Source organism: Microbacterium sp. CCNWLW41, assembly GCF_037083505.1.
On the sequence record NZ_JBAOJP010000001.1, the window covers coordinates 230,685 to 286,967 of the forward strand.

The following is a 56,283-nucleotide window of genomic DNA, read 5'->3' on the forward strand; positions in this document are numbered from 1 at the left end:
TCGACGATGATGCGCTCGGGCGGGTTCGCGATCGTCGACACGGCGCAGTCCACGTCGACCACGCTGCTGCTCAGCGACGCGCTGATGTTCGTCGGCGGCGGTTCGGCATCCACGGCCGGCGGCATCAAGGTGACGACTCTCGCCGTGCTGTTCCTGGCCATCGCGGCCGAGGCCCGCGGAACGCGGGATCTGAGCGTCGCGGACCGCACCATCCCGAACGGCCTGCTCCGAGTCGCCATCAGCGTGACCTTCCTCGGCGCCACGCTGGTGCTCGGGGCGACGGCCCTCATCACGCTCACGAACGATGCGCCGCTGGATCGGATCCTGTTCGAGGTCATCTCCGGGTTCGCCACGTGCGGGCTGTCGGTCGGGCTCTCAGCGGAGCTCGACGCGTTCGGGAAGCTCGTGCTCTCCATCCTGATGCTCGCCGGCCGCATCGGGCCGATCGGCCTGGCCGCAGCGCTGGCCGTCAGGCAGCGCAAGATGCTCTTCTCCTTCCCCACCGAACGGCCGATCGTCGGCTGACGCCGCGGGGACGCCGAGACGTTCGCGCGCGGCATCCGTCCCGGCGTTCGTACGCGTTCCGGATGCCGTCGTGAGGATTCCGTGAGGGCGGCCAGGCGGGCGGTCGCGGCGCGAGTACCGTGTGCGGGTGGCGATGAGACGGCCGGGCCGGGTGCGCAATCGAGAGCTGGCCTCTCGGCTTCGCCTGCACCCGGCGCAGGCCGTGGCGAGCGGATTCGCCGTGACGATCCTCGCGGGAACGGCGCTGCTGCTGACACCGGTCGCCAAGGCCGGCCCCGGCGCGGCGACCCCCGTCGAGGCGCTCTTCACCGCCACGAGCGCGGTGTGCGTGACGGGCCTGGTCGTCGTCGACACCCCGACGTTCTGGACGCCGTTCGGCCAGGCGGTGATCCTGGTGCTGATCCAGCTGGGCGGCCTCGGGATCATGATCTTCGCGTCGCTGATCGGGCTCGTCCTCGCCCGGCGCATCTCCGTGCGATCGCGGCTGTATGCGGCCGCCGAGGCGAAGGTCCTCGGTCTCGACGACGTGCGCGGCGTGGTGCGGGGAATCGTCGGCATCTCGCTGACGACCGAGGCCGCCCTCTTCGTCGTCCTGTTCCTGCGGTTCCTGCTGGGCTACCGCTACTCCCTCGGCGATGCCGCGTGGCACGGCGTGTTCCACGCCGTCTCGTCGTTCAACAACGCGGGCTTCGCCCTGTACAGCGACAGCCTGATGGCCTTCGTGGGCGACCCGTTCATCTGCCTCCCCATCGCGGCGGCGATCATCCTCGGCGGGCTCGGCTTCCCGGTCATCATGCAGCTGCGCAAGGAGTTCCGGCATCCGCTGCACTGGACCATGAACACCAAGCTCGTGCTGTGGGCGACGGTGGTGCTGCTCGCCGCAGGGTCCGTGTACATCACGGTCATCGAGTGGGACAACCCCGGCACCCTCGGAGGCCTCGATCCGTGGGCGCGGGTGCTGGCCGGCTTCTTCCAGTCGGTCCAGACGCGCACGGCCGGCTTCAACTCGGTCGACATCGCCGCGATGCATGACGAGACGTGGCTCGGCATGGACATCCTGATGTTCATCGGCGGCGGGCCGGCGGGCACCGCGGGCGGCATCAAGGTGACGACGTTCGCGGTGCTCTTCTTCATCATGCTCACCGAGCTGCGCGGCGAAGGAGCCGTGAACATCTTCGGCAAGCGGCTGTCCCGGGCGGTGCACCGGCAGGCGATCACGGTCGTCCTGATCGCGGTGGCCGCAATCGTCGCGGGCACCGGATCGCTCATGCTGCTGACGGGCGAGAACCTCGATCGGGCGCTGTTCGAGACCGTCTCCGCGTTCGCCACCGTGGGCCTGTCGACGGGCATCACGCCGACCCTGTCGGAACCTGCCCAGGTCGTGCTGATCGTGATGATGTTCCTCGGCCGGCTGGGGCCCCTCACGCTCGGATCGGCGATCGCGCTGCGCGAGCGGCGCGTCCTGTACGAATACCCGAAGGAGAGGCCCGCCATTGGCTAGATTCCCCGCGTTCTCGGGATCCGCGCGTTCGCGCCGGACCGCCGAGGCCCACTCCGTCGCCGTGATCGGCTTGGGGAGGTTCGGCAGCGCGCTCGCCCTCGAGCTCATGGCCGGCGGGACGGACGTCCTGGGCATCGACCTCTCCGAGGATCTCGTGCAGTCGCTCAACGGGCAGCTCACCCAGGTCGTGCGCGCCGACTCGACCAAGCGCGAGGCGCTGGAGCAGCTGGCCGTCGACGAGTTCGATCGCGTGGTCGTCGCGATCGGCGGCGACATCTCGGCGTCGATCCTGACGTGCTCGATCCTGCTCACCATGAACATCCCGGCGGTCTGGGCGAAGGCCGTCGACGACCAGCACGGGCTGATCCTCGAACAGCTGGGCGTGGGCAAGGTGATCTACCCGGAGAAGGACATGGGCCGCCGCGTGGCGCACCTGGTGCGCGGCGCTGCGCTGGACTTCATCGAGATCGCGCCCGGATACGCCATGGTCAAGGCGCCCGCGCCCTCGTCGGTCCAGGGTGTCCCGCTCGGTGAGACGGGGCTCCGTCGCAGCCACGGCGTCACGATCGCCGCGTTCCAGGCCGGCGACAGCCCCTGGGACAACGCCGACAACCGCACCGTCCTGCGCGCGGGCGACACCATCCTCGTGGTGGGCAAGACGCGCGACGCCGAGGCGTTCGCTCAGCTCATCTGACGTGGAAGCCATGGCGGCGGGGTCGCGGCACGGGCGCGTCGCCTCCCCCGGCCGGCGCGGAGTTCGCCATACTGACGGGCATGGATGCCGTCAACGCGTGGTTGCTGACATGGGGTGACAACCTCTGGACGTGGGTCGTCCTCCCGGTCGTCGTTCTCCTGGGTCTCTATTTCACGATCCGCTCCGGCGTCGTGCAGTTCCGGCTCATCCCCGAGATGTTCCGCACCCTCACCGACAAGACGCCCCGCAACGCCGACGGCGATCCGCAGTCCGTCTCGGCGTTCCAGGCCTTCACCATCTCGGCGGCATCACGGGTCGGCGTCGGCAACATCGCCGGGGTCGGCACCGCGATCGCCGTCGGTGGACCCGGCGCCGTGTTCTGGATGTGGGTGATGGCGTTCATCGGCGGGGCGTCGAGCTTCATCGAGTCCTCGCTCGCGCAGCTGTTCAAGGTGCGCGACAAGGACAGCTTCCGCGGCGGGCCGGCGTACTACATGCAGCGCGGCCTGAAGGCGCGCTGGCTCGGCGTCTGGTTCGCGGTCATCCTCATCGTCTGCTTCCCGTTCGCCTTCAGCTCCCTGCAGGCCAACACGATCTCGGCGACGGTCACGTCGAGCATCGGGGGCGACAACCCCTGGCTGCCGTGGGGCGTGGGCCTCGGGATCGCGGTGCTCACCGGGCTGGTCGTGTTCGGAGGCGTCCGCCGGATCGCCTCGGTCACCCAGTTCCTGGTGCCCATCATGGCGATCGCCTACCTGCTGCTGGGCATCGTCGTGGTCGCGCTGCACGTCGACCGGATCGGCCCGGTCTTCGCCGAGATCTTCACCTCGGCCTGGGGATTCAACGAGGTCGTCGGCGCCGCGTTCGGGTACATCGTCCTCACCGGCGTCAAGCGCGGCATGTTCTCCAACGAGGCCGGGCTCGGCTCCGCCCCCAACGCCGGCGCGAGCGCCGCGGTGACGCACCCGGTCAAGCAGGGGCTCGTCCAGACCCTCGGGGTCTACTTCGACACGTTCCTGGTGTGCTCCATCACCGCCTTCATCATCCTGGTGTCGGTGCCGGATCTCGCCGGAGCCACCAAGGGCATCGGGCTCACGCAGGGGGCGCTCGTCGGCACGCTGGGCGAATGGTCGAACATCGCGCTGACCGTGATCATCTTCCTGCTGGCGTTCTCGTCGATCCTGGGCAACTACTACTACGGCGAGTCCAACATCGAGTTCATCTCGACCAACCCGATCCTGCTCACCGTCTACCGGGTGCTCGTGGTGGCCGCCGTGCTGGCAGGTTCCGTGGTGGGGGCCGACCTCGTGTGGAACTTCGCCGACGGCGTGATGGGCCTCATGGCGCTGACGAACCTCATCGCCATCGGCCTGCTGTCCGGGCTCGCGTTCAAGCTGCTCAAGGACTACACCGGTCAGCGGCGCGCGGGCCGCGACCCGGTCTTCACGCGCGACAGGCTCCCCGGCGTCACCGGCATCGAGTGCTGGGAGGACGAGCTCACCGTCACCGGTCCGATCGACACCGTCACCAAGACGCGGCAGGCCGAGAAGCACCGCGACCACCTGCACCACGACCAGTCGAGCGACCAGCGCTGAAGGTGCCGGCCGCCTCCCCGTCCGACCCGCTCCTCAGAGACCGAGCCGCGAGAGGAAGTCGTTGCCGAACACGCCTCGCGGGTCGAGGCGGCGGCGCAGCGCCGCGAAGTCGTCCCAGCGGCGATAGAGGCGCGGCATCCGCTCGGCCGCCCCGTCGAGCGTGAAGAGCTTGCCCCAGTGCGGGCGCGCATCCAGGGGCTCCAGGGCACGCTCGATGACGGGCAGCAGCCGCTCGACGCCGGGCTGGTCGGGCTGCCAGGTGAAGTGGATGCCGAGGACGTCGGTCTCGTACGCGGGAGACAGCCACAGGTCGTCGCTCGCGACGGTGCGCAGCTCGCACACCTGCAGCAGCGGCGCGACCTGGCCGGCGAGGTCGCGCATCGCCGCGATCGCCGCGACGGCGTTGCGCCGGGGCACGAGGAACTCGGACTGCAGCTCCTCGCCGTTGGACGGCGTGAACTCGAGCTTGAAGTGCGGCAGCCGGGCGTACCACTCCCCCGAGGCGCCGAGCTGCTCGGTGCAGCTCTCGGCCGATACGCCGGGGAGCGGATGCCGCTTGCCCGGCGCCTTCGGGGCGCCCAGGATCTCGTCAGGGAGTGCGCCGGCTTGATCGGCCCGACGCTTCACCCACAACTGGTCGACGGCGCCGGGATCGCGCCACGTGTGGAACATCGACACGCTGTAGCCCAGGCCGGTGATCGCGTCCAGGTCCTCGAGCACAGCATCCAGCGGCAGGCGCTCATAGACGGTCTGCGCGACCTCGAACGTCGGCACCAGATCGAGCTCGAGCGCCGTCACGATGCCGAGCGCACCCAGTGAGACGACGACGCCGTCGAAGTCGGCGTCGCCCCGCCGGAACGTGCGCAGCTCGCCGTCGGCGGTCATGAGCTCGACGCCCGCGACGGCCGCCGCAAGGGAGGCGACGGCGTCGCCCGAGCCGTGCGTTCCGGTCGCGACGGCTCCGGCGAGCGAGATGTGCGGCAGGGACGCGAGGTTGGCCAGCGCCCATCCCGCGCGGTGAAGCGCCGGTGCGATGTCGCCGTACCGCAGGCCGGCCGCGGCGCGCACGACACCGCGCTCGGCGTCGATGCTCACCTCGGCGGGGAGGTCGCCGAGGAAGACGTGCACACCGTCGGTGTCGGCGATCGTGTTGAAGCAGTGGCGACTGCCGAGGGCCTTCACGCGGTCGGCCGAGCGCACCACCTCGGCGAGCTCGTCGACGGACCGCGGTGCGACGATCCGCGACGGCCCGTAGACCACGTTCGATGCCCAGTTGCGGGTCATGTCCGGCCGAGCGGTCGTCATCGCGCCACCCCATCGGCCGGCGCCTCGAAGGGCGAGGGCCCGAGCTCGTCGAGGAGGTCCTTCATCTTCGCGTAGGCGCGGTTGCGGTAGGCCACCAGCTCGGGGATGCGCGCGGGGTCGATCTCGCGGAACCCGGCACCGGACTTGGTGCCCAGCTCGCCGCGCTCGATCCGCTCGGCGAGGATCGGGGGCGTGGCGAACCGCTCGGGGAAGTCACCCTGCAGCGAGGCGTAGCAGAACGCGTAGACGTCCAGACCCGCCATGTCGGCGATGGCGAACGGACCGAAGAAAGGCAGCCGGAACCCGAAGGTCGACCGGACGATGGCATCGATGTCCTCCGGCGTCGCGATGCCCTCGTCGACGAGCTGCGTCGCCTCGTGGAACAGGGCGTACTGCAGCCGGTTCAGCACGAAGCCGGTCGCATCCTTGATGCGCGCGCCGACCTTGCCGCACTGCGACAGCAGCTCTTCGGCGACGACGATCGCGCTCTCGGCGGTGGACGGGTGAGGGATGAGCTCGACACCCGGCACGAACGGCGCGGGGTTGGAGAAGTGCACGCCGAGGAACCGCTCCGGGTTCGCCACCGCCTCAGCGAGCTTGGTGATCGAGATGGTCGAGGTGTTGCTGCCGATGACGCCCCGCGCGTTCGCCTGCGAGATGCGCCGGAGCGTCTCGTGCTTGACCTGGATCCGCTCGGGCACCGCCTCCTCGATGAACTCGGCGTCGGCGACGGCCTCCTCGATGCTCTGCGCGGCCGAGATGTGGCGCGCGACCAGCTCGGCGGCTCCTGCCGGGAAGAGACCCTGCTGCTCGAACTGCGCGGCCTCGGTGCGGACCCGATCGAGGTTGGATGCCGCGATCTCGGCGGTGACGTCCGAGAGCACGACGTCGTGGCCGGCCATCGCGAAGACCTGTGCCATCCCGCCACCCATGTAGCCACTGCCGACGACGGCGATACGGGTCATGAGCGGGCCTCCACGGTGTGCGGGTTCTGGGTGGTGTCTCCGGCGACGCCGGGCTGGTCGTAGGAGTCGATGGCGGCGACCTTCGCCGCCGACGACGAGGACGGGTCGAACCGATAGCCGAGCCACTCCGTCACGAGGCGCTTGGCGAGCTCGAGGCCGATGACGCGCTGCCCCATCGTCAGGACCTGCGCGTCGTTGCTGAGCACCGAGCGCTCCACCGAGTAGCTGTCGTGCGCGGTGACGGCGCGGATGCCCGGCACCTTGTTGGCCGAGATCGCCACACCGAGCCCGGTGCCGCAGATGAGCAGGGCACGGTCGGCGTCCCCGGCGGCCACGCGACGGGCGGCTTCGACGGCGACGTGCGGGTAGTCGGTGTGCTCGTCGCCCGCGACGCCCACGTCGGCGACCGAGGCGACCCGGGGGTCGGCCTCCAGCAGCGCCTTCAGGGCGGACTTGTACTCGTAACCGGCATCGTCGCTTCCGACGACGATGCGGAGGGTGTCGCTCATCGCTGTTCCTCTCGAAGGTTCTCTTGTGCGGATGCCTCGGCGATCGCCGTCGCGATGAGGGCGAGCGACGTCGCGCCGGCGTCGGGATGCCCCAGGCTCTTCTCGGCGAGCGGGCGCGCGCGACCGAGGGCGGGACGAAGGGCCGACGTGGCCGCGGCGGCGTCTGTCGCGGCCCGGGCGGCGGTCTGAAGCGCGACGGGCAGGCTCTCGCCGGCGTCGATCTGCTCGGCGAGCACTCGCGCGAACGGATCGAGGGCGTCGACCATCGTCTTGTCGCCCACGCTCGCGCCGCCGCGGGCGGTCACCGCGTCCAGCGCCGCTTGCGCTGCGCCGACGGCGGACGTGCGCGGGTCGGCGCCATCGCGGTCCAGCGCGGAGCCGATCGCGCGCAGCATCGCGCCCCACAGCGCGCCGGAGGTGCCCCCTGCCTTCTCGCTCCACGCCTCGCCCGCGGCATCCAGCATCGCCGCAAGGCCCGCGTCGGGGTCGGCCGCCTCGCATGCCGCGTCGACGCCGGTGCGCATGCCGACGCCGTGGTCGCCGTCCCCGGCGATCGCGTCGGTGCGGCCGAGCTCGGCCTCGTGCTCGTGGATCGTGTCGCGTGCGGCCACGAGGCAGGCCCGGGCGACCGCGGCGGCGGACTTGGACCACGCGGAGGCATCGGAGCTGCTGGCGGTCTCGGCGGCGGCATCCTCGTCCTCGTCCTCGGCGTCGGCAGCGGAGGCGACCACGACTGAGCCCTTGCGGTAGGCCGGCGTGTACGCGGGCGCGGCCCACAGCGCCTCGAGCTCGTCGTCGAGCCAGAAGAGGGTGACGGATGCCCCTGCCATGTCGAGGCTCGTCACGAGCTCGCCGACCTCCGGCTGCACCACGGTGATGCCCGCCGCCTCGAGCCGGGCGGCGACGTCGCCGTACAGGACGAAGAGCTCCTCGTACTTCACCGAGCCGAGGCCGTTCACGATCACGGCCACGCGATCGCCGCGCTCCTCGGGGACGTCCGCGAGGAGCGCGTCGACGAGCGTGCGGGCGAGGTCCTCCGACGTGGCGCGCGGCACGTCGCGGATGCCGGGCTCGCCGTGGATGCCGAGACCGATCGACATCATGCCGTCCGGGACGGTGAAGAGCGGCTCGTCGGCGCCCGGGAACGTGCAGCCGCTGAAGGCGACTCCGAGCGTGCGGGTGCGGTGGTTCGCGTGTCGGGCGAGGCGCTCGACGTCGTCGATCGAGTCGCCGCGCTCGGCGGCCGCGCCGGCGATCTTGAACACGACGAAGTCGCCCGCGATGCCGCGGCGCTTGTGCAGCTCGTCCTGCGGGGCGCTGGCGATGTCGTCGGTGCAGAGCACCGTGCGCGCGTCGATGCCCTGCTCGCGCAGGCGCTCCTGCGCCTCCCCGAAGTGCAGCACGTCGCCGGCGTAGTTGCCGAAGCTGAAGAGCACGCCGCCGCCGCGGTGCGCCGCCTTCGCGACGCGATAGGCCTGCCCTGCCGAGGGCGAGGTGAAGATGTTGCCGCACACCGCGCCCGCCGCCATCCCGGCTCCGACGACGCCGGCGAAGGCGGGGTAGTGCCCCGACCCGCCGCCCACGACGAGCGCGACCGAGCCGCGCGGTGCAGGAGCGGCGCGGACGACGCCGCCGTCGACGGCGCGGACCAGGTCGCCGTGCGCGGCGACGAAACCGGCGAGGGCCTGCGGAACGAACTCGGCCGGGTCGTTGGCGATGCGGGTCACGAGGCACCTCCGTCGTGGCGGGGCTGGCGCACCCTGCTCTCGCCCCGCACGTAGCCGTCGCGCTTGGGGAGCACGTGCCGGCGCAGGTAGTCGCGGTTGTCGGCGCACACGCTCAGCCCGTCGCCACCGTAGTTCTCCACGCAGATCACGCCCTGGAAGCCTTGCGCGATCGCGTACCGGAACGCGCGGCGGTAGTCGATGAGGCCGTACTGCATCGGCGCGGGCACCGCGAAGTACGTCCCGCGTGCCGTGTCCTCGTCGCGCGCGTAGTTCTTGACGTGCCAGAAGTTGGCGTAGGGCAGCGTCTTCTCGACGAGCTCCCACCACGACTCGATGGGCCGATGCAGTCGCACCAGGTTCCCGATGTCGGGGTTGAGGCCGACATTGTCGAGACCGATGTCCTCCACCAGGCGCACCGCCGAGTCGGCGGTGCCGAGGAAGGTGTCCTCGTACATCTCGAGGGAGACCAGGATGCCGAGCTCCGCGGCGTGGCTGCCGAGCTCTCTCAGCCGGCTGACCGCGAGATCCCAGTCCGCGGGGTCGTCGACGTGGCCCTGCACCGTCCAGAACCAGAGCTCCTCCTGCTGCTGCGGAGTCAGCGCCTGGTGCAGGCCGAACGACACGGTCTCGATTCCGAGCGCGGCGGCGGCGTCGAGCGTGCGATGGCTGTAGGCGAGGTTCGCGTCGCCGTCGGCGCGATCGATGACGCTGCGCCGGATGGCCGAGATCGACGTCGGCACGACGCCCGCGCGCGCGGACGCGTCTTTCAGATCACGCAGGCCGCCGGCGGTCAGGTCCCCGACGCGCAGCCACGAGTCGGTGATGTCGACACGGTCGAACCCGGCATCGGCGATCTCGGTCAGGGTGACCGCCCATTCCTCGGCGCCCGCGTCGGTGACGCTGCGTCCGTCAGCGGTGGTGCCTGGGAAGGGAAGCGCGGCGGCCGCGATCGGCCAGTTCTCCGCAGTGAGGCCGGTCATGAGGCATCCTTGGCTCGCGATTTGTTCTAGGCAACAACAATTCTCAACGTTAGCGTGCCTTCGAGCGATGGCAAAGCGGTTCATCGAACTGGGTTCCGTCAGAGCTCGCTCGCCGTCTCGGCTCCCGTGGTCGCCGGTCCGGGACATGCACAGGTACGTCTGCGTCCTCTCGGGACGTAGCATGCCGTCAGGAAAGCATCGGGAACATCGGCGGTGCAGGCGAGGCGCTTCTCGTACCCTGCCGGCGACCGGCCCGACGCGCCGATGGTCGGAGGCAACTGTGCGGACAAGCGCGAAGAGCGGCTCCGCAGGTTTTCTCCCGATCCTGCGCTGGTTGCCTCGCTATGAACGGCGATGGCTGCGCGCGGACATCATCGCGGGAGTGGCCGTCGTCGCGATGATCGTGCCGAAGAACCTCGGGTATGCCGAGATCGCGGGGATCCCAGTTCAGAACGGTCTGTACGCTGCGGCGGCCGGGGCGATCATCTACGCGCTGTTCTGCACGTCACGTCAGATCTCCACCGGTCCGAGCTCGGCGTTGGCAACGGTCGCCGGGGGTGTGGTGATCGTGACCGGTGTCACCGGCGGTGATGCAGCTCAGCTCGTCGCGGCGATCACGCTGGTGACCGGCATCCTGTTGCTGCTCCTGGCGCTCTTCCGGATGGGATGGATCGCCCAGTTCCTCTCGAAGGCCGTCGTCACCGGGTTCCTGGCGGGAGCCGCAATCGATGTGGTCGTGGGAGAGCTGCCCAAGCTGACCGGCACCTCGGGAGAGGGCGACAACGTGTGGCGGGAGTTCGCGTCGTGGATCGTCGGGCTGGGTGCCATCCACCTCCCGACACTGGTGGTCGGCGCGGCAGCCCTCGCGGTGATCCTCGCGCTGCGCTTCTGGGCGCCCAAGATCCCCGGCGCGCTGGTGCTCGTCGTCGGCGGGCTCCTCGCATCCGCGCTGCTCAACCTGGGCGAGCGAGGAGTGACGCTGGTCGGCGACGTGCCGAGCGGGCTGCCCGTCCCGCAATTGCCGGACCTCGACATCGTCCTGGGGAACGTCCCGGAAATCATCATCGCGGCATTGGCGCTGCTGCTGATCGGGTTCTCTCAGACGGCAGGCGACGCCAGATCCTTCGCGACCCGGCACCGTTACCGCATCGATGTGAATCAGGAGGCGGTGGCCCAGGGTATGGCCAACGTCGGCGCCGGCCTCGTCCAAGGGATGCCGGTCTCGACGAGTCTGTCGGCCAGTTCGCTCAACGAATCCGCAGGTGCGCGCACACCCGTGGCGTCGCTCACCACCGGAACGCTGGTGATCCTGACGCTGCTCTTCCTCGCACCTGTCTTCTCAGAGCTGCCGAAGGCCGTGCTGGCCTCCATCATCATCGACGCGGTCGTGTTCGGGATGATCGACCTCAAGGAGTTCTCCCGGCTGCGGCGCGTGTCCAGGTTCGACTTCTGGATCGCGGTGGCGGCCGTCGTGGGCGTGCTGTCCGCGGGCGTGCTCTTCGGGATCGTCATCGGGATCGCACTGTCGCTCGGGTGGCTCATCTACGTCTCGACACGGCCCGCCATGCCCCTGCTCGGCCGTGAGCCCGGCACCCAGGTCTTCCGCGACATCGACCTCAACCCCGCCGATGAGACCATCGCCGGTATCGCCGTGATACGTCTGGACGGCGGCCTGTTCTTCGCAACCGCCGAAGCGTTCGATGAACGCATCCGCAAGGTCATCTCCGGGGACCCGCTCCTCACCGCGCTGGTGATCGATCTGGAAGGCGTCGCCTTCGTGGATTCGCAGGGGGCAGCCAAACTCACCGAGCTCGTCGACCTGACCGAAGCGGAGGGCGTCACGATGCGGCTGGCGCGAGTCAAGCCCCGCGTACGCGACGTACTCGAGGCCCAGGGCATCATCGATCGGATCGGCACTGACCACGTCCACGGCAACGTCCATCGGGCCGTCGGGGCGCAACTGTCCCAGAGCGCAGGCGACGAGACGCGTGGAAGCGGACTCTGACGCGTGACGCTTCGAGTGAGTCCAACTGTTCACGCCCTGTGGCGTGGTGGCGTTCGGCCTGGTTGATGTCGGTCCGCTCGGGGCGAGCGGTGACCCGACCCAGGCTCGTCGTCGTGAGCGGGCTCACCCGGAAAGTCGTCACTCAGCGGGTGGAGGACGCCTCGCGGCTCGGACTTCTCCGCGACGGCGGCCTCGCGGCCTCGGAAGGCGGCCGACAGGCCCGTCTGCTCGAGTTCAACGCGGACGCCGCTCGCGTCTTCGGGGTGCTGGTCGAGGCGTCGGAGATCACCGTCGGTGTCGCGGACCTTCGTGGCCGACTTCTCTCGACCTCTCACGAGGATTGGTCGGTCGACAACGGCCCGGATGCCACGATGGCGCGTGTCAAAGCTCACATCGATGCGTTGGCGGCGCGCGAGCCGAGACTGCGGGCGTGGGGCATCGGTGTCGGCGTGCCGGGACCGGTGGATCTGACGACGGGCCGCCTCGTTTCGCCGCCCATCATGCCCGGATGGGACGGGTTCAGTGCGCGTGCCTGGCTGCGCGAGCATGTCGATGCGCCAGTGTGGGTCGACAACGATGTCAACCTCATGGCGATCGGCGAATGGACGTTCGGTCCGGGGCCGCGAACCGATGACATGCTTTTCATCAAGCTGGGAACGGGTATCGGATCCGCGGTCATTTCTCGCGGACGACTTCTCCGAGGTCAGCGAGGCGGCGCCGGCGAGATCGGGCACGTGCACATCACGGATGCGCCGGACGCGGTCTGCCGCTGCGGGCTCGTCGGATGTCTCGAGGCGGTCGCCGGTGGATGGTCGCTGCTCGCAGAGGCCACCCGGCGTGCAGCCGAAAGCCCTGTACTCGAACAAGCGTTGACTGAGCGGCACCAGGTCACTCTCGGCGACATCGGCGCCGCCGCCCAGGCAGGGGATGCTCTCGTGCGAGAGCTCATCGAGGCTCGCGCGAGCGTGATCGGTGACGTTGCGGCGAACCTCGTGAACTTCGCCAATCCGGGCCAGCTCGTCATCGGCGGCGGTGTGCTGCGCACCGGCGACGACTTCCTGAACATCATCAGCGCAGTCATCCAGCGGCGAAGCACGCGGCTTGCGACGGACGGACTCGTCATCCGTTCCGCCTCCCTCGATCAGAAGGAAGGGGTCGCCGGCGCAGCGCTTCTCGCGGCCGAGAATCTTTTCGCCCCCGCTGCGTTGGCGCGCTGGATCGAAGACGGCAACCCGCTCGGCCACGCGGCCGCACTCCAGCAACTGCCCGCGGCATACGTGTGAGAAGCGATTTGCGGCCGGTCAATGGCCCAGGCCCGGAAGCTCCTCAGTCCCCGCAGCGACAACTTGCGTAGTGCGGAAGTCGGCCACCTCAGCGGGCTCCACCTGCCGTGGGGACGATGCCCATTCGGGGGCCGAAAGCGCCCCGCCGCGCCGGACTCACCGCCGCGAGCTGACGCCCGCCGGTCATCGGCACGATCAGCGGTGCACGAATGCCGGCGGCCGTTTCTCCCGGAAGGCGGCCATCCCCTCCTTCTGGTCCGCGGTGTCGAAGAGCGATCCGAATGCCCTCGACTCGAACCGCAACCCCTCTGCGAGCGAGGATTCCAGGGCGACGTCCAACGCTGCCTTCGCGGCGTAGAGCGCCGGCAGGGATTTCGAAGCCACCGCGTTCGCGGTCCGCTCCGCGTCGGCCAGCAGGTCGCCGGCCGCGACGACCCTTGACACCAGGCCGATGCGCTCCGCCTCCTGCGCATCGATGATCCGGCCGGAGAGCACGAGTTCGGCGGCCTTGTAGTAGCCGACGGCACGCACGAGTCTCTGCGTGCCGCCCATCCCCGGGATCACCGCGAGGGTGATCTCGGGCTGGCCGAACTTCGCGGCAGGGTCTGCGAGCACGATGTCGCACATCATGGCCAGTTCGCATCCGCCGCCGAGGGCGTAGCCCGAGACAGCGGCGATCACCGGGGTGCGGACCGCCGCGAACCGCGACCAGCCGGCAAACGGCTCCTGTAGCGCCATGTCGACGCCGGATGCTTGGTCCATCTCCTTGATGTCGGCGCCGGCGGCGAACGCACGCGCGGATCCGGTCACGACGATCGCACCGATGCCCGGGTCGGTGTCGAAGACGGATGCCGCGGCCACGACATCGCGCATGACCTCGGAGTTGAGTGCGTTCAGAGCCTCCGGCCGATCGAGCGTGATCCAGCCGACCCGGTCACGCGTCTCGACGAGGATCGTGTTGTACTGCCGCGTCACAGCCGACTCTCCCTGAGCTTCAATCCGGTGAGCTCGGCGAGCAGCTCGAGGGTGTTGTCGCCGAACGCCTCATGGACAGCGAACCCGTCGGGCGTCACGTCGAACACCGCGTGATCGGTGTACACCCGTGTGACGCAGCCGACACCGGTCAGCGGGTAGGTGCAGGCCTCGACGAGCTTGGACTCGCCGGTCTTGGTGCACAGGTCGGTCATCACGTACACGTTCTTCGCGCCGATGGCGAGATCCATCGCGCCACCGACGGCGGGGATCGCGCCGGGCGCGCCGGTGGACCAGTTGGCGAGGTCACCGCGTTCGGACACCTGGAACGCGCCGAGCACGCACACGTCGAGATGGCCGCCGCGCATCATCCCGAACGAATCCGCGTGGTGGAAGTACGCCGCCCCGGGCAGTGCCGTGACCGGCTGCTTGCCCGCGTTGATGAGGTCGGGATCGATCCGCTCCGCCTCGGGCGCGGGGCCCATGCCCAGCAGCCCGTTCTCGGTGTGGAGGATGATTTCGAGGTCGTCAGGGAGGAAGTTCGCCACGAGCGTGGGTGCCCCGATGCCGAGGTTCACGTACGAACCCTCCGGGATGTCCTGCGCGATACGGGCCGCGAGCTGCTCGCGCGTGATGCGGGCGCTCATGGCCCGACCTCGATGCTCGGGCGACCCTCGACGTCCACACCGCCGGCGAACACGCCGTCCTGCAGCCAGGCGCGGTCCCCCACTGCCACGACCCGGTCGACGAAGATCCCCGGCGTCACCACCGTCTCGGGATCCAAGCCGCCTACCGGCACGACCTCGTCGACCTGCACGATGGTGGTCGTCGCGGCAGTCGCCATGACCGGTCCGAAGTTGCGCGCGGTCTTGCGGTAGACGACATTGCCCCAGCGGTCGGCGCGCCAGCCGCTGACGAGGGCGAACTCGGCCGTGATCGGATGCTCCAGCACGAACGTGCGACCGTCGATGATTCGCTGTTCCTTGCCCTCGGCGAGTTGCGTGCCCACCCCGGTGGGCGTATAGAAGGCGCCGATTCCCGCGCCGGCCGCGCGGATGCGCTCGGCGAGGTTGCCCTGCGGCACGAGTTCCAGCTCGATCTCGCCGGCGCGATACAGGCCGTCGAAGACCCAGGAGTCGTGCTGCCGGGGAAAGGAGCAGATCACCTTGCGCACTCGACCGTGAGCCAAGAGGGCGGCCAGGCCCGAGTCGCCGCTTCCGGCGTTGTTGTTGACGATCGTCAGGTCCTGCGCGCCGTAGGCGATGAGCGCGTCGATGAGCTCGACGGGCTCGCCCGCGCGGCCGAAGCCGCCGATCATGACGGTCGCACCGTTGGGGATGCCGGCGACGGCGGTTGCGGCATCCGGAACCGTCTTGTCGATCATCGGCGGACCACGGTCTGATCGAGCCGGCCGAACACGACGTCTCCGTCGAGGTCGACCTGCATTGTCACGCGATCGCCCTCGCGGAGGTACGGCGTCGATGCAGCGCCTTCCTCGATGATCTCGATGCCACGCCGTTCGGCGATGCACGCGGAACCGGTCTCGGCGTACCGCGTGCTCGACACCGTCCCGCTGCCGATGACGGTGCCCGCTGCCAGGTTGCGCGTGCGAGCGGCGTACGCGATCAGCTCACCGAAGGAGTAGTCCATCTCGCCGGCCGGAACCGCGCCGAATCGCTCGCCGTTCAGTCCGACGGTCAGGCTCGCGGTGATCCGGCCGTCCTGCCACGCGTCGCCCAGCTCATCCGGCGTCGCTGCGAGAGGAGCCATGCCGGTCGCGGGCTTCCCCTCGATGAAGCCGAACCGGCGTCCCATCTCCTCGACCACGATCGCGCGCTGCGACCAGTCGTTGACGAACGTCACGAGCGCGACGTGCTGGAGTGCCGTGTCGGCGTCGATGCCGGCGGGGGTGTCGCGGAGGATCACCGCGAACTCGCCCTCGAAGTCCAGGTCGCCGCTCGGGTTCCATAGCGGCGTGGTGCCGTAGGGTGCGAGGAACTCGTGCGACATCCCCTGGTACATCAGCGGCACCGGCGAGAGGATCGGGTCCATCCCGAGCGAGCGCGAGAGCAGCGCACCATGGTTGAGGAAGGCCGAGGCATCGAGCCACTGCCAGGTGCGCGGCAGCGGCGCGAGCGCCACGGCCTCGTCGAACGGCACCGTCTCCACCCCTCCGGCTTCGAGCTCGGCGCCGAGCTCTTCGAGACCGGGCGCGAGCGCTTCCCAGTCCTCGAGCGCGCCGAGCAGGGTCGGCGCGACGGCTTGCGCACTCACCGCACGCGTGCCGTCGCGAGCGACCAGGTGCAGGGCGCCGTCCCGGGTACCGTTCCGCATCGTTGCGAGTCGCACGGTTGCCTCACTTCCTAATCTACCGTCGGGACGGTTGATAGCGTCCCAAGAGAACGATAACGTGGCGGCGAGAAGAAGCCAAGGGAGGTCTCGGACTGTGAGAACGATCGATGTCCACGCTCATCTGGGGACCCCCGACGCCGACCGGCTGCTGGTCGGAGAGGTCGGCTTCGCCGACCAGTTGGCCGCCGATGGGCAGGCCCTCGGTGCTGCCTCGGCGGCGTACAACCGGGAGCAGTTCGCGGCTCTCGGGCGGAGGCTCACCTCGCTGGCCGACCGGCTCGCCGCCATGGATGCGGCGCGGGTCGACGTGCAAACCGTGAGCGCCACGCCGATCGCGCGTCCGTGGATGGAGCGGCCCCTGGCCGAACGCTACATCGACGAAGCGAACAGGGCCGTGACCGACTTCTGCCGTCAGGAGCCGGACCGGCTCGTGCCCGTCGCGACCGTCGCCCTCCACCTTCCGGACCTCGCGGTGCGCCAGCTGCGCACTGCGGTCGAGGATCTCGGGGCGATCGGCGTGCAGATCTCGACGACCGCAGCCCCCGGAACGGAGCTCGACCACCCCTCGCTCTGGGAGTTCTGGGAGACGGCGGTGGCGCTCGACGTCCCGGTGCTCATCCACCCCTGGGGCTGCAGCCTCGGGGCGCGCCTCGACGTCGGCTACATGTTCAACCACGTCGGCAACCCGACCGAGACGTCGCTCGCGCTGTCTCGGCTCATCTTCGGCGGAGTGCTCGACCGGTTCCCCGGGCTCAGAGTGTGGGCCGCGCATGCCGGCGGCTGGCTGCCCAGCTACAGCGGCCGCGCCGACCACGCGTGGCATCAGCGCCAGGATGCCCGCACCTGCGAGCACCCGCCGAGCTGGTACCTGCGCCGGATGTGGTTCGACGCGCTCGTCTACACGTCCCCCGCCCTGAGATTCCTCGTCGAGAGCGTCGGCGAGGACCACGTCACGCTCGGAAGCGACTACCCGTTCGACATGGGCGTCGACGACCCGATCGACCGCATCGAAGCAGCGCTCGACGACCGCGCCGCGCGAGCCGCCGTCACGTCCGGGAGCGCGCAGGCGCTCTTCGGTCCGCGGCTGATGGAGCGCATCACCCTGAGGAAGACCGCATGACCGACAACACCACACCCGCCGTCGCCGCGTACGGCGCGGATGCCGAAGCGGCGATCGCGTCGGTATCGGCCCGTGTCAGCAACTGGGATCGGTGGGGACCAGACGACGCGCGCGGCACCGTGAACTTCATCGACACCGACAAGCGCGTCGCAGCATCCTCACTCGTGCGCCGGGGCGAGACGTTCTCGCTTTCGCTCCCCTTCGACAACGACGGCCCGCAGAACGGCTGGAAGCGGCGCGTCAATCCCGTGCACACGATGATGAGCACAGGGCTGGACACCGCGGAGATCATGGGACTGCCGCACGGTCTTTCGGTGGCCGACGACTGCGTGTTCATGCCCCTGCAGTGCTCGACGCAGTGGGATGGACTGGGCCACGTTTTCGACCACGGCATCGGGTGGAACAACCGCGTGGCCGCCCGCACGGTGACCAGCGAGGGCGACCTCGCGACGGGCATCGAGCATGTCGCCGAGCCGCTGATCAGCCGGGGCGTCCTGCTCGACGTCGGCCGCGCCCTCGCCGACGGGGAGCTGCCGGACGGCTACGCGATCACCCCGGCCGACCTCGACGCGACGATCGAGGCTCAGGGAGCGTCATCCGCTGTCGGGCGCGGCGACATCCTCCTTGTGAGGACCGGTCAGCTGACCCGGGTGCGCCGCGGCACCGGATGGGGAGGGTATGCGGGCGGGCCCGCACCCGGGCTGTCGTTCACGACGGCGGAATGGCTGCACGCCCGCGAGATCGCCGCCGTGGCGACCGATACATGGGGCGTGGAGGTGCGCCCGAACGAATTCCCGAACTCCATGCAGCCGCTGCACCAGGTACTGCTGCCCCACGTGGGCCTGCTGCTCGGCGAGATGTGGGACCTCGACCGTCTCGCAGCCGACTGCGCCGCCGACGGAATCTTCGAGTTCCTTCTCGCAGCGCAGCCTTTGCCCTTCACGGGCGCGGTGGGCTCACCGGTGAACCCCATCGCGGTCAAGTAGCCGCGATACCGTCGCTGAGCATGGACCAGAAGGCTCGCGCCACCTGCTCGGCGGTCGCGCCGCCCCCGGGCCGGAACCACTGATACGACCAGTTGGCCATGCCGAGGATCGCGAAAGTCGCGAACCGGATGTCGAGCTGCTTGAACTCGCCGTCGTCCATCCCGCGCTGGAGCTCCTCGCGCAGGTACCGCTCGTAGACGGCTCGACGCTCCATGACGCGCGTGCGTTCGGGCTCGGGGATCTCCTTGAAATGCTCGAAGAAGACCCGCAGTGAGCCGGGGTGCGTCTCCTGGAGGGAGATGATGTCGGTCATCATCCCGAGCAGCAGGTCGGACGCGGTGGGGGCACCGGCATCCCTCCGCGCCTCATGCGACGCGATGATGAGCTCGATCATCTCGTCGTGCATCTCGATGAGCAGGCGGTCCTTGCTCGGGAAGTAGTAGTAAAGCGACGCCTTCTTGATGCCGACCTCGTCGGCGATCCTGTCCATCGACGTGTCGCGATAGCCGGAATGGTCGAAGAGCCCCGCGGCCACCTCGCGGATCTGCGCGCGACGTGCGTCACCCGACATCCGTGACGTGATCGGCCGTCGTCCGTCTGAGGTGCTCACGAATTCTCTCCCCTGATGTGCAGTCACGATATCGCAGGCGATACCGGGCGTCGGGACTCGGCCGCCGTCATCGTTCGAGGAACGCCGCCCGCAGACGCAGGTGCTCACCGTCGCGTGCGGCGATGCCCTGACTGACGGCCTCGTGCTCCATCGTCTCCGCCGGCGTGGCGACCTGAGCGGTCCGGAGCAGGCGCTTGGTGAGCTCGTGCGCCACACGCGGACCGCTCGCCAGGCGGCCGGCGAGCTCGTGCGCCCGCGTCAGCAAAATCTCGGGCGCGACGACCTCCGACGCGAGGCGCAGCGCGAGCGCCTCCTCGGCGCCGATCCGGCGTCCCGTCGTCGCCAGCTCGAAGGCCTGCAGATAGCCGACGCTGCGCACCAGCTGCCACGACGTGCCCGTGTCGGGCACCAGCCCTACCTTCCCGAAGACGCAGGCGAGCGATGCCTTCTCGGACATGAGGACGACGTCGCACGCGAGCACGATGCCCATGCCCGCGCCGACGGCGGCGCCGTTCACCGCGGCGATGACGGGGACCGCGGTGTCCGCGATCGCCGCGGCGATCGGGTTGTAGGTGCGCGCGACGGTGTCGTGCGCATCGTCGAGCTCGTGGACGGCAGCCAGGTCCTGGCCCGCACAGAAGGCGCGGCCGGCGCCCGTGATGACGATGGCACCGACCTCCGGGTCGCTCCCGCATCCGCGGATGGCTTCGGCGAGGGCCAGCCGGGTCGGCTCGTCGAGCGCGTTCATGCGGTCGGGGCGATCGATCGTGATCGTCGCGCGCCGCTCGTGGATGTGGACGACGATGCTCATCGGGCGCTCCTGTTCGGCTGCGGCTGGTGGATGGCGCTGGCCAGCCGCCCAGCCGTGGAGTAGTCCCGTTCCGCATACGGGAAGGCGTCGAGCTCCGTCGTCTCGGGTCGCTGCTGATAGTACGAGCGGATCTCCGAGATGAGACCGTCGCGGAACACGAACCATTCCGCGCCCCTCGTGGCGACCGGCCCGTCACCGGCCGCCGGCATCCATGACATCGTCCACTCGATCACCGCCTCGTCGACGCCGTCGAGGATGTGGTCGACCACCCACGTGGCGCCGATCATGACGGTGACCTTGCGCCAGTACCGCGCCAGGTGCTCGGCTCCGGCGACCGGCGCGGACCCGACGTTCGGCGCGAGGAAGTAGTGGACGACATCAGGATGCAGCGTCTCGAGCATGAGCGGGACGTCACCCGTGGAGCAGCCGTCGTAGTACCGGCTGATGGTCTCGAGGTGGGCAGCGCTCATCGCTGGATCGCCTTCGTCACCGTGAACTCCTCGATGCCGAACTCACCGAACTCGCGCCCGTACCCCGACGACTTCACGCCGCCGAACGGGGCGACCGGGTTGAACGCCGCGCCGTTGATGTCGACCTGACCGGTCCGGATGCGGCGCGCGACCGCCGTTGCGCGGTCCTCGTCCACGCTCCACACCCCGCCGGCGAGTCCGTAGGGACTGTCGTTGGCGATGGCCACCGCCTGCTCCTCACTGTCGAACGGGATGATCGACAGCACCGGGCCGAAGATCTCCTCCTGACCGAGCGGGGAAGAGTTGTCGACGTCGGCGAAGATCGTCGGCGCGACGTAGAAGCCGCTGTCGAGCGCGGCGGGCTGCTGCGAGCCTCCGGTGACGAGCCGGGCAAGCCCGGTACCTCGGTCGATGTGCGCGCGGACCGAGCGCTGCTGCGCCGCCGACACCAGGGGGCCGAGGCGCGTGGTGTCCTCGAGAGGATGGCCGAGCCGGAGCCGCTCGGCCGACGCGACCGCGATCTCGATCACCCGGTCCTGCAGCGCCCGAGGGACGACCAGTCGGGTCCATGCGGAGCACGTCTGCCCTGAGTTGAGGAAGGCGTTGCCCACGCTGGAGCGGATGGCACGTTCGAGGTCCGCGTCGTCGAGCACGATGCTCGCCGACTTTCCGCCGAGCTCGAGGCTCGTGCGGGTCACGTTCGCGGCGGCAAGGGCGGCGATGCGTGCGCCCACCGCGGTCGAGCCGGTGAACGAGACCAGGTCGACACGCGGGTCGCCGGCCAGCGCCTCGCCGACGGCAGCCCCGCCTCCGCTCACGAGGTTGAACACGCCGGCGGGGAGGCCGGCCGCCTCGATGGCATCGGCCAAGGCGAAAGCCGCCAGCGGCGCCTCGCTGGCGGGCTTTGCCACCACGGTGCTGCCCGCCGCCAGAGCGCCGCCTACCTTGCCGACGAGCTGGTGCAGCGGGTAGTTCCACGGCGTGATCGCCGCGACGACGCCGGCGCCCTCGCGCAGCACGGCGGAGTTGCCGACGGCGCGCTCCCAGGCGAACGCCCGCGCGGTATCCGCGAAGCCCTGGAGTGTCGCCAGGGGCAGACCGACCTGCACCTTCTTGGAGATGTTAGCCGGGGTTCCGACCTCGAGACTGATCACCTCCGCGATCTCGTCCAGGCGCGCCGCGAGCTGCCCGCGGACGGCCTCCAGCGCTGCGGCCCGCTCCGCGGGGTCGGTGCGACGCCACTCGTCGGCGGCCGCGTGCGCTGCGGCCACCGCGCGATCGACGTCGCCGGCGCCGCCGGCAGGGACCGTGCCGAGCCGGCCGCCGGTCGCGGCATCCGTCACCTCGATCGCGGGCGCGGATTCGACCGGGGTCGTCCAGCGACCGTCGATGAAGATCCGGGTGCGTTCGCGCAGGTCATCGTGCATGGATGTCTCCCTGGGAGTAGAAGCCCGCGCCGCTCTTGCGGCCAAGACGGCCGTCGGCGACGAGCTGGCTGAGGATGTCGGCGGGGACCAGTCGTTCTTCGCCCGGCTCCGCCTCGGCCATCGAGCGAAGCGCCGCGACCGTGACGTCGAGCCCGATGAGGTCGAGCAGGGCGAAGGGCCCCATGGGCAGTCCGGCGACGCCCGTCATCGCGGCGTCGATGTCGGCGATCTGTCGGCCGCCTTCGTGCAGACGCGCGGCATCGTTGAGGTACGGGATCAGGAGTCGATTGACGATGAAGCCGCGGGTGTCGGCGCTGCGCACCGGGGCTTTGCCGAGCGATCGCACCCAGTCCGCCGCCGCCGCGGCGACGGATTCGCTCGCCGGCCCGGGCACGACCTCGACGAGCTTCATCACCGCTGCAGGGTTGAAGACGTGCAGAGCCAGCGTGCGCCGCTGCGTCGACACGTCGTACATGACGTCGGCGACCCGATACGAACTCGTGTTCGTCGCCAGGACGGCTTCCGACCGGGCCGCTCGGTCGATCTGCGCGAGCACGGACTGCTTGACGGCGAGGTCTTCGGCGACCGCCTCGATGACGACCTCAGTGTCGTCCGGCAGGGCATCGATGCCCGACAGGAATCCGATCCTGTCCACGACGGCTGCGGCATCCTGAGCCGAAAGGCGCCCGCGGCCCACCGACCGGTCGAGGTTGGCGGTGACCGCGGCCCGCGAGCGGTCGAGGGATGCCGCGCCACGGCCTATCACCGTGACCGCGCTGCCCGCGCGGGCCACGGCTTCGGCGATACCGGACGCCATGTGGCCCGTGCCAACGATCACCACGGACGACCAGGCCGACGTCGCCACCGTGCGGGAATCCGGAGCGGCGGAGGGTTGCCCTGCCCGCGCCTCGAAGGGGCCGGCGGGGTACCCGGCGCCGAGCCGCATCGCGAGATCGATGTCGTCGGGCGACGCCACGCCTCGGTCGGCCAGCCGATCCGCGTCGGTGTAATAGCGATCGAGCAATGCATGAGCGATGTCGTTGTGGTGCACGATCCGACCTCTCTGACGGTGCAGACGGCGCTCCCTACCGTCTGGGTGGTAGGTTACATCATCCGCACACGAAGGAGCCAGCATGTCCGTGTCCTCGCGCAGAAGAGTCGAACCGGTCGCGGAGGCCGCTCTCGACGCGTACCGGCTCCCCGACGGCCGGCCTCTGGAGTTGTTCGGGGTGGTCGCCCACTCTCCGGCGGCGCTGGCCGATCTCAAAGGAGCGACGGCGCGCGTGCTCAACGCGACGGAACTGACGCCACGCCTGAGGGAGCTGCTCATCCTGCGCGTCCTGCACAACTACGGCGCGACCGCGGAATGGCGGGTGCACCTGCAGCTCTTCGCCGCGGGAGCGGGGATCTCGGCGTCGGACGTGACCGCGTTGCGGTCAAGCGAGGTGAAGGTGGCCGGACTGGAGGGCGCGATGCTCGAGCTGGCCGACGCCCTGAGCGACCGTGGAGCGGTGGGCGACGAGCTCTGGCAACGCATCCACGATGGGCTGGGCGCCCGGGGCGCTGTGGAGGCCGTGTTCGTGGGCGCGCAGTACGTCAAAGTCGCGCTGATGAACAACGTGCTCCACGTGGAACCACCGCTCCCGCCCGGCTGACACGGGCGGGAGCGGCGGGATCGGATGCCGCGCTCAGCGCGCTGCGGATGTGACCGGCGCGGGCGTGTGGATGTCCGCCCCCATGATGTCGAGCTGCGCGCTGATCTCGGCCGGGTTGGAGTCGCCGACCACCTTCTGCAGGAATTTGGTGTGGTCGAAGATGGCGTCGCGAAGAGGTCGCATGGGTGCCGGGACGTGGTGGAAGTTGCGACCCAGCATGTACGCCTGCTTCACCTGTCCGGCCGTGTGCTCGACGCGGAGTTCCTCGTAGCGCGCGAGCGCCTTCTGAAGGGCGGCCGCGTCGCTGAGGTCGACGCCGTTGAGCGTCTGGCCCAGGAAGTAGCCGTCGACGATCGACATGCCCGCGCCATAGGCGGCGTAGGGGCTGGTGGCGTGCACGGCATCGCCCGCAAAGGTGACACGCCCCTTGCTCCACACTTTGGGAACGTCTCCGCGGTCGCGGATCGGCCACCGGAAGATGTGCTCTTCTGACGTATTCGCGATGAGCTCCGCCATCTGAGGAGGGAATCCCTTCGCGAGGGAGAGCGCGTGGGCCTTGAGATCGACCGGGGCTGGCTTCTGCGCGTCCCAGGCCTGCAGTACCCACCATTCCGCGCCGTCGCGGCCCTTGCTGCGGATGCCGGTGTGGCTGGCCTGCACCGTGCGGGAATGGCGGAGGATCGCCTCTCGCGGGTTGACAGCGGCGGGCAGGTCGAAAGTGAAGCCGCCGATGACGTGGAGGTTGTGCTCGCGGATCGGGGGAAGGCCCCAGACGATCTCGCGGACGACCGAGTTGATCCCGTCGGCGCCCACGACGAGTGGCGTGGTGATGCTCGTGTCGTCCTGGAAGCGGACGACGACGTGATCGCCCTCGTCCTCGATCCCGACGACCTGCTTGTTTCCGACGAGGATGCCGGGCGGGAGGGCATCGACCATGCGCTCGTAGAGGTCGGGGCGGGTGAGTCCGATGAAGCCGCCGTTGCCGTACTTCTCGACGACCGACGGTGGGAACTTCACCCGCGCGCGCACCTTGTCGCGGGAGTTGCGGAACTCCGACTCGCAGAATGCCCCGATGTCGTCGACGTCGACGCCGATCTGCTCGAGCGCGTGAACGGCCGGTGGCCAGAGGTTGACGATGTTGCCGGCCGCGCGCGGTTCTGCGTAGCGCTCGTACAGCTGCACGGGGATCCCGACGGCATGCATGGCCAGGGCGGTCGCGATGCCGGCGGGACCGGCGCCGATGACGGCGACGGGCTCGGTGGAGTTGTTGTTCATGAAAGACCTGCTCTCTTCGTCGAGTGCGTTCTGATCGGGGTTACTGCGGGGTGATGCGGAGGAGGTCCGAGGTGAGGACCTCGGGATTGACGATGGATGCCGGGCGCTGGCCCGCGAGGACGGCGAGCGCGTTGGACGTCGCCTTCGTGGCCAGCTCGACGAGGGAGCCGTCCGAGGCGAACGCGACGTGGGGCGTGATGATTGCGGCCGGGCTCGACCGGAGCCAGTGGTCTGCAGGAAGGGGCTCCGGGTCGGTGACGTCGAGCGCCACCCGCAGCCGGCCACGTTCGAGCTCGGGGCGAAGTGCCTCGGTGTCGACGAGACCTCCCCGTCCGACATTGATCAGCAGCGCGCCGTCCTTCATCATCCCGAGCTCCTCGGCGCTGACGAGATGACGGGTCTCGGCGTTGAGCGGGACGTGGAGAGACACGACATCCGCGAGGCGCAGCAGCTCATCGCGACCGACCACGCGGGCCACCGGTGGCGGCGCCGCACCGGGTTCGGCCGCGAGCGCGCGAGAGGAGACGACGACCTCGAACCCGAAGGCCGCGGCGCGCTCTGCCACCGCGCGGCCGGTGGCGCCGAACCCGACGATTCCGAACACGAGGCCGCGGAGCCGTCGGGACGGGTACGCAGGCGCGGGCGTCCAGCCGCCGCTGCGGGTCGCATCGGAGGCAGGAACCAGGTTGCGGAGGGTCGCGAGGGTGAGCGCGAGGGTGTGGTCGGCGACCTCCTCGGTGCAGAACTCGGGGACGTTGCTGACGAGGATGCCGAGCTCGGTCGCACGGGCGACGTCGATGTTGTCGACGCCGACCCCGTAGCGGGCGACCGTGAGACACCGACCCGCAGCGTCGAGAACCTGCGCCGGCACCCGGCGGAAGCAGGTGAGAATGGCATCCGCTTGCGGGGCGAGGGTCAGCAGGTGCTCGTCGGACTCCGCCGGCAGGATCTCGTGGCCGGCTGCGCGCGCCAGCTCGGATTCGATGGCCGGGCTCGGCCAGGCGATGTCCGTGATCACGATCGTCGCCATGTCAGGAGCCTGTCCCGAATGTGGGCCGGGCGAGGGCGACGTCGTCGCCGAGCTCGCGCTCGATCTCGAGCACGCGGTTCCACTTCGCCGTGCGCTCGGAGCGCATCGTGGAGCCGATCTTGAGCTGACCGGTGTTCCATCCGATGGCGAGATCGGCCAGCCAATGGTCCTCGGTCTCCCCCGAACGCGCCGACAGCACTGTGGCGTAGCCGGCGGCGTGCGCAATCTCGACGACCTCGCGCGCCTCGCTCAGAGTGCCGATCTGGTTCGGTTTGACGAGCACGGCGTTGGCAACCGCTTCGTCGATGCCCCGGCGTAGCCGATCGGGCGACGTCACGAAAAGATCGTCGCCGAGGAGCTGGATACCGCTGAGCCGCTCCGTCCCCGTACGCCAGCCGACCCAGTCGTCCTCAGCGAGCGCGTCTTCGATGGAGACGATCGGGAAGTCCGCTGACCAGGCAGCGAGTTCCTCGACGAGCTCGTCGGCACGCATCCGGCGGTCCTCGGTCTCCCAGATGTAGGTGCCGTCGGATGGGGAGTGGAACTGCGTCGCGGCCACGTCGATGGCGATGGCGATGTCATCACCCGGGGTGAGACCGGCGCGTTCGAAGGCCGTCGAGAGCACCTCGAGCGCCTCCCGGTTCGACGCCAGCTGCGGACCGTAGCCGCCCTCGTCAGCGATGAGCGCCCAGGTCGCACCGCGCTCGCGCAGCACTTCCCCGGTGGCGGCGCGGACACGGGAGACGGTCTCGATCGCCTCGGCGAACGTCGAGGCACCGACGGGGACGACGAGGAAGTCCTGGACGTCGAGCGCGCGAGCGGCGTGCGCGCCGCCGGAGATGATGTTGATCATCGGCATCGGGAGCGTGCGAGGCCCTTCGCTGACGGCGGCGTAGAGCGGGAGGCCGCGGGAGGCCGCGGCTGCTTGCGCAGCGGCGACCGAGACCGCGAGGATCGCGTTGGCTCCGAGCCGACCGCCGTCCGCCGTACCGTCGGCCGCCCTGAGCGCGATGTCGACGGCACCCTGGTCAGTGACGTCGATTCCGCGCACCGCCTCGAGCAGCTCGCCTTCCGCGTTGGCGACTGCTCGCCGGACGCCGTACCCGCCGTAGCGGTCGCCGCCGTCGCGCAGCTCTCGCGCCTCGTGGGAGCCGGTGGAGGCGCCGGATGGCACGATCGCACGGCCGCGGGCACCTTGCCGCGTCACGACCGTGCAGCCCACCGTGGGACGGCCCCGTGAGTCCAGCGCCTCGAAGGCGGTGATCGTCTCGATCGCGTCAGACACTCGTCATCCTCCAGAATTCAGCGAGTCCGTCAGGAGCCTCGCGCAGCACGTTCAGGGCCAGCGCACGAGCTCGGTCGCACTGCGCTGGAGAGAAGTAGTCGACCGGCGACTTGCCGTCGACCCGCGCCAGCAGAAGCGCTCCTGCGTGGGCGAGCAGATAGCGATGGTCGAGGGCGCCGAGGGCCGCCCGCGTGTGGTCGGAATAGGTCTGCACGAAGCTCTCCGCCGTAGCCATCAGTTCGTGTCGGCGGTCGGGCCGGACGATGATCTTGCAGATCAGGTGGTGCAGGAGAAACGCCACGTCGAACAGCGGATCCCCGGTGTGGGCGACCTCCCAGTCGATCACCCAGAGGCCGCCGCCGACGGGCGGCTCGGCCAGAACATTCTTGGGCGAGAAGTCGCCGTGCACGAGAGCCACGCGGGTGCCGGCCATCCGCTCGACCAGCGTCGCGATGACCGGCGCGGCCGTGGGGTTGCGCTCTGCCGCGACCGCGTAGAAGGGCTTCACGCGCAGCTGGCCGAACGCTTCCTGGTCGTCGAACTCCGCGAGAATCGCGGGATCGGATGCCGACGCCACCTGCCACGCGGCCAGGACGGCGCCCAGCCGCGTGCCGACATCCGCTCGAACGTCGCCAGCCAGCAGCTGCTGCTTCCAGTCGCCGTATCCAGCGGAGGCGAGCTCGATGACGAGCACATTGTGCTCGCGGTCGACGGCGATGACGCCGGGTACGGCGTCCGGGGCCACGCCGTGAGCCCACCGCAGCGCCGCGGCCTCGGTGTAGGAGCGCTCCGCCGACGCTTCCCACACCTCCGCGACCCGCAGCCGCGGCAGTGCGCGCTTCACCACGAACGCGCTCTGCGCCGTCCGCACCACGACGACGTCGTTCGAGACTCCACCGGCCAGGGGTTGGACCGTGGGCTCCTCGTCGAGCAGTCCGGCATGCCGCAGCACGGCCAGCGCGACGTCGCGGAGATCGTCCCCCGGGGGTGCCTCTGCTGTCGTCACTGTCATCTCCTCGTAGTCGCTATCCGATGGTTTGGCGGGGCCGCCGCCGCCCGACGGCCCCGCGAATCTTCGTAGAGCGCCGCCGGCTCACGCCGGTAGCGCCATCTTCTGTGCGACCGCGTAGACGAGGCCACCGATGTCCGCGTGCTGGTCACCGTCGATCTGCCACTGCCCCACCTGCACCGAGGCCTCGACCACGGTGGCCGCTCGCGGGAGGCGACGGGCGTGGAACTCATCCCACAGCGCCTGGTCCAGCCGGTCGTGTGACTCGAGGATTTCGGTGAGGACGAGTGCGTCCTCGAGGGCCTGCGCCGCCCCCTGGGCGATCGTCGGGGGGCAGCTGTGGGCCGCATCGCCGATGATCACGACCCGCCCCCGATTCCAGGCATCCGGGACGAGGTGCGACGTGAACCACGTGTAGTTCACCTGCGGCGAGTTGAGCAGATCGGCCCGGATCGCGTTCCACGGCCCGTCGTACGGCAGGGATGTCTCGTACATGAGACGTGCGTGTTCCTCGTCCGAAAGGGCAGAACGATCCTGGGCCGGCTCGACGAGGAAGGCGTACATCGCGTCTTCGCTGGTGGGCGTGTAGCCGGCGATGTAGACCGGTCCGCCGTAGATCACCTCCGAGGACACGACCTCGGAGGGCCGCGACACGAAAGCCCGCCACGCGCCCATTCCCGTCCGCTGGGGTCGGACGTCGATGCCGATCAGCTCACGCACCGTCGAGTGGAGGCCATCGGCCCCGATGAGCAGGTCGAACGCCCCGGCCGGCTCGCCGTTGACTTTCAGCTCGACCTGCTCCCCCCGGTCCGCGAGACCGGTGAGCTCCGCGCCGAAGTGAAAGGTCACACCCTGCGCGACAGCGGCCGCGTAGAGGATGCGGGTCAGATCCGGCCGATACATCCTTAACGAAGCCGGGTAGTCAGGGCCTCCCGTCTTCGCTTCGGGCAGGGACATGACGACCGGAGCGCCCGGGCCGGGTGCCCTGATGACCAGGCCTTCGGCCGGATACCCCTGCTCCAGCACCTGATTCCAGACGCCGAGCTTGCCGAGCGCCCGCAAGGCATTGCCCTGCAGCGTGATACCCGAGCCCAGCGGAGACAGTTCGGGCTTCTTCTCGAAGACCTCCACACCGACGCCGAGCTTGGCCAGCTGGATCGCTGCCGCCATTGCGGCGACGCCACTGCCGGCGATCGCCACCTTCTTCACCGCAGCCATTGCGGTCTCCTTCTCTGAGATCGTCATCGATCTCGGTTGAACTTTCAGCGGTACGGGTCTCGCGCCAGCGGTCAGACGCCCTGGGGCTTCTGCTGGAAGAAGTTGGCAAGCTCTTCAGAGTTGACCGCCGCCTGCTCCTTCTCTGCGGCCTCCTTGGGCGGCAGCGGCCACGCCTCGTAGAAGGATTCGGGCATCGTGACGTTGCGATAGATCGACTGGCCCGGGTTGCCGCCGGCGGCCTGGTAGGTCTTGGGTTCCCAGTCGGGCATGCTGTTGACCCAGCCGCCGGAGTTGACCTCCATACGGAAGCCGCCCGGCTCGCGGAGGTAGAGGTAGGTGATCTCATCGATGCCGTGCACGCCGGGGCCGAGCTCAATCGGGGTGCCGTGTGAGACTGCGATCTCGGCCATGCGCTCGACGTCGACGCGCTGGTCGACGCGGAAGGCGATGTGGTGGCCGCGACCGGTCATGCCGCTGAAGTCGGGGACGAGCGCGATGTCGTGGGTTGAGCGGATGCCGTTGCAGGTGAGGGTCGAGAACACCGAGAAGCCGGGCTCGACCTCGGTCTCGGCGGTGTGGCGCGCGCCGAGCTTCTTGTAGAACTCGATGTCGCCCCCCATGTTCGCGCTAGGCATCGTGACGTGGTCGAGATACCGCACGGCGGATCCGCCGCTGGTCGGGATCTTCTGTGGGCGGTTGGGAACGGCGTGGTCCTTCTTGTCTTCGGGCGCCTCGTACAGATCGACATCCCAGAACACCTCGTGAAGGTGGCGGCCGAACGCCGAGCGGTACTGGTAGGTGCGGCCGTGGCCGGTCCAGTCGTCGACCCAGCCGACGTGCTCTTCGCTATCCTGCAGGCGCTTGGCGATCGTCTCGGGGTCTTCTGCCCCATAGGTGCGCCAGCCGATGCGGCCGATACCGGACTCTTTGGCCTCGGTGACGATCAGGCTGGAATGCAGCCATTCCGCCCAGCCGCGGAGGTAGACGGACTGACCCTCGCGCGTGGTCTCTTCGAGGCCGAAGATCTCCTTCATCCACGCGACGGTCTCTTCGGGCTTCGGGCTGAACAGCTCGACGTGCGCGAGCTGCGAGAGCAGGATCTCTGACATTTTCTGGTGACTCCTTCGTCGATGATGGGGGTCTTACTGGGGCGGTGCGACGCACCGCGTGACTTGAGTGCCGAGGCCGGTGACGCTCGCCTCCATGACGTCACCGGGCCGGAGCCAGCGGTTGCCGTGCTTGCCGGCGTTGCCGGCCGGTGACCCGGTCAGGATCATGTCGCCGGCCGACAGGCGCGCCGAGTGCGAGGCATAGCTGACGCAGTTCTCGACGCCGTGGATGATGTCGGCGACCAGTTCGTCCTGCATCGTCTCGCCATTGACCTTCAGTGTGATCCTCAGCCGGCGGTAGTCCGAGACGAACCGAGACGGCAGGATGACCGGACCTGTCGGGAAGTAGGTCGGACGGTTCTTCGAGGTGACGAAGTCGGTCAACGGCACATTCGAACGCGACATCACGTCTCGCACCGTGATGTCGTTACTCATCACGTAGCCCGCGATGTGGTCGAACGACTCTTCGGGCGAGATCCGATGCGCCGCCGTCTTGAGGATGACACCGAGCTCGAGCTCCCAATCGTGCTGGCCGCCGGGAGTCCAGAGGATCACGTCGTCGTGGGCGCCGGAGACGGCGGAGGGCAGCCCGACGAACATGAACGGGTCCGACTGCGCCTGTCGCTCAACAGCCTCCAGCGCAAAGGTGTGCAACTCCTCGTCACTGCGCGGGTCACCCGCATTGCGGAGCGTGCTCTGCACGATCTGCTCCACGTGGACGCGATAGTTCGCGCCCGCGCACAGGATCTGACCCACCGGCTGCACCGGAGGGAGCACTTCCAGCGCGTCGGGCGAAATTCCGCCCGTGAGCGCCGGGGCAACCTCGATGAGCGTGTCGATCGCGGCGTCCCAGTCCTGCAGGAGGCTGCGGATCGTGGCGTCCCGTCCTAGGAACGGGCGGGTGTCGTAGACGAGACCATCGCGCAGCATCCCGACGAACGTCTGAGCCGAGGCCGCGAAGGTCCCGAGACCGAATGCTCCGGGGGCGACCGCGGTGGTAACGGTGGGGGTCACTGCTTCCTCGTTCCTCATTGAACTAGAACACGAACCTGTGTTCTAGTTAGATTGTGAGCATCCATGTCGACGCTGTCAAGCACGGATCTGACAAGCACCTCGAGCGCACGCCTACGATGAAACCGATGTCTGAGACCGACTCCCAGATCCGCCAGCCGGTGCAGCGGCGCAGCCAGGAGGCCTACGCACGCGTGCTCCAGGCAGGTCGGGAGATCCTCGAGGAGGAGGGCTTCCCCGGATTCACCGTCCAGGCGGTAAGCAAACGGGCCGGTGTCTCCGTCGGATCGATCTACCTACGCGCCCCGAGCCGCGAAGCCCTGCTCCTCGCGATCCACGCTCAGGAGATGGACCGGATGGACCGCGAGGAGGTGTGGCTCGCGCCGACCTCCGTGCCTCCCGGCGGAGCCCGTGCACACATCGAGCAGGTCGTCACCAAGACATCGGCACAGATGCTCGCGAACGCCGGCATCCTCCGGGCGTTCATGCGCCGCGGCCCCGAGGACCCGGAGATCTTCGTTCGCGGCCGCGACGGCTCGCAGCGCGTCGCCAAGCAGTTCGAGGCCGCGCTGCTCGCCTGCCGAGACGACTTCCGGCATCCCGATCCCGAAACGGCCGCCGACTTCGCGTTCCGGATGCTCTACTCGATGACGGCCCGGCGCATCACGCACGGTTCGGACTTCGAGTCGCCTCGTCCGCTCTCCGACGAGGTCTTCCTCGAACAGCTCTCCCGCGCGGTCGCCGACTACCTTCTCGGCGCGAGCTGACGGCGACTAGCGAGACTCCGCAAGCAGCTGCGACCGAGCCCTGGCGCCCAGTCGATCCCAGTGAGCGTCGTCGTGTTGGACGCCGGGCGTCTCCTGGCACAGGGCGACCCGGACACCGTCGGCCGCGATCCCAGAGTCATCGCCGCCTATCTCGGCGACGACTGGGTAGCCGCATGACCGCCCCATGCTTGAAGCGCGCGAGGTCCGGGCGCGGTACGGCTCCGTTGAAGCGCTTCATGGCGTCGACGTCATCGTCGGGCGCGGGCGGCTCGTAGCACTGCTCGGCGGCTGAGTCGGTCTCGTTCCCGCTCGAAACGGTCGCTCTAAGTGTCTCTCGTCGCCTCGGGAAGACCCCTGACCGCGGCGGTGCCCACATCCGAGAAGGAACGAGACCGAACCAAAAGGAATGGGCCAGATCGAGACTGTCCGAGAAGGAAGTCGATCTGGCCCAAAATGGCGGTGACGGTGGGATTTGAACCCACGGTAGGGGGTTACCCTACACAACTTTTCGAGAGTTGCACCTTCGGCCGCTCGGACACGTCACCGCCGACAAGCTTACGACACGCGGACGGATGCCGCGAATCCGCGCACACGGGGTCGCGCGGACCGACCGCCGTGTCGCCGGGCGGGTCTAGCGTGGGGGTCGTGACGCACGAGCAATCCGGGGCCGAGCAGACCGTCACCGATCCGATGTCGACGACGCAGCGGTTCGTGCTGTGGATCGCGATCCTCGGGTCCTTCGTGGCCTTCCTCGACGGCACCATCGTCAACGTCGCCCTCCCCGCCATCAGCGACGAGCTCGGCGGCGGCCTCCGGACGCAGCAGTGGGTCGTCGACGCCTACCTCATCACCCTCGGCGCGCTGATCCTGGTCGCGGGGTCCGTGAGCGACGCCTACGGTCGCGTGCTGGTGCTCCGCATCGGGCTCATCGGCTTCGGCGTGGCATCCCTCGCGATTGCGGCCGCGCCGACGGCCGAGTTCCTGATCGTCGCGCGAGCAGTGCAGGGTGCCGCGGGTGCGTTCCTCGTGCCGAGCTCTCTCGCGCTCATCACGTCGAACTTCTCCGGCGGGGCGCAGGGCCGCGCCATCGGCATCTGGACGGCGATGACGACCTCGGCGATGATCGTCGGCCCCCTCATCGGAGGCCTCCTGGTCGACCTGGCGTCGTGGCGGCTGGCGTTCCTCATCAACGTGTTCCCGATCGGCGCGACGCTGGTGCTGCTCGCGCGGGGCGGCTTCCGTGACACCCGGCAGCCGGATGCCTCGATCGACTGGCTCGGCGCGGCCCTGTGCACCCTCGGCCTCGGCGGCATGGTCTACGCGCTCATCGAGCAGCCCCACCTGGGCTGGTCCTCTCCCGCGATCTGGGTGCCGCTCCTGCTCGGCGCGGTGCTGTTCGTGCTGTTCATCCTGCGCCAGCGGCGGGTGCGCAGCCCGATCCTGCCGCTGGACCTCTTCCGGGTCCGCAACTTCTCGGCGGGCAACATCGCGACGACGTTCATCTACGGCGCCCTCGCCCTCAACGGCATGGTCGTGGTGGTCTACCTGCAGGAGGGCGCCGGCCTCTCCGCCACGCTCGCCGGGCTCGCGAGCCTGCCCACGACGATCCTCCTCATCGTCTTCAGCTCCCGCGTGGGCACGCTCAGCGGCCGGTGGGGTCCGCGCTTGTTCATGACCGTCGGCCCGATCATGATGGGCGCAGGCGCCCTGCTCCTGCTCACCGTGAGCACTGACTTCTCCTACTGGTGGCAGGTGCTTCCGAGCATGGTCGTCCTGGGCGCGGGACTGGCGCTCACGGTGGCGCCGCTGACGTCGGCGATCCTGGGCTCGATCGGACCGGAGCGCTCCGGCATCGCGTCCGCGGTCAACAACGCCGTCGCCCGCGTCGCAGGCCTCATCGCGATCGCCCTGCTCGCCACGATCGTCGGCGGCGCGCTCGACCTCGACGGCTTCCACCGCGCGGCGATCGTCACGGCCGCTCTCATGATCGCGGGCGGGATCACCTCGTTCCTCGGCATCCGCAATCCCGAGACCGCCGCCGACACACCGCCCGCGTGACGGGCGAGCGGATGCCGCGACCCGGCCGGGCCGGGGCATCCGCTCGCCGTCGCCATACTCACGGCCACCGGCGCTGGCCGCACCGCGTCCCGCACTGCCAGACTGGCGGCATGGCTGTGATCGAGAACTCGAAAGTCACCATCGTCGGAGCCGGCAGCGTGGGGTCCAGCGCGGCGTACGCGGCGCTGATCCGGGGGTCCGCGCGGCACGTCGCGCTCTACGACATCGCGACCGAGAAGGTCGAGGCCGAGGTGCTCGACCTCGCCCACGGGACGCAGTTCACCGGCTCGAGCGACATCGTCGGAGGCAGCGACCTGTCGGTCGTCGAGGGCTCGCACGTCGTTGTCGTCACGGCCGGCGCCAAGCAGCACCCGGGGCAGACCCGCATCGAGCTCGCCGGCGTGAACGCCGGGATCATGCGGAAGATGATGCCGCAGCTGCTCGAGGCGGCCCCGAACGCGATCTATGTCATCGTCACCAATCCGTGCGACGTGCTCACCGTGCTCGCGCAGGAGGACACCGGCCTGCCGCCCGAGCGCATCTTCGCCTCCGGCACGGTGCTCGACACCTCGCGCCTGCGGTGGAAGCTCGCCGAGCGCGCCGGCGTCTCCACCTCGAGCGTGCACGCCTACATCGTCGGCGAGCACGGCGACACCGAGTTCCCGCTGTGGTCCAAGGCGACGATCGGCACCGTGCCGATCCTGGATTGGGTCACCCCTCGCGGCGACCGCATGACCGTCGAAGAGCTCGACCGCATCGCCGTCGACGTCCGCGACGCCGCCTACAAGGTCATCCAGGGCAAGGGTGCGACGAACTACGCCATCGGCCTGTCCAGCGCCCGCATCATCGAGGCGATCCTCAACGACGAGCGCGCGGTCATGCCCGTGTCGACGGTGCTGAGCCGGTTCCACGGCGTCGACGGGGTGGCTCTGTCGGTGCCATCGGTGGTGAGCGCGACCGGCGCGGTCCCGATCCGCGAGACGAGGTTCGACGACCGCGAGCTCGAGCTGTTCCACGCGTCCGCCGATGCGCTCAAGAAGGTGGCCGACTCGCTGCGCGCCTGACGAACCCCGGCCACGCGCGCCGGCGATGTCCCCGCGGGCGCCTACGCTGGGCCCATGCCCGCAGCCCGACGCCCGACGCAGACCGCGCCCTACCGCTGCACCGAATGCGGCTGGACGACGATCAAGTGGGTGGGCCGCTGCGGCGAATGCCAGCAGTGGGGCACCGTGGTCGAGGCGGCCGAGCAGACCGGCATCCTCCGCTCGATCACACCGGTCTCGCCCGGCGCGGCGCGCGCGGCGCAGCCCATCACCCGCATCGACACGTCCGACGCGCCGCGCCGCACGACCGGGGTCGGTGAGTTCGACCGGGTGCTCGGCGGCGGCCTCGTTCCGGGTGTTGCGATCCTGCTCTCCGGCGAGCCGGGCGTCGGCAAGTCGACGCTGCTGCTCGAGGTGGCGGCGCAGTCCGCCCGCGAAGGGCGCCGCGTGCTCTACGCGAGCGCCGAGGAGTCGACGGCTCAGGTGCGCCTGCGCGCCGAGCGCACCGGGGCGCTCCACGACGAGCTGTACCTCGCGAGCGAGACCGACCTTGCGACCATCCTCGGCCACGTCGACGACGTCTCCCCCGACCTGCTGATCGTCGACTCCGTGCAGACGGTGTCGTCGGCCCTGTCCGAGGGCATGGCGGGGCATCCGTCGCAGGTGCGCGAGGTGGCGGCGACGCTCATCCGCGTCGCGAAGGAGCGCGGGATCCCGACGATCATCGTGGGCCACGTCACCAAGGACGGCTCGATCGCGGGGCCCCGCATCCTGGAGCACCTGGTCGACGTCGTGTGCCAGTTCGAGGGCGACCGGCAGACGTCGCTGCGGTTCGTACGCGCGCTCAAGAACCGCTTCGGCCCGACGGACGAGGTCGGATGCTTCGACATGACCGGCGCGGGCATCGCCGAGGTCCCCGACCCCAGCGCCCTGTTCCTCGGCCACGGCAGCACCGAGCCCGGCACGTGCGTCTCGATCGCCTTGGAGGGCCGGCGCGCGCTGCCCGTCGAGGTGCAGGCGCTGACGATCGACAGCAAGTCGGGCAACCCGCGGCGCATCGTGAACGGGGTCGACGCCGCCCGCGTGGCGACCGTGCTGGCGGTGCTCGAGAAGCGGATGAAGATCAAGACCTCGGATCAGGACGTGTACGTCTCGACGGTCGGCGGAGTGAGATTCGCCGAACCGGCGGCCGACCTCGCGATCGCGCTCGCCGTGGCCAGCGCGGTCGAAGGATGGACGATTCCCCGCCATATCGCCGTGGTCGGCGAGCTGAGCCTGGCGGGCGAGGTGCGGCCCGTCACCCAGGCGACGCAACGGCGCAGCGAAGGCGCGCGTCTCGGGTACCGAGACGTGATCGACCACCGCTCGGGGTCGCTGGGTGGCGCCGTCAGCGACGTGCGGACTCGGTCCAAGGGCCGGCCGGGCGAAGACGTCCCCGAGTTCTGAGCTCGGCCGGTCCCCTCAGCGCTGGAGCCTGCCGGGCGAAGACGTCCTCGGGTCCCGCGGCGTGCGGCCGGTCGGCTCAGCGACCCCGGGGCCGGCGTCGACGCCCAGGGTCGGCGTACCCGAGCACGATGGGGATCACCAGTCCGGCCGCGCACACGATTCCGACGAGCAGGAATTCCACCCGGCGAGTCTGCCCGCTCATCCCCGTCGACGCAAACCCCTCCCCCGGAGCTGCCGTCTGCTGTCGCGCGGGCGCGTCCCCGGCGGATCACCGGGGGTTTGGGGCGCACCGCTGTCGTTCGGGGCGCACGGGGCACGCCCCAGACGCGCGCGACGCGCCCCAAAACCGATGAAGCCCGGCGCTGTCGCGCGGGCGCGTCCCCCGGCGGATCACCGGGGGTTTGGGGCGCACCACTGTCGTTCGGGGCGCACGGGGCACGCCCCAGACGCGCGCGACGCGCCCCAAACCCGGGGACGCTGGGTACTGGGGGGGCGCGTCAGGCGTCGAGCGCGGCGATGAGGTCGGCGGGTGAGGCCTGCAGCGGGTGGGGTCCGGCGATGTCGAAGAAGACCGTGGTGATCTCGGCCTCGTGCGCGCCGAGGAACGCGCGCAGCCATGCCGGCGACTGCAGCGCGACGCCGGGCGGCAGGCTCGCGGGCTTGTGCGCGGCATCGCTGAACAGCAGCAGGGCCACGTCGCCGGTGTCGGGGTCGCGGTACGTCCACACCTCGCCGACGTCGAGCGGGTTGTCGCGCTGCCCCGGACGCATGAGCGGGACGACGGTGGGACCATGGCGCAGCGCGAACGCGACCGCCGCCATGTCCTGCGTCTGGAGCGCATCGCTCAGCTGGGTGTTGCGGAACTCCAGCGGCTCCTTCGCCTTCTTCGCCCGCTTCTTGCCTGCCACCCCTCCAGCGTAGCTTCGGCCTGGACGGCCTTCCGCTCCGCCGCCCCAGCGGCCACCGGAGCAGGAACCTCAAGCGAGGAAGCCCCGCAGCAGGGCCTCCGATCCGGCGAGGTGTTCGAGGATCGCCGCCTCCGCGGCATCCGCTCTCCCCGCGAGGATGGCGGTCACGATGTGCTCGTGCTGGGCGTTGGAGTGCTCGATGTTGCGCGGCAGCAGCGGGAAGGTGTCGAGCCACTCGTTGACCTTCGCGCGGTTCTCGGCGGCGAGCGCGACGAGCGACGGAATGCCGGCGAGCTCGGCGATCGTCAGGTGCAGCAGCGTGTCGAGCCTGCGGTAGTCCGTGGCGGATGCCTCGGCCACGGCCTCGTACCTCGCCCACAGCACGTCGCGCGCCGACGCGTCGAGCGTCCGGCCGGCGGCGGCGCGGGCTGCGCCGGCCTCGAGCACGCGCCGGAGCCCGAGGACGTCTTCGAACTCGGCGGCGGTCACGTCCCGCGGGTGCGGGGGCTGCGGCAGGGGGTCGGCGACGAACGTGCCGCCGTAGCGGCCGCGCCGTCGCACGAGATAGCCGGTGTCGGCGAGCTCGCGGATCGCCTCGCGGACGGTGTCGCGGCTGACGGCGTAGAGAACGGCGAGCTCACGCTCCGACGGCAGCGACTCCCCGGGGGCCACCACGCCGAGCCGGATGGTCTGCGCGATGCGCGCGACCGTGTCCTCGAGGGCGTTGCCCTCGCGCACCGGCCGGTACACGGCCTTGCGCACCTCGTGCAGCGGCGGGTCGGTCACAGCCCCTCGCCTCTCCGCCGTACCGTTCGCAGGACGGATCCCGCCGAACCCGCGCGACACGCCGAGTTCCGCCTCGGTTCGGCCGGTCGGTCCTGCACACGGTACGGGCGATGCATCGGAAGCCTCCTCAGAGCGGCGTCACGTAGGCGTTGGTGATGCCGCCGTCGACGACGAACGCGGTCGCTGTGATGAACGAGGCGTCGTCCGAGGCGAGGAACGCGACGGCGGCGGCGAGCTCCTCCGGCTCGGCGAACCGGCCCATCGGCACGTGGACGAGGCGGCGCTGCGCGCGCTCGGGGTCCTTCGCGAAGAGCTCCTGCAGCAGCGGGGTGTTCACCGGTCCCGGGCACAGCGCGTTCACGCGGATCCCCTGACGCGCGAACTGCACGCCGAGCTCGCGGGTCAGGGCCAGCACGCCGCCCTTCGAGGCGGTGTACGAGATCTGCGACGTGGCCGATCCCAGCAGCGCGACGAACGACGCCGTGTTGATGATCGAGCCTCTGCCCGCCGGCACCATGTGCCGCAGGGCCGCACGCGAGCACAGGTAGACGCTCTTGAGGTTGACGTCCTGCACGCGGTCCCACGCGGGCAGCTCGGTCGTCTCGATCGAGTCGTCGTCGGCCGGTGAGATGCCGGCGTTGTTGAAGGCGATGTCGATGCCGCCGAACTCCGCGGCCACGCCGTCGAAGACGGCGTTCACCTGGGCCTCGTCGGCGACGTTCACCCCGCGGAAGACGCCGTCCACCTCAGCGGCGGCGGCCTCGCCGGACTCGGGATCGAGATCCGCGATCACGACGCGCGCACCCTCGGCCGCGAACCGGCGCGCCGTCGCCAGGCCGATGCCCGACGCGCCGCCGGTGATGATGGCGACCCGGTCCTTGAGCCTCGCCGTCAGATCCATGCTGTTCCCTCTCAGTCCGTCGCGAAGAAGACGTTCTTGGTCTCGGTGAAGTGCTCGGCGGCGTCGGGGCCGAGTTCACGGCCGAGGCCCGACGCCTTCATGCCGCCGAACGGCGTCCAGTACCGCACCGAGGAGTGCGAGTTGACCGACAGCACGCCGCTCTTGACCCCGCGCGAGACGCGCACGGCGCGGCCGAGGTTCTCGGTCCAGATCGAGCCGGCGAGCCCGTAGATGGTGTCGTTGGCGAGCCGCACGGCGTCGGCCTCGTCGTCGAACGGCAGCACCGCGACCACCGGTCCGAAGACCTCCTCGCGCGCGATGCGGTCCCCGCGATCGGCGAGCACGACGGCCGGGGCGAACCAGAAGCCGTCGCCGTCGGGCGCCGACCCGCGGAAGGCGACGTCCGCGCCGTCGAGGAAGCCTTCGACGGTGGAGCGGTGGGATGCCGAGATCAGCGGCCCCATGTCGGTGCGCTCGTCACCCGGGTCGCCCACGCGCCACGCCTTCACCGCGGGCTCGAGCAGCTCGAGGAACCGGTCGTACGCGGAGCGCTCGACGAGGATGCGGCTGCGGGCGCAGCAGTCCTGGCCGGCATTGTCGAACACCGCGCCCGGCGCGCTGGCGGCCGCCTTCTCGAGATCGGCGTCGGCGAACACGATGTTGGCGCTCTTGCCGCCGAGCTCGAGGGTGACCGGCTTCAGCTCGCGCGCGCAGCCGGCCGCGACCTCGACGCCGACGGACGTCGACCCGGTGAAGACCACCTTGCGCACGTCCGGGTGCGACACGAAGCGCTGACCGACCACGGAGCCCGAGCCGGTGACCACCTCGAACAGCCCCGCCGGAAGCCCCGCCTCGAGCGCGAGCTCGCCGAGGCGGATCGCGGTCAGCGGGGTGAGCTCGGCGGGCTTGAGCACGACGGCGTTCCCGGCGGCGAGCGCGGGGGCGAACCCCCACGACGCGATCGTCATCGGGAAGTTCCAGGGCACGATGATGCCGACGACGCCGTACGGCTCGTGGAACGTCACGTCGAGTCCCCCGGCGACCGGGATCTGCTGGCCCGAGAGCCGCTCGGGCGCGCCGGCGTAGAAGTTCAGCACCTGCGCGACGTGCGACGCCTCCCACCGCGCCGAACCGATCGGATGCCCCGAATTCAGCACTTCGAGCTGCGCGAGCTCCTCGACATGGGCCTCCACCGTGCGAGCGAACGCACGCAGCGCGTCGGCCCGCGCCACGGGCGGCAGCGACGCCCACGAACGCTGGGCGGCGACGGCACGCGCGATCGCGGCATCCGTCTGCGCCTCGTCGGCACGGGCGATCTCGCGGATCGGCTGCCCGGTCGCGGGGTTGACGAGCGTGAACGTCCCACTCATGCGTGGACCTCCCGGGACGCGTAGACGGATGCCTCGGCCACGAGCCCCGCGAACAGCCGGCGGTCCTCCTGGTTCTGCTCGGGATGCCACTGCACCCCCAGGACGTAGCCGTCGCCGTCCGACTCGAACGCCTGGACCAGCCCGTCATCGGTGCGCGCGGTGACCACGAGGCCGTCGCCGAGCCGGTCGATGCCCTGGTGGTGGTAGCTGTGGACGTCCATCGGTCCCGCGCCGACGAGCGCCGCGAGTCGGGTGCCGTCGTCGACGTGGACCTCGTTGGTGGCGAAGACCCCTCCGCCGACGCGGTACCGCTCGGTGCCCAGCACCTCCGGGAGGTGCTGGTGCAGCGTCCCGCCACGGGCCACGTTGACCAGCTGGAGGCCACGGCAGATCGCGAGCACCGGCATCCGTCGCGCTTCGGCCCCGCGGAACAGCGCGAGCTCCCACGCGTCGCGATCCGGACGCGCCGGGTCAGTGGTCGGATGCCGCTCCGCGCCGTACAGCTCGGGCTGGACGTCGAGGCCGCCGGTCAGGATGAGACCGTCGAGGCCGTCCAGGACGGCGTCGGCAGCGTCTTCCACCCGCACGTCGGTCGCGCTGCTGTGCTGCGGGGGCAGCAGCACCGCGATGCCGCCCGAGGCGGTCACCGAGTCGAAGTACACCTGCGGCAGGAACGCCGCGCGCACGTCCCACACCCCCTGCGTGGCCTGCTCGAGGTACGTCGTCAGGCCGATCACGGGGTTCTCAGAGGCGTTCGAAGCCACGCACCCTCTCCCAGTCGGTCACGGCGGCGTCGTAGGCCTCGACCTCGATGCGCGCCTGGTTCAGATAGTGCTCGACCATGTCATCGCCGAAGGCGGCGCGCGCGATGGCCGACTGGTCGAACAGCTGCGCGGCCTCGCGCAGCGTCGTCGGAAGGTGGTCGACCCCGGACGTGTACGCGTTGCCGGTGAGCGCGTCGGGCATCGGCAGCTCGTGCTCGATGCCGTGCAGGCCGCCCGCGATGATCGCCGCGATGCCGAGGTACGGGTTCACGTCGCCGCCCGGGACCCGGTTCTCCACCCGCAGCGAGGAGCCGTGGCCGATCACGCGCAGCGCGCAGGTGCGGTTGTCGAGGCCCCACGCGATCCCGGTGGGGGCGAACGAGCCCTTCGCGAACCGCTTGTACGAGTTGATGTTGGGCGCGTACAGCAGCGTGAACTCGCGCAGGGTGGCCAGGATGCCGGCGATCCAGTGCTCCATCAGCGGACTGAAGCCGTGCCTCCCGTCGCCGGCCATGACGGGCTCTCCCGCCTCCGAGCGCACCGACAGGTGGATGTGGCAGCTGTTGCCCTCGCGCTCGTCGAACTTGGCCATGAACGTCAGCGCCTTGCCGTGGTGCTCGGCGATGGCCTTGGCGCCGTTCTTGTAGATGGCGTGCTGGTCGGCGGTCTCGAGCACCTCGGCGTAGCGGAAGGCGATCTCCTGCTGACCGAGGTTGCACTCCCCCTTGACGCCCTCGGTGTAGAGCCCGGCCCCGTCCATCGACAGGCGGATGTCGCGCAGCAGCGGCTCCAGGCGGCCCGAGGCGAGCAGGTCGTAGTCGACGTTGTAGTCGGTCGCAGGCGTGAGGCCGCGGTAGCCCTTGGCCCAGGCATCGCGGTACGTGTCGTCGAAGATGATGAACTCCAGCTCGGTGCCGGAGTAGGCGACGAGGCCGCGGTCGGCGAGGCGCTGCCGCTGGCGGTCGAGGATGTCGCGCGGCGACTGCACGACCGGGTCGCCACCCTCCCAGGTGAGGTCGGCCATCACCAGCGCCGAGCCCGGCAGCCACGGAATGAGGCGCAGCGTCGACGGGTCGGGGCGCAGCATCATGTCGCCGTAGCCGGTCTCCCAGCTCGACATCGCGTAGCCGTCGACGGTGTTCATGTCGACGTCGACGGACAGCAGGTAGTTGCAGGCCTCCGCACCGTGGGGGAGCACCTCCTCCTGGAACAGCCGCGCTGAGACGCGCTTGCCCACCAGCCGCCCCTGCGCGTCGGCGAAGGCGACCACCACCGTGTCGATGTCGCCGCTCGCGATCCCGTCGTTCAACTGCTCGACGGTGAGGTTGCCCGGCATCCGTCCTCCTCAAGTCCCGACGTGCGACCAGTCGCGCACGCGACCATGCCCGGCCGCGGGCACGCGCTCACTCTAACGAAAATCGGATTCAAAGGTAGACACAGCCCACCAATAGCGCCACAATCGGCGACAAGTGCAAGCCGCGCGACCCGAGCGCGCCTCCCTTCGCCTATCACTGGAGGACCGATGTCCCAAGCGAGCAGTGCATCAACCCCGAAGCCACCGGCATCCGCCGCCGCAAGCTCGTCGAAGGTCGCAGGAGCGACCTATAGGCGAGCAGGTCACGACTATTTCCAGAAGCGCACCCTGAAGCGCTCGGCCGGCGTCTGGGGCCTGTGGGGCCTCGCCGTCGCCGCCGTCATCTCGGGCGACTTCTCGGGGTGGAACTTCGGCATCGGCTTCGCAGGCTTCGGCGGCATGCTCATCGCCTTCGCCATCCTCGTCGTCATGTACTACGGCATGATCTTCTCGATCGGCGAGATGGCCGCCGCGATGCCGCACACCGGCGGTGCGTATTCGTTCGCGCGCTCCGCGATGGGCCCGTGGGGCGGCCTGGTCACCGGTGCGGCCGAGACGATCGAGTACGTCGCGACGACCGCGGTCATCGTGTACTTCTCGGCGTCCTACGCCGATGCCATCACCAGTGAGCTGCTGAACTTCTCGATGCCGACGTGGGTGTGGTGGATCATCCTCTACACGGCCTTCATCGCGCTGAACGCCGCCGGCGCGGCGATCTCGTTCAAGTTCGCGATCGTCGTGTCGATCATCTCGATCGCCATCATCCTGGTGTTCTCGGCGATGGCGCTCTTCTCGGGCCAGTTCAGCTGGGACAAGCTCTTCGACATCGCACCCGATCCCGGACAGAGCGCCTTCCTGCCGCACGGCGTGATCCCCATCCTCTTCGCTCTGCCGTACGCGATGTGGTTCTTCCTCGGCATCGAGGAGCTGCCGCTCGCGGCCGAGGAGTCGCACAACCCGGAGCGCGACATCCCCCGTGCCGGCTTCATCGCCCGCACGACTCTGATCATCACCGGCCTGCTCGTGCTGTTCCTGAACACCGGTGTCGTGGGTGCGGAGGCGACCGGCAGTGCCGGCGAGCCGCTGCTCGACGGATTCCGCGCGATCGTCGGCGACGAGCTGGCCGCAGTGCTGGCGCTCTTCGCCCTGATCGGGCTCCTCGCGTCGCTGCAGGGCATCATGTTCGCGTACGGCCGCAACATGTACTCGCTGTCGCGCGCCGGCTACTACCCGAAGTTCCTGTCGCTCACCGGCAAGCGGGCGACGCCGTGGGTCGCGCTGGTGGTCGGTGCGGCGATCGGCTTCATCGCCCTCGTGCTCGTCGACTCGCTCGGCGGCACCGGCGGGGTGGCAGGAGCGATCGTGCTGAACATCGCGATCTGGGGAGCGGTCATCGCCTACGCGCTCCAGATGGCGTCGTACGTGATCCTGCGCCGCAAGTACCCCGACGCCCACCGCCCCTACCGCAGTCCGTGGGGCATCCCCGGCGCCGTCATCGCCGGCGCCGTGTCGGTGCTCATCTTCTTCGGCTTCTTCATCAACGAGCCGGCCCGGCCCGCCATCGTCGCGATCGCCATCGTGTACGTGGTGATCCTCGTCGGATTCGCCCTGTACTTCCGCCACCGTCTCGTGCTCTCTCCGGAGGAGGAGTACGCCCTCTCCGGCGGCAAGCACTGGGACCCCCAGGCGGAGGGGTACGACGCCATGGAGTCCGAGGTGTTCGGCGACAAGCCCTAGGTGTTCGGCTGACACCCTGGTGTGGGGAAGCGGAGCGGGGCGTCCTGGGGGAGCCCCGCTTCGCGCTGTCTGCGCCTTCTCACGTGTACGTGTGGTGGATGTGCCAGTCCTCGCCGTCGCGATAGACGTCGAACACCACCACGTCGCCGTCGTCGCTGGTCGCCTGGAACCGCCAGCCGTACATGCTGCGCCCTCGCTCCAGCGGCATGGCCCAGATCGACTCGCGGAGCCGCGTCGGCGCATCGCTCACACGCCACCGGCGACCCGCGTAGAACATGCGCGCGGGGATGTCGTCGGCCATCCATATGGTTACGTCATGTTCGATACGCGTGGTCGTCATGGGTTAAGAGAATAGAACACATCTTCGAATCTCGATAGAGTGGAAGGAGGCCGGAGGAGGGAGCCGGCGGGTGGGCACGAACAGGCGATACGCCGACCACTACGACCGGCTGATGGACGAGAGGATCCTGCAGCGCATCGCGGCCGGCGGTCCGCTCGAGACGCTCTCGCGGCTCGAGCTGCAACTGGACGATCTGCCGTGCACCACCGATCCGAAGCCCAAGCGCGTCAAGGCGTGGGTGCGGTTCGGCCGGACGCCGATCCAGGTCGACGCGGAGGCCTGCATGTGGACGCCGCGTGCGATCGCCATCCGCTTCCGGATCTCAGGCGAGGAATACCGCTGCTGGGTCTGGGCCAGCGCCGTGGACGGCGCCGGCGACCAAGAGCCCGAGGCGGGCCGGTGACAGCGGATGCCGCGGCCGCGCCCACGCCCGGCAGCTCAGGACGCGCTCAGTACAGCAGGAACTGCTTCGGCTCCGTCGACGCGACGCCGCCGATCTCGACCGACAGGTGGTACGACGCGCCGCCGCCCGGCGCGACCGGCCGGGTCGTGTCGCCGCACGTGCCCACGGCGGAGCGGGTGCGATCCCACTCCAGCGGCGCCGCACTGGACACCGTCTGCCCCGCGGCGACGAGCACGATCATGTCGCTGGGCTCGCTCTGGCAGTCCGTCGAGCGCCACCAGACGTCGTCGCCGCTGGTGACCGTGAAGGACTGCGCGCTGGTGCCGACGTTGAGCGTGCAGTCGGGCCCGTTGTTGGTGAGCTCGATGGAGAACTGCGGCTTCTGGTCGCCGGTGAACGCGTCGGCGGAGGTGACCGGCTCCACGGTGATCTCGCCGGCGACGCAGGGCTGCGCGGCAGGCGTCGCGCCCGGCGTCGCACCCTCGACGACCGCACCTTCGACGGCGCCGGTCTCGGACGGCCCCGGGGTCTCCCCCGGCGACGGCACCGGCAGCGAGTCCGCCGAGTTCTGCGACGACGCGCGATCCCCGTCGGCGGTCGACTCCTCGGCCGATCCGCGCCAGGGCTGGGCGATCAGCAGCCACACGACGCCTGCGACGACGAGGAGCCCGACGAGCAGCACCAATCGCCGGCGACGATAGACCGCCGGGGAATGGCGGCGGCGCGGAGTGGTGCCGGTCATGATGACAGGCTAACTCCGGGCGGCGTCATCGCCGGTCGGCGCGCCCCGGGTCGCGCCACCCGGCAGGGCGCAGCCGCCGGCGCGCGCGTCGCCGGTGGGTCAGAGGCGCTTGATCATGCGCGTGTTGCCCAGGGTGTTCGGCTTGACGTGCGCGAGGTCCAGGAACTCCGCGACGCCTTCGTCGGGCGAGCGGATGAGCTGCGAGTACACGTCGGGGTCGACGACCTGCTCGCCGATCGGCTCGAAGCCGCGCCGGGTGAAGAAGTCCACCTCGAACGTCAGGCAGAACAGCCGCGACAGCCCGAGCGCGCGCGCGTTCTCCTCCAGGCCCTCCACGAGCGCGCGTCCCACCCCGTGCCGCAGCCACCCGTCGGCGACGATCAGGGTGCGCACCTCGCCGAGGTCCTCCCACATCACGTGCAGGGCGCCGCAGCCGATCAGCTCGCCCTGCGCATCCTCGGCGACGAGGAACTGCTGGGTCGCCTCGTAGAGCACGACGAGGTCCTTGCCGAGCAGGATGCGCCGCTGCACGAACGGCTCGAGGAGCGCCTGGATGCGGCGGATGTCCGGCGTGCGCGCAGGCCGCACCGTGAACTCGCTCATCCGTCCAGCGTAGGGCCGGGACCGGCGCGAGGCGCGAGGGGCGGGCCGGGAATGCGAAGAGCGGATGCCTCGGAGTGAGGCATCCGCTCTTCGACTGCGTGTCGCGGCTCGGCGACCGCCCTAGGCGTTGGCGGCCAGATCGGGGGTCGCGGTGATCTCGCCGTTGTGCACGACGCCCACCGCCACCTTCTCGCCGCGGGGGCCGTGCTCGAAGACGAACTCGCCGTTCTCGGCGTCGACCTTCACGTGGTCGCCGGGGTTGAGCTCGCCGTGCAGGATCTTCTCCGACAAGCGGTCCTCGACCTCGCGCTGCATCGCGCGACGCAGCGGCCGGGCGCCGAGCGCGGGGTCGAAGCCGATGTCGATCAGCTTGTCCTTCGCGGCATCCGTCAGCTCCACCGTCATGTCGCGGTCGAGCAGGCGCTCGCCGAGACGCTTGGTGAACAGGCCCACGATCTGGCGGAGCTCGTCCTTGTTCAGCTGCGGGAAGACGATGATGTCATCGACGCGGTTGAGGAACTCGGGCTTGAAGTTGCGCTTGAGCTCCTCGTTGACCTTGCCCTTCATCCGGTCGTACGTCGTGCCCGTGTCGCCCTCGACCTGGAAGCCCACCGGGCCTCCGGCGATCGCCGACGAACCGAGGTTCGTCGTCATGATGATCACCGTGTTCTTGAAGTCGATGACGCGGCCCTGACCGTCGGTCAGGCGACCCTCCTCGAGGATCTGCAGCAGCGAGTTGAAGATGTCGGGGTGGGCCTTCTCGATCTCGTCGAAGAGCACCACCGAGAACGGCTTGCGGCGCACCTTCTCGGTGAGCTGGCCGCCCTCTTCGAACCCGACGAAGCCGGGAGGGGCGCCGAACAGGCGCGAGACGGTGTGCTTCTCACCGAACTCCGACATGTCGAGCGAGATGAGCGCGTGCTCGTCGTCGAAGAGGAACTCGGCGAGCGCCTTGGCCAGCTCGGTCTTTCCGACGCCCGTGGGGCCGGCGAAGATGAACGAGCCCGACGGACGCTTGGGGTCCTTGAGGCCCGCGCGCTGGCGGCGGATCGTCTTCGAGAGGGCGGCGATCGCCTCCTCCTGGCCGATGACGCGCTGGTGCAGCGCCTTCTCCATGAAGACGAGCCTGCTGGACTCCTCCTCGGTCAGCTTGAAGACCGGGATGCCGGTGGCCTGGGCGAGCACCTCGGCGATCAGGCCCTCGTCGACGACGGCGTGCGAGGCGACGTCGCCCGAGCGCCACTGCTTCTCGAGGCGCAGACGCTCGGCGAGGAGCGACTTCTCCTCGTCGCGCAGCGACGCGGCCTTCTCGAAGTCCTGATCCTCGGACGCCTGCTCCTTCTGCTGGCGCACGTTGGCGATCTTGTCGTCGAACTCGCGCAGCTCGGGCGGGCTGGACAGGATCGACAGGCGCAGGCGGGCGCCGGCCTCGTCGATCAGGTCGATCGCCTTGTCGGGCAGGAAGCGGTCCGAGATGTAACGGTCGGCGAGGTTCGCCGCCGCGACGATCGCGCCGTCGGTGATCTGCACCTTGTGGTGTGCCTCGTAGCGGTCGCGCAGCCCCTTCAGGATGTTGATCGCGTGGGGCAGGCTCGGCTCGGCGACCTGGATCGGCTGGAAGCGGCGCTCCAGCGCGGCATCCTTCTCGAAGTGCTTGCGGTACTCGTCGAGGGTGGTCGCGCCGATCGTCTGCAGCTCGCCGCGCGCGAGGAGCGGCTTCAGGATCGACGCGGCGTCGATCGCGCCCTCGGCGGCACCGGCACCCACGAGCGTGTGGATCTCGTCGATGAAGACGATGATGTCGCCTCGGGTGCGGATCTCCTTCGTGACCTTCTTGAGGCGCTCCTCGAAGTCACCGCGGTACCGCGAGCCGGCGATGAGCGAGCCGAGGTCGAGCGAGTAGACCTGCTTGTCCTTCAGCGTCTCGGGAACGTCGCCCTTGACGATGGCCTGGGCGAGGCCCTCGACGACCGCCGTCTTTCCGACGCCGGGCTCGCCGATGAGGACGGGGTTGTTCTTGGAGCGGCGCGACAGGATCTGCATGACGCGCTCGATCTCCTTCTCGCGCCCGATGACCGGGTCGAGCTTGTTGTCGCGCGCGGCCTGCGTGAGGTTGCGGCCGAACTGGTCGAGCACCTGCGAGCCGCCCTGGGTGGTGCCCTGGGTCTGCTCGCCCGCGCCGGAGGCGACGCCGGCGGGCTCCTTGCCCTGGTAGCCCGAGAGCAGCTGGATGACCTGCTGGCGCACCTTGTTGAGGTCTGCGCCGAGCTTGACGAGCACCTGGGCGGCGACGCCCTCGCCCTCGCGGATGAGCCCCAGGAGGATGTGCTCGGTGCCGATGTAGTTGTGGCCCAGCTGCAGCGCCTCGCGCAGCGACAGCTCGAGCACCTTCTTGGCGCGCGGAGTGAAGGGGATGTGACCGGTCGGCTGCTGCTGCCCCTGGCCGATGATGTCCTGGACCTGCTCGCGGACGGCGTCGAGCGAGATGCCGAGGCTCTCGAGGGCCTTGGCTGCGACGCCCTCGCCCTCGTGGATGAGACCGAGCAGGATGTGCTCGGTGCCGATGTAGTTGTGGTTCAGCATCTTCGCCTCTTCCTGGGCGAGGACGACCACACGACGGGCACGGTCGGTGAATCTCTCGAACATCGTTCACTCCTCCGGGACGCCTCGGGTCGGTGTGACCTACTGCGCCTTACATCGAGGGTAGCCAGCGGGCCCGGACGGGATGGCCGTGTTCGCCGTGGGCATAGCGCACGCTCCGCCGGCGCCCGTGCCGGCTCGCCGGTTGCGGCGAGCGGCGCACATACCGTATCGTTTTTCGATAACAACGTTTATCGATATGAGTATGGGAGAACGATCGAGATGACGGACACCAGGATGCCCACCAGGAGCGATCGCGTCGGGATCTACCTCTCCGTCGCCATCGGGGCGGTCGCGATCGGCTTCACGGCCTGGCACGCGATCGGCCGGCTGGCGGAGGTGGCGCGCGGGACCGACATCCCCGTGCTCGTCCCGTTCCTGGGCGAGACCGCCGACCTTCCCATCGGCCCCGACGGAGCGCCGGTGCAGGTCGCCGTCGAGCAGGCGACCGTCACGGTCGCGGAGCCGGCTGCGGCCACCCTCTTCGCGCTGTGGGCCGAGCCGATCGTCATCGCGCTCGCCATCATCGCCGGCATCGTGGTCGGCGCGCTGTTCTGCCTGCGCCTCGCGCGCGGCCGCGCCTTCGAGCGTGGCACCGCGCGCCTCATCTTCCTGGGCACCGGCATCCTCGCCGTGGGCTGGTTCGTCGGCTCGATGCTCACCACGATGACGGTGAACGGCGCGCTGTCTGCCGTGAGCGACTACACGTACGACGGCGTGACCTTCTCCACCGACTTCGCGCCGCTGTTCGGCATGCTCGCGCTCGCGGCGATCGGCGCTGCCTTCCAGATCGGCGAGCGCCTGCAGCGCGAGACCGAAGGCCTCGTGTGAGCCCGGCCGAAGACGACGGGCCCACCGGGGTCCACTGCCGGCTCGACGAGCTGCTCGAGGAGCGCGGCATGACCCTCACCCGGCTCTCGGAGCTCGTCGGGGTCTCGGTCGTGAACCTGTCGGTCCTCAAGAACGACCGCGCCCGCGCCATCCGCTACTCGACGCTGTCGGCCATCTGCCGCGCGCTGGACTGCGAGATCGGCGAGCTGCTGGTGCGGACGGACTGAGGGGATTGCGGATGCCGCGGGCCGCGGCATCCGCAATCGCGCACTGTCAGTCGTGGCCGACGATCGGGACGCGCACGTCGTCGAACTCGCCGCCGGTGAGGATCGCGGTGACCTCGGCGTCGTCGTCGACCCCTTCGACCTGCACCACCACCGCGCGCGGGGCCATGTCCATGGTGCACGCCTGGTCCTCGGGCGGCGTCATGAACGTGACGGTGACCTCCTGACCGGAGGCCTCGACGTTCTCGATCGCCGGCACGCAGGTCGACGACCCCCACGTGAGGATGACGAACTGCCCGTCCTTGTCGGTCCATCCTGCCGAAGGGAGGTAGTCGGTCTCGCCGCTCTGATCGAGGCCGGGGACCGGGTCGAGCTCGGCCTCGCCGTGGTAGCCGTCGCCGGTGACGAACACCTCGAGCTCGCGCGTGGTGTCGATGCCCTCGGGCAGTCCCACGACGGTCGCCCGCGCCACGAGGTCGCTCGTGCACGCGGTGTCGGCGGGAGCCTCGACGAGCTCGACCTGGAGGACGCCGTTGTCGTAGCTCACCTCGCCGGCGGAGGGCACACAGGTCGAGGAGCCCTCCGTCACGATGCCGATCATCCGGCCGCCGTCCAGCCAGGCGGCCTCGACCTCGATCTCCTCGCTGTCGGCGGGCACCGTCTCGTCCGGCTCGGGGGATTCGGTGCCGGCGGTGCTCGCGCACCCGGCGAGGAGCCCCACGGCGAGGAGTGTCACGCCTGCGACGGAAGCAAGACGGCGGATCATGGGCGCACCTTTCGACGGGACGGATGCCGCGACCGCAGCACCCGTCACTGGTGACAGTGTCGCGACCCGGCCGGTCGTCTCACGCCAGGATGCCATGAACGTCCCCGCGGGACGAGGGCCGCCGCCGCGCGATGCTCACGCGATGTGGGATCGAGACGGCCGTACGCCGTGGAGGCTCTCGTACACGTCGTCGACGAAGTCCTCGATCTCGCGCACCCCGGTGACGGGACCGCCCGCCAGCAGGCCGTCGATTCCGAACAGCACCGCCGAGGGCACTCTCCAGTCCTCGATCGAGCCGCTGATGAAGTGCTCGGGGTCGTGCAGAGACTGCGGCTCGGTGAGCTCGCTCAGGCGTCCGCTGTCGTGCGGGTGGGTGAACATGAGGCGGACGTCGAGCTCGGGCAGCAGCGCGCGGTAATCGGGCGCCTGCTCGATCACGACGCTGCACGAGCCGCACGTGGACGAGACTGCCAGCATCAGCATGGGCTTCGTGCGCGTCAGCTCGCGGAGGTTGACGCGGGTGCCGTCGGCGAGCGAGACGGGTACGGCGGGCGTGCGGGTGCGGATGTAGTCCAGTTCGCCGCCGGCTTCGACCTGTTCGGCGGCTGCCGGCTCTGCCGCGGGCGAGGCCGGCTCGGCCTGGGGTGCGTCGGGCCAGAGCACGAGCGCGGCGGTCACCGCCGCCGCGGCCGCGGCGATCAGGGTGCCCCACCAGCCCGAGACGGCGAGGGCGAGCGCCCCGCCCAGCACAGGTGCCGTCCAGATGACGGCGGCGGTGGCGAGCGCGAGCGCCAGCAGCCAGCTGTTGCGGATTATCGTGACCCGGGTGATCCGGCGTCGCGAGCCGAAGCACGCGCAGGACGCGTCGTCGGAACGGCCCTTCGCCTGCACCACCAGCCACAGGTAGGCGGCCATCAGGACGACGGCCACGATAGCGGCGAGGAGGCCCAGCCACCCCCCGAGCAGTGCGAGCGCGGCGCCGAGCGCGATCTCACCCCACGGATGGAACGAGAGCAGCCACTGTCTGCGGAACGCCTTCGGCACGCCCAGTTCGGCCCAGCCCACCAGGTCGTCGGGCGCGCGCAGCTTCGCCACGGCGCTGGCCACGAGCACGCCGGCGAGGATCACAGGAAGGGTGGCGGCGAGGGCAGCGATCACACGCTGATGCTACTCGCGCGGCAACCGGGTGCGGCGACGGCCCGCACCCTCTTCGCGCCGGCGTACGACCTCTGCGTAGAACCGCGCGTGAGCGGCCGCGACATCGGCGTCGGTCAGCAGGCCCGGGGTCGCCCCGGCGGCGGCGCGCAGGCGGTCGCGGAGCTCGGGCTCGTCGGCGAGACGGCGCAGCGCCGCCGCGAGCGCAGCACGGTCGCGAGGACGCACCCGCAGCCCGTTGACGCCGTCGTCGACCCACTCCACGGGTCCGCCCTCGTCCGCCACCACCACGGCCTTCCCGGCGGCCAGGTACTGCAGCACGTTCTGGCCGAGGGGCTCGGGGCGCGTGGAGTATTGCACCGCGATGTCCCAGCGCGCGAGCAGGGCGTCCACCGCGTCGACGTGGCCGAGCAGCTCGACGCGATCGTCGACGCCGAGACGCTCCGCCTGTGCGCGAAGCTCCGCGGCGTACCGCTCGTGCCCGAACGGTGCGGAGCCGGCGATCTCGAGGACGGCGTCGTCGGGGAAGGCGGCGGCGAACGCCTCGATCAGCAGCGCCTGCCCCTTCCACGGGTCGATCCGCGCCAGCATCCCGATGCGGAGCGGGCCGGGCTCGCGCCCGTCCGCGGACGCCGACGCGGCGCGCAGCCCCGAGGCGCTCGGGATGACGGCGGTGCGAGTCCCCTCGCGCAGGAACGGCGACGCCGTCCGCAGCGTCAGCCGCGAGTTGGCGATCACGCCGTCGGCGCGCGGCAGCACCAGGCGGCTCATCAGCCGGAAGCCGACGCCGCCGAGCGCGGTGGGATCGACCGTGTCGCGCAGGTGCACGACGAACGGCGTGCGCGAGCCCCGCACCGCCAGCGCTCCGTACGCCGCAGCCCGGGCGCTGTTGGCATCGACCAGGTCGGCGCCGCGGAAGGCGCGGTGGGTGCGGGTCGCGGCGGCCTGGACGATCAGGCGCCAGGCGGCACCGAGGATCGTGCCCGTGCGTCCGGAGGAGACGCCCGCCGGCTGCCGGATGCCGCTCGTCCCACGCGCGACCACACCGTCCAGCGGATCGAAGACAGAGCCGTCGGTGGGCGGCGTGAGCACGAACGGCCGCCAGCCCGGCCGGGCCGACAGCATGCGCACCAGCGCCAGCTCTGCGCCGCCCGCCGCCGCGGTGTGATCGAGGTGGAGCACGCGCAGAGAGGTCACGGGGCGGCCGGGTCCCTCGTCGCGGGAGGCGCCGGCGCGAAGGGCATCCCCTCTCCGGTCGTCGCGACGGCGGCATACCGCTCGACGTCGCCGGCCGGCATCCCGTAGAGCAGGTGCGCCAGCCGCGCCAGCGCGGGCACCTCCTGCGCGACCATCGCGGCGTACGCCTCGTCGCCACGGCCTTCGGGATCGACGATGTCGTCGTCGCCGGGTGAGCGGTGGTCGGCGAGGCGCCCCACCGCGTCGCGCAGGTCCTGCACCGAGGAGGGGGACGCCGGATCGAGGGATGCCGCGATCCGGCCCGCCTCGCGCATCGTGAACGTGCGGCGCGCCGCCGAGGGCTCCCGCTGCAGGACGGTGTCGCGCAGGCGCCGCGACGCGGTGAGAATCAGGTCGGCCCCTCTGAGGTCGGCGTCCGTGAGACGCCGGGCGGTATGGCTCGAGCCGTCAGCGCCCAGCGCCGCGGCGATCCGCTGGGCCCGCTCGCCCATGGGGACCCCGGCCGGGGCGACGACCCCCGCGCTCATGGCGCGCACGTGCGGCGCCAGCGGCGACGGCAGGTACCACGTCGCCCAGCGCCGCAGAAGCGCCTCGGCGAGGGGCGAACGATGGAGGTTTCCTGCGCAGACCGCCAGTACGACGAAGTCATCGGCCAATCGGGCACCTCACTATCCCGGTCCAGAAGCATCCGGACATAGGGTTGCCTGGGCAAGCATACTAGGAGGCCTTCCGTGCGCGTCCTGCGAATCTCGCACAGCGCCGCCGTCGCCGACTGGCGCGGCCGGGAGCGCAGCCTGCGCGCCCTCGGCATGACCGTGACGCTGCTGAGCGCGCGGCGATGGCATGCCGGCGGCGCCGAGACGCAGCTCACCGCCGGAGCCGACGAACATGCGGTCCCGGTCGACACCTGGGGGCGGCATCCGGCGCTGTTCGTCTACGACCCGCGTCCGCTGTGGCGGGCGCTGGGCGAGGAGTACGACGTCATCGACGTGCACGAGGAGCCCTTCGCGCTCGCCACGGCGGAGGTGCTGCTGCTGCGGTGGCTGCGGTGCAACAAGGCACCGGTGGTGCTCTACACCGCCCAGAACATCCTGAAGCGCTACCCGCCGCCGTTCCGTTGGCTGGAGAGATACGCGCTGCGGCATGCGAGCGGCATCTCGGCATGCAACGCGGCGGCGGCGCGCATCGCGGAGGGCAAGGGATTCGCGGGCCGCGCCAGAGTGATCCCGCTCGGCGTCGACCTCGACCGCTATACCCCGCGCCCGTCGGCGCCGCCCACGGACGAGCCGGTCACGGTCGGGTTCCTCGGTCGTCTCGTGCCCGAGAAGGGCCTGCACGTCCTGCTCGACGCCGCGACGCACGACCCCCGGCTGCGGCTGCGGATCGCCGGTGCCGGTCCGCTCGCGGAGCAGCTCGGCGCCGACGCCGCCGCCCGCGGCCTCGGCGAGCGCGTCGAACTCCTCGGCCCGCTCGACCCCGAGGCCGTCCCGGACTTCTACACCGGGCTGGACGTGCTGGCGGTTCCGTCCCTTCCGAGTCCCGGCTGGACCGAGCAGTTCGGCCGCGTCGCCGTCGAGGCGATGGCCTCGGGGGTCCCTGTCGTCTCGAGCGACGCCGGCGCCCTCCCCGAGGTCGTCGGCGGGGCGGGGCTCGTGGTGCCCGCGGGCGACGCGGCCGCTCTCGCGAGCGCCCTCGTCGAGGCGGCGACCGCACGCGCGCCCGAGCTCCGGGCGGCCGGGCTGACGCGCGCTGCGGAGTGCTCGTGGGATGCCGTTGCCGGCGCCTACGCCGACCTCTACGGCAGCATCACCAGCCGCGGCGCCCATGCAGCGCTCGGCGGCGCTGCTCGTGCGCCGCGCGCGCTCGAGATCGCGGTGGTCGCCTATGGCGCCCCGGACCTCCTCCGCAGGGCGCTGGAGCCGGTGCGCGATCTTCCTGTCACCGTGGTCGACAACTCGTCGCTGCCCGAGATCGCGGCGCTGTGCGGCGAGCTCGGCGTGCGCTACCTCGATCCCGGTCGCAACGGAGGGTTCGCGGCGGGTGTGAACGTCGCGCTCGGCGACCGGATGGTGGCGGGAGCGGACATGCTGCTGCTGAATCCGGATGCCGTCATCTCGGCGGACGCGATCGCCGCGCTGCACGCCGGTCTGGCGGCCGACCCCGGCCTCGCGTCGGTGGCGCCGGCGCAGACGGATGAGCGTGGTCGCCCCGCCCGGGTCGCGTGGCCGTTCCCCACCCCGCTCAACGCGTGGCTGGAAGCGGCCGGGCTGGGAAGGTGGCAGCGCGGGGCGCGCTACGTGATCGGCTCGGTGCTGCTGCTGCGCGCGGAGGCGCTGGATCAGGTCGGCGGCTTCGACGAGCGGTTCTTCCTCTATGCGGAGGAGACCGACTGGGCCTATCGCGCGCATCTGCTGGGCTGGCGGCACGCTCTCATCGGGGAGGTCCGTGCGGTGCACGCGGGCGCGGCGACGAGCACGGATCCGCGACGTCGCGAGGCCCACTTCTTCGCTTCGCAGGAGCGGTTCTACCGCAAGCACTTCGGCCCGGTCGGCTGGCAGGCGGCGAGGGCCGCGGTCTGGCTCGGTGCGATGGTGCGATCGATCGCGCTGCGCGGCGATCGCCGTGCGGCCGCGCGGCGACGGGCCGCGGCCTTCCGGCGCGGCCCCATCCGTGTCGAGGCCGGCCTCGGCGCGGCATCCGTCACCTGAACAGCCGGTTCGCCAGGCCCGGCCGCCGACGGGCCCGCACGGCGACCGCCCGCAGCGGCCTGATGCTGCGCAGCGCGCGCCGCGCGCGCTGGTACCGCAGCAGCGTGAGGA

55 protein-coding genes and 1 tRNA gene (2 of these 56 running past the window's edge) are annotated in these 56,283 nt (G+C 70.2%); 19 read left to right on the forward strand and 37 right to left on the reverse strand.

What is annotated here, in order from left to right:
- The 4 genes from V6R91_RS00915 to V6R91_RS00930 form a co-directional block, all read left to right on the forward strand.
- Positions 1-525: the 3' portion of a TrkH family potassium uptake protein gene (locus V6R91_RS00915; protein ID WP_336393717.1), read on the forward strand. Its footprint begins 858 nt before the window's first position; the window shows 525 of its 1,383 coding nt (coding positions 859-1,383); its start codon lies off the left edge, out of view; it ends in the stop codon at positions 523-525.
- A gap of 133 nt (positions 526-658) precedes the next feature.
- A complete protein-coding gene (locus tag V6R91_RS00920; protein WP_336395012.1) occupies positions 659-2,026 on the forward strand; it encodes a TrkH family potassium uptake protein in 1,368 nt (455 codons plus the stop codon).
- A complete protein-coding gene (locus V6R91_RS00925; protein ID WP_336393718.1) occupies positions 2,019-2,720 on the forward strand; it encodes a potassium channel family protein in 702 nt (233 codons plus the stop codon). Before V6R91_RS00920 ends, V6R91_RS00925 begins: the two co-directional genes overlap by 8 nt.
- Positions 2,721-2,800: 80 nt before the next feature.
- Positions 2,801-4,315, forward strand: a complete 1,515-nt coding sequence (locus V6R91_RS00930) for an alanine/glycine:cation symporter family protein (protein WP_336393719.1) — start codon at positions 2,801-2,803, stop codon at positions 4,313-4,315.
- 33 nt (positions 4,316-4,348) lie between these two features.
- Here the strand turns inward: V6R91_RS00930 and V6R91_RS00935 are convergent, their stop codons facing one another.
- From V6R91_RS00935 to V6R91_RS00955, 5 genes are read right to left on the reverse strand one after another with little or no spacing between them, the layout of a single operon-like run.
- The gene (locus tag V6R91_RS00935) at positions 4,349-5,620 is read right to left on the reverse strand and encodes a D-arabinono-1,4-lactone oxidase (RefSeq protein WP_336393720.1); all 1,272 of its coding nucleotides are present in this window, start codon (positions 5,618-5,620) and stop codon (positions 4,349-4,351) included.
- Entirely contained in the window at positions 5,617-6,585 is a 969-nt protein-coding gene (locus tag V6R91_RS00940; RefSeq protein WP_336393721.1) for a 3-hydroxyacyl-CoA dehydrogenase family protein, read from the reverse strand. Before V6R91_RS00940 ends, V6R91_RS00935 begins: the two co-directional genes overlap by 4 nt.
- A complete protein-coding gene (locus V6R91_RS00945; RefSeq protein ID WP_336393722.1) occupies positions 6,582-7,094 on the reverse strand; it encodes a ribose-5-phosphate isomerase in 513 nt (170 codons plus the stop codon). Before V6R91_RS00945 ends, V6R91_RS00940 begins: the two co-directional genes overlap by 4 nt.
- Complete coding sequence (locus V6R91_RS00950) at positions 7,091-8,821, reverse strand: dihydroxyacetone kinase family protein (RefSeq protein ID WP_336393723.1); 1,731 nt, start codon at positions 8,819-8,821, stop codon at positions 7,091-7,093. The genes V6R91_RS00945 and V6R91_RS00950 overlap by 4 nt, the downstream gene beginning before the upstream one ends.
- Positions 8,818-9,801: a sugar phosphate isomerase/epimerase family protein gene (locus tag V6R91_RS00955; protein WP_336393724.1), complete on the reverse strand. Its 984-nt coding sequence runs from the start codon at positions 9,799-9,801 to the stop codon at positions 8,818-8,820. The genes V6R91_RS00950 and V6R91_RS00955 overlap by 4 nt, the downstream gene beginning before the upstream one ends.
- A gap of 181 nt (positions 9,802-9,982) precedes the next feature.
- Between V6R91_RS00955 and V6R91_RS00960 the strand changes: the two genes are divergently transcribed.
- Positions 9,983-11,806, forward strand: coding sequence for a SulP family inorganic anion transporter (locus tag V6R91_RS00960; RefSeq protein ID WP_336393725.1), 1,824 nt, complete (start codon positions 9,983-9,985; stop codon positions 11,804-11,806).
- Between the two features lie 113 nt (positions 11,807-11,919).
- On the forward strand, positions 11,920-13,089 hold the full coding sequence (locus V6R91_RS00965; protein ID WP_336393726.1) for an ROK family protein: 1,170 nt from the start codon (positions 11,920-11,922) through the stop codon (positions 13,087-13,089).
- A 195-nt stretch (positions 13,090-13,284) separates the two neighbouring features.
- Here the strand turns inward: V6R91_RS00965 and V6R91_RS00970 are convergent, their stop codons facing one another.
- The 4 genes from V6R91_RS00970 to V6R91_RS00985 are packed head-to-tail and all read right to left on the reverse strand — an operon-like array spanning position 13,285 to position 16,395.
- A complete protein-coding gene (locus V6R91_RS00970) occupies positions 13,285-14,064 on the reverse strand; it encodes an enoyl-CoA hydratase-related protein (protein WP_336393727.1) in 780 nt (259 codons plus the stop codon).
- Positions 14,061-14,708, reverse strand: coding sequence for a 3-oxoacid CoA-transferase subunit B (locus V6R91_RS00975; protein WP_336393728.1), 648 nt, complete (start codon positions 14,706-14,708; stop codon positions 14,061-14,063). Before V6R91_RS00975 ends, V6R91_RS00970 begins: the two co-directional genes overlap by 4 nt.
- Positions 14,705-15,445 carry a 3-oxoacid CoA-transferase subunit A gene (locus V6R91_RS00980; RefSeq protein WP_336393729.1) on the reverse strand — a complete coding sequence of 247 codons (741 nt, stop codon included), beginning with the start codon at positions 15,443-15,445 and terminating at the stop codon, positions 14,705-14,707. The genes V6R91_RS00975 and V6R91_RS00980 overlap by 4 nt, the downstream gene beginning before the upstream one ends.
- Entirely contained in the window at positions 15,442-16,395 is a 954-nt protein-coding gene (locus V6R91_RS00985; RefSeq protein WP_336393730.1) for a fumarylacetoacetate hydrolase family protein, read from the reverse strand. Before V6R91_RS00985 ends, V6R91_RS00980 begins: the two co-directional genes overlap by 4 nt.
- 112 nt (positions 16,396-16,507) lie before the next feature.
- On the opposite strand from V6R91_RS00985, the gene V6R91_RS00990 reads away from it, so the two are divergent.
- Positions 16,508-17,533 carry an amidohydrolase family protein gene (locus tag V6R91_RS00990; RefSeq protein ID WP_336393731.1) on the forward strand — a complete coding sequence of 342 codons (1,026 nt, stop codon included), beginning with the start codon at positions 16,508-16,510 and terminating at the stop codon, positions 17,531-17,533.
- On the forward strand, positions 17,530-18,519 hold the full coding sequence (locus V6R91_RS00995; protein ID WP_336393732.1) for a cyclase family protein: 990 nt from the start codon (positions 17,530-17,532) through the stop codon (positions 18,517-18,519). The genes V6R91_RS00990 and V6R91_RS00995 overlap by 4 nt, the downstream gene beginning before the upstream one ends.
- Here the strand turns inward: V6R91_RS00995 and V6R91_RS01000 are convergent.
- The 5 genes from V6R91_RS01000 to V6R91_RS01020 all read right to left on the reverse strand — a co-directional run bounded on the left by V6R91_RS01000 (position 18,512) and on the right by V6R91_RS01020 (position 22,888).
- On the reverse strand, positions 18,512-19,129 hold the full coding sequence (locus V6R91_RS01000) for a TetR/AcrR family transcriptional regulator (protein ID WP_336393733.1): 618 nt from the start codon (positions 19,127-19,129) through the stop codon (positions 18,512-18,514). The genes V6R91_RS00995 and V6R91_RS01000 overlap by 8 nt on opposite strands.
- Positions 19,130-19,196: 67 nt before the next feature.
- Positions 19,197-19,940 (reverse strand): enoyl-CoA hydratase/isomerase family protein, encoded by a 744-nt coding sequence (locus tag V6R91_RS01005; RefSeq protein WP_336393734.1) that lies wholly within the window; start codon positions 19,938-19,940, stop codon positions 19,197-19,199.
- Positions 19,937-20,410 (reverse strand): nuclear transport factor 2 family protein, encoded by a 474-nt coding sequence (locus tag V6R91_RS01010; RefSeq protein WP_336393735.1) that lies wholly within the window; start codon positions 20,408-20,410, stop codon positions 19,937-19,939. The genes V6R91_RS01005 and V6R91_RS01010 overlap by 4 nt, the downstream gene beginning before the upstream one ends.
- Complete coding sequence (locus tag V6R91_RS01015) at positions 20,407-21,837, reverse strand: aldehyde dehydrogenase family protein (protein WP_336393736.1); 1,431 nt, start codon at positions 21,835-21,837, stop codon at positions 20,407-20,409. Before V6R91_RS01015 ends, V6R91_RS01010 begins: the two co-directional genes overlap by 4 nt.
- Positions 21,827-22,888 carry a 3-hydroxyacyl-CoA dehydrogenase family protein gene (locus V6R91_RS01020; RefSeq protein ID WP_336393737.1) on the reverse strand — a complete coding sequence of 354 codons (1,062 nt, stop codon included), beginning with the start codon at positions 22,886-22,888 and terminating at the stop codon, positions 21,827-21,829. Before V6R91_RS01020 ends, V6R91_RS01015 begins: the two co-directional genes overlap by 11 nt.
- Before the next feature lie 82 nt (positions 22,889-22,970).
- On the opposite strand from V6R91_RS01020, the gene V6R91_RS01025 reads away from it, so the two are divergent.
- On the forward strand, positions 22,971-23,492 hold the full coding sequence (locus V6R91_RS01025) for a carboxymuconolactone decarboxylase family protein (protein WP_336393738.1): 522 nt from the start codon (positions 22,971-22,973) through the stop codon (positions 23,490-23,492).
- 33 nt (positions 23,493-23,525) lie between these two features.
- On the opposite strand, the gene V6R91_RS01030 is transcribed toward V6R91_RS01025, so the two are convergent.
- The 7 genes from V6R91_RS01030 to V6R91_RS01060 all read right to left on the reverse strand — a co-directional run bounded on the left by V6R91_RS01030 (position 23,526) and on the right by V6R91_RS01060 (position 31,432).
- A complete protein-coding gene (locus V6R91_RS01030; RefSeq protein WP_336393739.1) occupies positions 23,526-24,767 on the reverse strand; it encodes an FAD-dependent oxidoreductase in 1,242 nt (413 codons plus the stop codon).
- A 40-nt stretch (positions 24,768-24,807) separates the two neighbouring features.
- On the reverse strand, positions 24,808-25,797 hold the full coding sequence (locus V6R91_RS01035; RefSeq protein WP_336393740.1) for a C-terminal binding protein: 990 nt from the start codon (positions 25,795-25,797) through the stop codon (positions 24,808-24,810).
- Position 25,798: 1 nt separating this feature from the next.
- Complete coding sequence (eno, locus tag V6R91_RS01040) at positions 25,799-27,082, reverse strand: phosphopyruvate hydratase (RefSeq protein ID WP_336393741.1); 1,284 nt, start codon at positions 27,080-27,082, stop codon at positions 25,799-25,801.
- Positions 27,075-28,088 carry a phosphotransferase family protein gene (locus tag V6R91_RS01045; RefSeq protein WP_336393742.1) on the reverse strand — a complete coding sequence of 338 codons (1,014 nt, stop codon included), beginning with the start codon at positions 28,086-28,088 and terminating at the stop codon, positions 27,075-27,077. The genes eno and V6R91_RS01045 overlap by 8 nt, the downstream gene beginning before the upstream one ends.
- 87 nt (positions 28,089-28,175) lie before the next feature.
- A complete protein-coding gene (locus V6R91_RS01050; protein ID WP_336393743.1) occupies positions 28,176-29,336 on the reverse strand; it encodes an FAD-dependent monooxygenase in 1,161 nt (386 codons plus the stop codon).
- A gap of 44 nt (positions 29,337-29,380) precedes the next feature.
- Positions 29,381-30,418: a VOC family protein gene (locus V6R91_RS01055; RefSeq protein ID WP_336393744.1), complete on the reverse strand. Its 1,038-nt coding sequence runs from the start codon at positions 30,416-30,418 to the stop codon at positions 29,381-29,383.
- Positions 30,419-30,451: 33 nt separating this feature from the next.
- Entirely contained in the window at positions 30,452-31,432 is a 981-nt protein-coding gene (locus tag V6R91_RS01060; protein ID WP_336393745.1) for a fumarylacetoacetate hydrolase family protein, read from the reverse strand.
- A 125-nt stretch (positions 31,433-31,557) separates the two neighbouring features.
- Between V6R91_RS01060 and V6R91_RS01065 the strand changes: the two genes are divergently transcribed.
- Positions 31,558-32,196 carry a TetR/AcrR family transcriptional regulator gene (locus V6R91_RS01065; RefSeq protein ID WP_336393746.1) on the forward strand — a complete coding sequence of 213 codons (639 nt, stop codon included), beginning with the start codon at positions 31,558-31,560 and terminating at the stop codon, positions 32,194-32,196.
- A 72-nt stretch (positions 32,197-32,268) separates the two neighbouring features.
- Complete coding sequence (locus V6R91_RS01070) at positions 32,269-32,373, forward strand: hypothetical protein (protein WP_336395013.1); 105 nt, start codon at positions 32,269-32,271, stop codon at positions 32,371-32,373.
- A gap of 277 nt (positions 32,374-32,650) precedes the next feature.
- On the opposite strand, the gene V6R91_RS01075 is transcribed toward V6R91_RS01070, so the two are convergent.
- Positions 32,651-32,741 (reverse strand) — tRNA-Ser (locus V6R91_RS01075).
- A 145-nt stretch (positions 32,742-32,886) separates the two neighbouring features.
- Between V6R91_RS01075 and V6R91_RS01080 the strand changes: the two genes are divergently transcribed.
- From V6R91_RS01080 to radA, 3 genes are all read left to right on the forward strand, one after another.
- Positions 32,887-34,254: an MFS transporter gene (locus tag V6R91_RS01080; protein WP_336395014.1), complete on the forward strand. Its 1,368-nt coding sequence runs from the start codon at positions 32,887-32,889 to the stop codon at positions 34,252-34,254.
- A gap of 110 nt (positions 34,255-34,364) precedes the next feature.
- Positions 34,365-35,318 carry an L-lactate dehydrogenase gene (locus tag V6R91_RS01085; protein ID WP_336393747.1) on the forward strand — a complete coding sequence of 318 codons (954 nt, stop codon included), beginning with the start codon at positions 34,365-34,367 and terminating at the stop codon, positions 35,316-35,318.
- A 54-nt stretch (positions 35,319-35,372) separates the two neighbouring features.
- A complete protein-coding gene (radA, locus tag V6R91_RS01090; RefSeq protein WP_336393748.1) occupies positions 35,373-36,743 on the forward strand; it encodes a DNA repair protein RadA in 1,371 nt (456 codons plus the stop codon).
- A 497-nt stretch (positions 36,744-37,240) separates the two neighbouring features.
- Here radA and V6R91_RS01095 read toward each other — a convergent pair whose 3' ends face one another.
- The 6 genes from V6R91_RS01095 to V6R91_RS01120 form a co-directional block, all read right to left on the reverse strand.
- On the reverse strand, positions 37,241-37,651 hold the full coding sequence (locus V6R91_RS01095; protein WP_336393749.1) for a dehydrogenase: 411 nt from the start codon (positions 37,649-37,651) through the stop codon (positions 37,241-37,243).
- 69 nt (positions 37,652-37,720) lie between these two features.
- Entirely contained in the window at positions 37,721-38,437 is a 717-nt protein-coding gene (locus V6R91_RS01100; RefSeq protein WP_336393750.1) for a FadR/GntR family transcriptional regulator, read from the reverse strand.
- Positions 38,438-38,564: 127 nt separating this feature from the next.
- Positions 38,565-39,338, reverse strand: a complete 774-nt coding sequence (locus V6R91_RS01105; RefSeq protein WP_336393751.1) for a 3-oxoacyl-ACP reductase — start codon at positions 39,336-39,338, stop codon at positions 38,565-38,567.
- An 11-nt stretch (positions 39,339-39,349) separates the two neighbouring features.
- Positions 39,350-40,708: an aldehyde dehydrogenase family protein gene (locus V6R91_RS01110; RefSeq protein ID WP_336393752.1), complete on the reverse strand. Its 1,359-nt coding sequence runs from the start codon at positions 40,706-40,708 to the stop codon at positions 39,350-39,352.
- Positions 40,705-41,472: a gamma-glutamyl-gamma-aminobutyrate hydrolase family protein gene (locus tag V6R91_RS01115; RefSeq protein ID WP_336393753.1), complete on the reverse strand. Its 768-nt coding sequence runs from the start codon at positions 41,470-41,472 to the stop codon at positions 40,705-40,707. Before V6R91_RS01115 ends, V6R91_RS01110 begins: the two co-directional genes overlap by 4 nt.
- On the reverse strand, positions 41,453-42,808 hold the full coding sequence (locus V6R91_RS01120; RefSeq protein ID WP_336393754.1) for a glutamine synthetase family protein: 1,356 nt from the start codon (positions 42,806-42,808) through the stop codon (positions 41,453-41,455). The genes V6R91_RS01115 and V6R91_RS01120 overlap by 20 nt, the downstream gene beginning before the upstream one ends.
- Positions 42,809-42,994: 186 nt before the next feature.
- Here V6R91_RS01120 and V6R91_RS01125 point away from each other — a divergent pair, with 186 nt between their 5' ends.
- Positions 42,995-44,563 carry an amino acid permease gene (locus tag V6R91_RS01125; RefSeq protein ID WP_336393755.1) on the forward strand — a complete coding sequence of 523 codons (1,569 nt, stop codon included), beginning with the start codon at positions 42,995-42,997 and terminating at the stop codon, positions 44,561-44,563.
- 79 nt (positions 44,564-44,642) lie between these two features.
- Here the strand turns inward: V6R91_RS01125 and V6R91_RS01130 are convergent, their stop codons facing one another.
- Complete coding sequence (locus tag V6R91_RS01130; RefSeq protein WP_336393756.1) at positions 44,643-44,864, reverse strand: hypothetical protein; 222 nt, start codon at positions 44,862-44,864, stop codon at positions 44,643-44,645.
- Positions 44,865-44,973: 109 nt separating this feature from the next.
- Between V6R91_RS01130 and V6R91_RS01135 the strand changes: the two genes are divergently transcribed.
- On the forward strand, positions 44,974-45,306 hold the full coding sequence (locus V6R91_RS01135; protein WP_336393757.1) for a hypothetical protein: 333 nt from the start codon (positions 44,974-44,976) through the stop codon (positions 45,304-45,306).
- Positions 45,307-45,352: 46 nt separating this feature from the next.
- On the opposite strand, the gene V6R91_RS01140 is transcribed toward V6R91_RS01135, so the two are convergent.
- The 3 genes from V6R91_RS01140 to V6R91_RS01150 all read right to left on the reverse strand — a co-directional run bounded on the left by V6R91_RS01140 (position 45,353) and on the right by V6R91_RS01150 (position 49,297).
- Entirely contained in the window at positions 45,353-46,048 is a 696-nt protein-coding gene (locus V6R91_RS01140; protein WP_336393758.1) for a hypothetical protein, read from the reverse strand.
- Positions 46,049-46,147: 99 nt separating this feature from the next.
- Positions 46,148-46,651, reverse strand: coding sequence for an amino-acid N-acetyltransferase (locus V6R91_RS01145; protein ID WP_336393759.1), 504 nt, complete (start codon positions 46,649-46,651; stop codon positions 46,148-46,150).
- 120 nt (positions 46,652-46,771) lie between these two features.
- Positions 46,772-49,297 carry an ATP-dependent Clp protease ATP-binding subunit gene (locus tag V6R91_RS01150; RefSeq protein WP_336393760.1) on the reverse strand — a complete coding sequence of 842 codons (2,526 nt, stop codon included), beginning with the start codon at positions 49,295-49,297 and terminating at the stop codon, positions 46,772-46,774.
- 216 nt (positions 49,298-49,513) lie between these two features.
- Here V6R91_RS01150 and V6R91_RS01155 point away from each other — a divergent pair, with 216 nt between their 5' ends.
- Both V6R91_RS01155 and V6R91_RS01160 read left to right on the forward strand, forming a co-directional pair.
- Positions 49,514-50,122: a hypothetical protein gene (locus V6R91_RS01155; RefSeq protein ID WP_336393761.1), complete on the forward strand. Its 609-nt coding sequence runs from the start codon at positions 49,514-49,516 to the stop codon at positions 50,120-50,122.
- The gene (locus V6R91_RS01160) at positions 50,119-50,349 is read left to right on the forward strand and encodes a helix-turn-helix domain-containing protein (RefSeq protein WP_336393762.1); all 231 of its coding nucleotides are present in this window, start codon (positions 50,119-50,121) and stop codon (positions 50,347-50,349) included. Before V6R91_RS01155 ends, V6R91_RS01160 begins: the two co-directional genes overlap by 4 nt.
- A gap of 46 nt (positions 50,350-50,395) precedes the next feature.
- Here the strand turns inward: V6R91_RS01160 and V6R91_RS01165 are convergent, their stop codons facing one another.
- The 4 genes from V6R91_RS01165 to V6R91_RS01180 form a co-directional block, all read right to left on the reverse strand.
- On the reverse strand, positions 50,396-51,082 hold the full coding sequence (locus tag V6R91_RS01165) for a hypothetical protein (protein WP_336393763.1): 687 nt from the start codon (positions 51,080-51,082) through the stop codon (positions 50,396-50,398).
- A 165-nt stretch (positions 51,083-51,247) separates the two neighbouring features.
- Positions 51,248-52,270: a MauE/DoxX family redox-associated membrane protein gene (locus tag V6R91_RS01170; RefSeq protein WP_336393764.1), complete on the reverse strand. Its 1,023-nt coding sequence runs from the start codon at positions 52,268-52,270 to the stop codon at positions 51,248-51,250.
- Positions 52,271-52,279: 9 nt separating this feature from the next.
- A complete protein-coding gene (locus V6R91_RS01175; RefSeq protein WP_336393765.1) occupies positions 52,280-53,464 on the reverse strand; it encodes a glycosyltransferase family 4 protein in 1,185 nt (394 codons plus the stop codon).
- Positions 53,461-54,120, reverse strand: coding sequence for an arsenate reductase/protein-tyrosine-phosphatase family protein (locus V6R91_RS01180; protein WP_336393766.1), 660 nt, complete (start codon positions 54,118-54,120; stop codon positions 53,461-53,463). The genes V6R91_RS01175 and V6R91_RS01180 overlap by 4 nt, the downstream gene beginning before the upstream one ends.
- 75 nt (positions 54,121-54,195) lie before the next feature.
- On the opposite strand from V6R91_RS01180, the gene V6R91_RS01185 reads away from it, so the two are divergent.
- A complete protein-coding gene (locus tag V6R91_RS01185) occupies positions 54,196-56,172 on the forward strand; it encodes a glycosyltransferase (RefSeq protein WP_336393767.1) in 1,977 nt (658 codons plus the stop codon).
- Here V6R91_RS01185 and V6R91_RS01190 read toward each other — a convergent pair.
- Positions 56,165-56,283, reverse strand: the end of a protein-coding gene (locus V6R91_RS01190) for a hypothetical protein (protein ID WP_336393768.1). Its footprint extends 1,063 nt past the window's final position; the window shows 119 of its 1,182 coding nt (coding positions 1,064-1,182); its start codon lies off the right edge, out of view — the gene reads right to left on this strand; the stop codon is at positions 56,165-56,167. The two genes, V6R91_RS01185 and V6R91_RS01190, sit on opposite strands and share 8 nt — an antisense overlap.

Excerpts from the sequence above, each read along its gene's own strand:
- V6R91_RS00920 (WP_336395012.1), top strand. The coding sequence starts at position 659 with ATGAGACGGCCGGGCCGGGTGCGCAATCGAGAGCTGGCCTCTCGGCTT.
- V6R91_RS00930 (WP_336393719.1), top strand. The coding sequence starts at position 2,801 with ATGGATGCCGTCAACGCGTGGTTGCTGACATGGGGTGACAACCTCTGG.
- V6R91_RS00935 (WP_336393720.1), bottom strand. The coding sequence starts at position 5,620 with ATGACGACCGCTCGGCCGGACATGACCCGCAACTGGGCATCGAACGTG.
- V6R91_RS00940 (WP_336393721.1), bottom strand. The coding sequence starts at position 6,585 with ATGACCCGTATCGCCGTCGTCGGCAGTGGCTACATGGGTGGCGGGATG.
- V6R91_RS00945 (WP_336393722.1), bottom strand. The coding sequence starts at position 7,094 with ATGAGCGACACCCTCCGCATCGTCGTCGGAAGCGACGATGCCGGTTAC.
- V6R91_RS00955 (WP_336393724.1), bottom strand. The coding sequence starts at position 9,801 with ATGACCGGCCTCACTGCGGAGAACTGGCCGATCGCGGCCGCCGCGCTT.
- V6R91_RS00960 (WP_336393725.1), top strand. The coding sequence starts at position 9,983 with ATGCCGTCAGGAAAGCATCGGGAACATCGGCGGTGCAGGCGAGGCGCT.
- V6R91_RS00975 (WP_336393728.1), bottom strand. The coding sequence starts at position 14,708 with ATGAGCGCCCGCATCACGCGCGAGCAGCTCGCGGCCCGTATCGCGCAG.
- V6R91_RS00980 (WP_336393729.1), bottom strand. The coding sequence starts at position 15,445 with ATGATCGACAAGACGGTTCCGGATGCCGCAACCGCCGTCGCCGGCATC.
- V6R91_RS00985 (WP_336393730.1), bottom strand. The coding sequence starts at position 16,395 with ATGCGGAACGGTACCCGGGACGGCGCCCTGCACCTGGTCGCTCGCGAC.
- V6R91_RS00995 (WP_336393732.1), top strand. The coding sequence starts at position 17,530 with ATGACCGACAACACCACACCCGCCGTCGCCGCGTACGGCGCGGATGCC.
- V6R91_RS01005 (WP_336393734.1), bottom strand. The coding sequence starts at position 19,940 with ATGAGCATCGTCGTCCACATCCACGAGCGGCGCGCGACGATCACGATC.
- V6R91_RS01010 (WP_336393735.1), bottom strand. The coding sequence starts at position 20,410 with ATGAGCGCTGCCCACCTCGAGACCATCAGCCGGTACTACGACGGCTGC.
- V6R91_RS01015 (WP_336393736.1), bottom strand. The coding sequence starts at position 21,837 with ATGCACGATGACCTGCGCGAACGCACCCGGATCTTCATCGACGGTCGC.
- V6R91_RS01025 (WP_336393738.1), top strand. The coding sequence starts at position 22,971 with ATGTCCGTGTCCTCGCGCAGAAGAGTCGAACCGGTCGCGGAGGCCGCT.
- V6R91_RS01030 (WP_336393739.1), bottom strand. The coding sequence starts at position 24,767 with ATGAACAACAACTCCACCGAGCCCGTCGCCGTCATCGGCGCCGGTCCC.
- V6R91_RS01035 (WP_336393740.1), bottom strand. The coding sequence starts at position 25,797 with ATGGCGACGATCGTGATCACGGACATCGCCTGGCCGAGCCCGGCCATC.
- V6R91_RS01050 (WP_336393743.1), bottom strand. The coding sequence starts at position 29,336 with ATGACGATCTCAGAGAAGGAGACCGCAATGGCTGCGGTGAAGAAGGTG.
- V6R91_RS01055 (WP_336393744.1), bottom strand. The coding sequence starts at position 30,418 with ATGTCAGAGATCCTGCTCTCGCAGCTCGCGCACGTCGAGCTGTTCAGC.
- V6R91_RS01065 (WP_336393746.1), top strand. The coding sequence starts at position 31,558 with ATGTCTGAGACCGACTCCCAGATCCGCCAGCCGGTGCAGCGGCGCAGC.
- V6R91_RS01080 (WP_336395014.1), top strand. The coding sequence starts at position 32,887 with ATGTCGACGACGCAGCGGTTCGTGCTGTGGATCGCGATCCTCGGGTCC.
- V6R91_RS01085 (WP_336393747.1), top strand. The coding sequence starts at position 34,365 with ATGGCTGTGATCGAGAACTCGAAAGTCACCATCGTCGGAGCCGGCAGC.
- radA (WP_336393748.1), top strand. The coding sequence starts at position 35,373 with ATGCCCGCAGCCCGACGCCCGACGCAGACCGCGCCCTACCGCTGCACC.
- V6R91_RS01105 (WP_336393751.1), bottom strand. The coding sequence starts at position 39,338 with ATGGATCTGACGGCGAGGCTCAAGGACCGGGTCGCCATCATCACCGGC.
- V6R91_RS01110 (WP_336393752.1), bottom strand. The coding sequence starts at position 40,708 with ATGAGTGGGACGTTCACGCTCGTCAACCCCGCGACCGGGCAGCCGATC.
- V6R91_RS01120 (WP_336393754.1), bottom strand. The coding sequence starts at position 42,808 with ATGCCGGGCAACCTCACCGTCGAGCAGTTGAACGACGGGATCGCGAGC.
- V6R91_RS01125 (WP_336393755.1), top strand. The coding sequence starts at position 42,995 with ATGTCCCAAGCGAGCAGTGCATCAACCCCGAAGCCACCGGCATCCGCC.
- V6R91_RS01130 (WP_336393756.1), bottom strand. The coding sequence starts at position 44,864 with ATGGCCGACGACATCCCCGCGCGCATGTTCTACGCGGGTCGCCGGTGG.
- V6R91_RS01140 (WP_336393758.1), bottom strand. The coding sequence starts at position 46,048 with ATGACCGGCACCACTCCGCGCCGCCGCCATTCCCCGGCGGTCTATCGT.
- V6R91_RS01145 (WP_336393759.1), bottom strand. The coding sequence starts at position 46,651 with ATGAGCGAGTTCACGGTGCGGCCTGCGCGCACGCCGGACATCCGCCGC.
- V6R91_RS01150 (WP_336393760.1), bottom strand. The coding sequence starts at position 49,297 with ATGTTCGAGAGATTCACCGACCGTGCCCGTCGTGTGGTCGTCCTCGCC.
- V6R91_RS01155 (WP_336393761.1), top strand. The coding sequence starts at position 49,514 with ATGACGGACACCAGGATGCCCACCAGGAGCGATCGCGTCGGGATCTAC.